Raw genomic sequence first — 56,667 nt, forward strand, 5'->3', positions numbered from 1 at the left:
CGCCTCCAGCAACACATCCGGCTTCAGGTTACGCAAGGAAAATGCATGATCGATCTTGGTGCGCCCGGTAAACGCACTATCGTAAGTAATCAAAGGAAACGCAGCGATTTCCTCCAGCGTAATCGCCTTAGACTGCAACAGCGGATGATCCGGCGGCACCACCACCACATGCTCCCACTGATAACAAGGCAAGGTCACCAACCCGTCGGCGTTGACAATAGCCTCAGTCGCCAATGCCAGATCGGCCTGGTCATTACGCACCATATCGGCAACCTGCCTCGGATTACCTTGCAATAAAGACAAGCGCACCTTAGGAAACTTCAAGGTAAACGCCTGCACTACCTTAGGCAACGCATAACGCGCCTGGGTGTGCGTGGTGGCAATCGTGAAGCTACCACTGTCATGGGCAGCGTATTCGTTGCCGATACGCTTCAGCCCGTCGATTTCCTGCATGATCAGCTCGACCGATTTCAAGACCGCCCGCCCCGGCTCGGTCAATCCGCGGATACGCTTGCCATGGCGTGTAAAAATATCAACACCCAGTTCTTCCTCCAGCTCGATAATCGCCTTGGAGACGCCCGGCTGTGATGTATACAGCGCCTTGGCCGCCTCGGTCAGGTTGTAATTCTGGCGCACCGCCTCACGGACAAAACGGAACTGATGGAGATTCATGGATTTTCCTTGGTTTTTCTTTAAATAAGAATCTGTTCAGCACGGCCAGAGAATTAATAAAAAGACCACACCGGCATATTACTAAAAAACAACGGTATAGTGCATCCCCGACCAAAACAAACATATTTGCCGTATTTACATATATCAAATACGCATATAAGCAAATAAATAGTCTGTAGTTGGAGATATATGCGAAGTTTATTACGATTCGAGGTGTTTCGTACGAGGTGATATGACTGTTTCTTATGTAGTGAGCGGTTTTGCCGTCGGATTATTGGTGGGATTGACTGGTGTCGGCGGCGGCTCGCTGATGACGCCTTTGCTGACCCTGCTGTTCGGCATCCATCCCAGCGTTGCTGTTGGCACCGACCTCGCATTTGCGTCGGTGACCAAGGTCGCCGGTACCGTTGCTCACCGTTCGCGCGGCACCGTGCGTTGGGACATCGTCAAATTACTGTCGCTGGGCGCCTTGCCGGCAGCCGTCGCCACCGCCCTGACACTCAAATTCCTGGGCGGCATCAGCGCCGAAATCGGCCAGGTCATCCGTTATTCGATCGCCGTTTCGGTATTGTTGACAGTGGTCGCACTGCTGTTCAAAGGTAAACTCCAGCATTGGTTGAATGCTCATCCGGAAAAACATCTGCACGGCAAGAAATTGGCCGCAGCGACCATCGTGGCAGGGTTGACTCTTGGCATTCTGGTCACCATATCGTCGATCGGCGCCGGCGCGGTTGGCGCCACCATCCTGGTGCTGCTGTATCCTCGCCTGTCGCCGGCAGAAGTTGCCGGCACCGACATTGCCTACGCCGTGCCGCTGACGGCGATTGCCGCCCTCGGCCACTGGTGGCTGGGATCGATAGACTGGAATCTGCTGGGCGCGCTGCTGCTCGGCTCGGTACCAGGCATCACTATCGGTTCGCTGGCGGCGCGGGCCGTGCCGGAAAAAATTCTGCGTGCATTGCTGGCCTTGACCTTGACCAGCGTTGCCGTAAAGTTGATTTACTGAGATTGATTTATTTAATACGGGCTGGTAGTCGCTGTAACAGTCCAGTACCTGTTTCGAAGCAAGGCGTGGCGAGTTGAGTGATCACATTGTTAGGTGACAACGCTGGCCACAACCCATAAGGAAGACGAAGATGTATCGCTACGATCAATACGATCACCTGATAGTCAAGGAACGGGTCGCCCAATACCGCGACCAGGTACGCCGCCGTTTGTCGGATGAACTGACTGAAGAAGAATTCCTGCCATTGCGCCTGCAAAACGGCCTGTACATGCAGCGTCATGCCTACATGCTGCGCATCGCGGTGCCTTACGGCATGTTGTCCACACCGCAAGTGCGCATGTTCGCCCATATCGCCCGCACCTACGATCGCGGCTACGGCCACTTCACGACACGCCAGAATATCCAGTTCAACTGGATCAACCTGGAACAGTCGCCGGACATCCTGGCGGAACTGGCGACGGTTGAAATGCACGCGATCCAGACTTCCGGCAATTGCATCCGCAACACTACTTCGGATGAACTGGCTGGTGTCGCTGCGGACGAGATTATCGATCCCCGCCCTTACGCTGAAATCATCCGGGAATGGAGTACGTTCCATCCTGAATTCGCATTCCTGCCGCGTAAATTCAAGATCGCCATCAGCGGCTCCGAACAAGATCGCGCCGCGACTGCGGTGCATGACATCGGCCTGCACGTCGTCAAGAACGCAGAAGGCGAAGTCGGCTTCCGCTTCCTGGTTGGCGGCGGCATGGGCCGTACACCAATCATCGGCAGCGTGATCCGCGAATTCCTGCCATGGCAGCACGCGTTGACGTATCTGGAAGCGATCCTGCGCGTCTACAACCAGCACGGCCGCCGCGACAACAAGTACAAGGCGCGTATCAAGATCCTGGTGAAAGCACTTGGTGCGGAAGAATTCGCTCGCCAGGTCGAAGCCGAATGGGCTGACATCAAGGATGGCCCTGCAACACTGACAGTAGACGAATTGCAGCGGATCGCCCAGTATTTCGTGCCGCCGCCGTATGAAACCTTGCCGGCTAGCGATGCCGGATTCGAAGCACACAAGGCCGAAAACAAGGCTTTCGCCAACTGGCTGCTGCGCAACGTCAAGGCACACAAAGTAAGCGGCTATGCTGCAGTGATCCTGTCGGTCAAGAAAACCGGCGTGCCACCTGGCGACATCACCGCCGCCCAGCTGGATTTCGTCGCCGACCTGGCCGACCAGTACAGCTTCGGCGAAGTACGCATCACGCATGAGCAAAACCTGGTGCTGGCCGACGTCAAGCAAAGCGACTTGTTCACGGTATGGCAAGAAGTCAAGGCACATGGCCTGGCAACGCCGAATATCGGCCTGCTGACCGATATCATCTGCTGCCCTGGCGGCGATTTTTGCTCGCTGGCGAATGCCAAATCGATCCCGATCGCGCAAGCCATCGCTGAAAAATTCGACAACCTCGATTTCCAGCATGATATTGGCGAGATCGAACTGAATATCTCGGGCTGCATCAACGCCTGCGGTCATCATCACGTCGGCAATATCGGCATCCTCGGTGTCGATAAAGACGGTTCCGAGTGGTATCAGGTTTCCATCGGCGGTGCGCAAGGCAACAACACCAGCATCGGCAAGATCATCGGGCCATCGTTCTCGGCGCAGCAAATGCCTGTCGTGATCGAGCGTCTGTTGAATGTCTATGTGCAGCAGCGCCACGAGGACGAACTGTTTATCGATACCGTACAACGCCTGGGCATTACGCCGTTCAAGGAATTTGTCTACGCTAGCCCGATCCCGACGGGTCATACCCATGGAGAGGATGCCTGTGTCTATTAATATCATCAAGAATCGCGAAGTCATTGCCGACGAATGGAGCGTACTGCGCCTGAATGAAGGCGAAAGCGCCGACAGCGTCAGCATCCCTGCCGGTAAAGTGATTGTGCCGTTCAGCGTCTGGCAAGCCCAGCGCGCGCAATTGCAGGATCGTGCGGAAATCGGCGTATGGCTCAGCAGCGATGCGCCGGCGGATAGTGTGAAAGAAGATCTGGCCCATTTCGCCCTGATCGCAGTCGATTTTCCTAAATTCACCGATGGCCGCGGTTATTCGATCGCATACAACCTGCGTACCCGCCTGGGCTATAACGGCGAATTGCGCGCCATCGGCGACGTCTTGCGCGATCAGTTGTTTTACATGCAGCGCGTGGGCTTCGATGCCTTTGCCGTACGCGCCGACAAGGACATCAATGATGCCCTCAAAGGCTTGACCGATTTCTCGGAAAAATACCAGACTTCGTGGGACGAGAAGACGCCGCTGTTCCGCCGCGTGCAACGCCAGGCAGTCACCCAGGACTAATCATGAGCAGCCCAACCACATCGCTACCGGACTTGATCGCCGCCACCAAGGCAACCCTGGAAAAAATCGCCGCCGAATATACGCCAGCGGTATTTGCTTCCAGCCTGGCGGCCGAAGACATGGTGCTGACCGATCTGATCCTGCGCGGTCAGCTGCAGGACCGGATTTCCATCTTCACGCTGGAAACCGGGCGCTTGCATGCTGAAACGCTCGGCATGCTGGACCGTATCAAAGAGACCTACGATTACGACGTCAAACCATATCGGCCGCAACCTGAAGCTGTCGCTGCCTATGTTGAAAAAAACGGCTTGAACGCGTTTTACGACAGCGTAGAGATGCGCAAGGAATGCTGCCGGATCCGCAAGATCGAGCCGCTGAACCGCGCCCTCGCCGGCAACAAGGCATGGATCACCGGCCAGCGCCGCGCGCAGTCGCAGACACGTGCTGAACTGCATGTGCAGGAGCAGGATGAAGCGCATGGCATGGCCAAATTCAATCCGCTGGCCGACTGGTCGGAGGACGACGTCTGGCAATACATCCGCAGCAATGGTGTGCCGTACAACCCGCTGCACGACAAAGGCTATCCGTCGATCGGCTGCGAACCGTGCACCCGCGCTATCCAGCCCGGCGAAGACGTACGCGCCGGCCGCTGGTGGTGGGAAAACCCGGATTCGAAAGAATGCGGCTTGCATGTGGTCGATGGCAAACTGATTCGCATCAAATCGGTCGCAGCAGAACCACAGCAGAACGCCTGAAGCATCGCATCATTGATGAATCGTTGACGAATCGTTAAAAAAACACAGACCCGGACAAGACTCGATATGAACACAGTTGTTGAAAATTTTTTCCTGGATAAAGCCGCCAACCGCCATCTGGACTGGCTGGAATCGGAAGCGATCCACATCATGCGTGAAGTGGCGGCCGAGTGCAGCAATCCTGCGCTGCTGTTCTCAGGCGGCAAGGACTCTGTTGTCCTGTTGCGGATAGCAGAAAAAGCTTTCCGTCCAGGCAAATTCCCATTCCCGCTGGTCCATATCGACACTGGCCACAACTTCGCGGAAGTCATCACGTTCCGCGACAAACGCGTTGCTGAACTGGGTGAGCGCCTGATCGTCGGTTCAGTGGAAGATTCGATCAAACGCGGCACGGTGCGTCTGCGCAATCCGCAAACCGATTCTCGCAACGCTGCGCAAGCAGTGACTCTGTTGGAAACGATCGCCGAGCACAAGTTCGATGCCTGCATCGGCGGCGCCCGGCGCGACGAAGAAAAGGCACGCGCCAAGGAACGCATTTTTTCTTTTCGCGACGAATTCGGTCAATGGAACCCGAAAGCACAGCGCCCTGAACTCTGGGACCTGTACAACACCCGCGTTCATCCGGGCGAAAACATGCGGGTATTCCCGATTTCGAACTGGACCGAACTGGATATCTGGCAATACATCGCCCGCGAAAAGCTGGAACTGCCGCCGATCTATTTTGCCCATCAACGCCAGGTGATCCCGCGCAACGGCTTGCTGGTGCCGCTGACCGACCTGACGCCCGCAAGAGAAGGCGAAGTGGTGGAGATGCGCGAAGTTCGCTTCCGCACTGTCGGCGACATTTCCTGCACCTGCCCGGTGGCATCCGATGCGGCGACGGTCGAAGCCATCATCGCTGAAACTGCAGTGACCCAGATTACCGAACGCGGCGCTACCCGGATGGATGACCAGACCTCCGAAGCATCAATGGAAAAACGCAAAAAAGAAGGATATTTCTGATGAACGCCGTTGTAACCAATACTGTTGAAGCTACTGTATCCGCGAGTACGAACACCAGCCATGTACCGCTGGAGCGTGGCCTGTTACGTTTCATTACCGCCGGTTCGGTGGATGACGGCAAAAGTACGCTGATCGGCCGCCTGCTGTTTGACAGCAAGGGCATTTTTGCCGACCAGCTGGACTCCATCTCGCGCGCCAAGCACAAACGTACAGTAGGCGACACCATCGATCTGTCGTTGCTGACCGATGGTCTGGAAGCCGAACGCGAACAAGGCATCACGATTGACGTCGCCTATCGCTATTTCGCCACGCCGAAGCGCAAATTCATCATCGCCGACACCCCGGGCCACGAACAATACACGCGCAACATGGTGACCGGCGCCTCTACCGCGGATGCCGTCATCATCCTGATCGACGTTTCCAAAGTAAAGCTCGGCGATGACGGCAGCGTTGAACTGCTGACCCAGACCAAACGCCATTCGACGATTGCCCACCTGCTGCAGATCGAGCACGTGATCGTCGCCGTCAACAAGATGGATCTGGTGAACTACGACCAGACTGTCTACGACCGTATCGTCGCCGCTTATCAGGAATTTGCCCAGCAACTCGGCTTACGCGACGTGCGCCCTATCCCGCTATCGGCGCTGGCTGGCGACAACGTGGTTGTGCCAGGCGATAACATGCCTTGGAATCAGGGACCGACTTTGATCGCGCTGCTGGAATCGCTCAGCGTCTACGACGAATCGCATGACGAACCGTTCCGCTTTCCGGTGCAGCTGGTGGCGCGTCACAACGGCCACGAAGCGAATGATTTCCGCGGCTACATGGGTCGCATCGAAGCCGGTAAAGTCCACAAGGGCGACAAGCTGGTGGTGCAACCTAGCGGCCAGAGCGCTACCGTCAAGGACATCCGGGTGCTCGAAGGCTCGCTGGAATCGGCCGTAGTGGGACAATCGGTTACCCTGCTGCTGGACGAATACCTGGATATCTCACGCGGCGACATGCTGACTTCCGTCGACCGTGCGCCGGCGCTGCTGAAAACCCTCAGCGCCGATATTTGCTGGCTGTCGGAAGACACGCTCGACCTGCGCCGCAAGTACTGGATGAAGCACAGCACCAAACAAGTCGCGGCGCGCATCACCAAGATCGATACGCTGCTCGACATCAATACCCAGGAAAGGCGTCCGGCCGAGTCGCTCAAGCTGAACGACATCGCCCGCGTATCGCTCAATCTGCAGCAAGCCATCGCTGCCGATTCCTACGATGCGATCCGTGCTACCGGTGCGTTTATCCTGATTGACGAAGTAACGCATCAGACCGTGGCCGCCGGCATGATTCGGCTCGACTGACAGCGATAGATTGGACAGGCAAGCCATGCAAGCTACTCACTCCAGCAACCAGACCAGCGCCGGCACCTATGGCAAGGTCTACCTGATCGGCGCCGGCCCGGGCGCGGCCGACCTGATTACAGTGCGCGGCGCCAGATTGCTGGCGCAAGCCGATGTAGTCTTGCATGACGCCCTGGTAACTGAAGAGATGCTTGCACTGTGCCCGCAAGCCTTGAAAATCGCCGTCGGGAAACGTTGCGGAAAGCTTTCCACCGCACAGCAATTCATCAACAAGCAGCTGGTCGACAATGCCCGTAAATACGCACTGGTAGTGCGTCTGAAGGGTGGCGATCCGATGCTGTTCGGCCGCGCCGATGAAGAATTACGGGCGCTGGAAAAGCATGGCATCGAGGTAGAAGTTGTGCCAGGCATCAGCGCTGCATTGGCTGCGGCTGCAACTTCCCAGCAACCGCTGACCAAACGCGGAGTCGCACGCAGTGTTGCCTTCTTTACGTCGAGCACCGCGCCCGGCGAATCGGATCAGGTCAATATCCCCAATTGCGACACACTGGTGCAATACATGGGCGGGCGCGAAGCTGCGGCTACCGCCCAGCGATTGCTGGCACAGGGGCGGGCCGCTTCAACGCCGGTGGTGGTGGTGGAAAACTGCAGCCGCGATAACCAGCGTATCCTGCGCCTGCGTCTTGATGCACTTGAATCCGGCTTGCAGCAATGCGAAGGCCCGGTGCTGGTGATGATCGGCGAGGCGTTGGCCAGTCGTGCGCAACAGCCGATTGAAATCGACCAACAACGGCAGGCCCCTAGCGCACGATCGGCTTGACGTGCGCTTGTGACGCCAGCGCTTTCTGCAGAACCTGGCCGGATTCGTCCGGACGGTCTTCGGGTGACAGAACATTGATCCAGCCGACCAAGCCGATGGCAGCCACGGTCAATACAAAAAATACTGCAACTCTCTTATTCAAAAATTCCCATTTCATTTTCATTACTTACTCCTTACCTGCGACATCGGCTGTACCGCGCATCTTCTGAAAATCCCCGATGCCGTATAGCCGCAAAACTATCGCATTCATATCTAATTCAAATAACAGGTTCCCCGCCGCCATAACAAATGGCGGCAAGAAAACCTCTACACCATGATTTATCGGATCGCGTTCAGCGTCCGGTGCCGCTACCGGCTGCTACGTGTGGCCAGGACACCGTACACACCGACCTGGCGATTGTCCTGAGCGAAGTCACGCTTAACATTGTTTGATTTCGCATTGCCGGAAAGTGCCGAGGCCTGGCTTGGCGTCCAGCCAAAAGTCCAGTTGCCGGCGTTGCCGCCCTTGCGGTTTCCCGATGCAATACCTAGTAATTTTTTGATAGTCATCATTTCACCTTTTTCATGCGGTGTTTCCGTTGCAGGAAACAGTGTCAACATGTAAAGCGGTGGCGCGGACGACTGTGACGAAGACATTCCGCCAGTCGATTGCAAGCTGTCCAGCCTGGCCAATCGACACCGGAAAAGTGAGGATAGCTAGATGGGGTCGGACAACTGCAGGCACACAACTGCTTTACTATTTTTTGCTGCTGATTTTTTGGTCCGATATATCGATATCGGACAACTGGAACAGTCCATTTCACTTACTCCTGGTTATGCCGGCAGCGCCGCAGCGTGCGCGGCAGAAGATGCAGATGCTGGCCTGGCCTGGGCAGAGCGCGCCGAACGCTGGGGGATGCTTTCCCACTGCACGCTACGGACACTGACTTCCCGCGCCACACGTGTGACCAATTGCACCAGTCCGCCACGTTCACGAACCGAGCACATCACTTCAACCGTGATGCTGGTCAGATGCGCCTGCACAGCCGGCTCGCTGCCTTGATAAGTTACGTCATAGGCAGACAACAGCTGACGCATCAGCTCTTCAAGTTTGGCCACTTCCGAGGTACGGCAGGTGGTCACGATACGATACGGCAAAGCTGTCTCGTGACTATCTTTGGTTGCGGCGAAACGATACTTGTTAAAAAAGGCACGCACTTTATTGAATGGCATGGTGATTTCCTTCCCACTTCCAATTTCCAATTTTCGTTAGCCGGTATTACCAGACGGTTTGCCATAGCAGGTGGCCGCCCCGTGCAAATGCACGAGGCAAACACATGGCCGTACGCAATCCGCCGAATGGCAGCACGAAAAACGGTCTTGCAAAAAACGGATGGGAGTATCGCTGCGGCGCGTATCTAAAACAATATCTTGAAACAATATCTGTTTCGATATTTGCCGCCATTTTGTCGCGTCGATGTTGCCGCGACGATCTTACCGGGATACTACAGCTCGCATATAAGCACAAGCTGTAGCGGAGGGAGGTCTGCTAAAGATTATGCGCTATGTGCCGGGCTGAGGACCCATCCACGTGTACTACTAGAACAACTGTCCAAAATATGGACCTCCAAGTGATGCAATGTTAAGGATTATATTTCCAGCTAGCTATTCTGTCAAGTAAAAACCCTTTACTTTCAAGACAAAACATGCTTCATCGACCTGCATAACAACAGCCACCGCGCGCATAAAATGGCATCAGTAAGAACTGATCTTCATTACACGCAATGTATGCAGCACCGACCCGTGGCGGCAATCCAGCACCTGCAAACGCCGCTCCAGATCCTGATGATCCAGCGCTGCTGCAAGATAGGCCTGCTCCGCATCCGTCGCCCCGGCTCGACTGTTTGCCAGCACCCGTTGCAGCCACGACAAGCCTGGGAAAATCTGTGCGTTGATATTAGAAAATTTGTTGGAAAATGCCATGCCAAACCTCAATCGATGAATGGATAAATTAGTTCTACCGGCTTCTGTCTCTTTGCCATGACTGTAGAATAGATGGATCCAGGCTTTTCCTGAAGCGACATTATCTATTTGAAATATAAGTTTTTTTAACATGAAAACACGTTTACCACCCCTCAAGCCGTTACGCGTATTCGAAGCCGTGGTGCGCACCGGCAGCCTGACGCTGGCGGCGGCGGAGCTACACCTGACGCACAGCGCGGTAAGCCAGCAAATCAAATTACTGGAACAGCATTTCGACCAGACCTTGTTTGTCAGAGGGCAGCGCGGGGTCGAGCCTACCGCGGCAGCGCGGGTGTTTTTTGCCGACGTCAAAGCCGGCCTCGACCGCATTTCCCTGGCGGCTGAACAGCTGCTCAATACCGGCAAGGTGCGTATCATCCGTGTCAGCTGCACACCGTCGATGGCGATGCGCTGGCTAATTCCGCGCTTGTCGTCGTTTCAGATAGAAAATCCGCGGGTCGAGATTCGCGTCACGACGTCGACCGTTGCGGTAGACGCTCTCAAGGAACCGTTCGATGTACTTATACGACGCAGCCCGATGCATCGCGCCGAGTATGAGTGCGTACGGTTCCTGGATGATGTGCTGACGCCGGTGGCGTCGTCGCGTTATCTGCAGCAACACCCATGCAAGACCCCTGCGGATTTGCTGCAAGCTTCGTTGCTGCATTTATCGACCCGCTCGGAAAGCTGGACGCGTTGGTTTAGTGAGGCCGGCGTGCCGGTCAAAGGCCAGCTATCCGGCCAGATCTATGAACATTTCTTCTTAAGTTTACAAGCAGCGCTCACCGATCTCGGGGTGGCATTGGGGTCGCTGGCCATGATCGAGGAAGATCTTGCGCATGGCAGCTTGTTACCGCTGTTTCCAGGCTTGCTGCTGCGAGACAAAGGGTTTCATTTGCTGTACCGCCCGAGTCACCAGGATCCGGCACTTGCAGACTTTATCGCGTGGCTGCAGTTAAAGGGAAAGCAGACATCCACCAGCATTATCCCGGCGGCAAAGTAGAAATACAGTATTCGGCGATGGCACGCTGCACGTCCGGCTGCTCGCCGACCGCCTGCGCCACCGTGATTGCCAGTTGCGGATATTGTTGCTGAGCCTGCGTTATCAGTGCCGGCAGATCACGCCGTACATGCCCGCCCTGCCCCAGGAACACCGGCACCACGCTAACTTCATTGACACCATCGGCAACCAGTTGCTGCAACAGTTGCGGCAAATCCGGTTGCATCAGTTCAAGGAAAGCCAGCCTGACCAGCAACTGCGGACGCTGTTGCTGGATCAGCTGTTGCAGGGACAAGAACGGCGCCGCCCAGTTGGGATCGCGGGCGCCGTGAGCGAACAGGATAATGGCCTGGCGCCGTATGGACTGACGTGCAGACTGAGACATGAACGACCCGACCTCCAAACAAAACGTGATGCGGCGCCACCTAGTGCGGCTTAACTACTGCCGCTCAATCTTCCACAAAGCGCCGATGGCAATCAACAGGAAGATGGTACTCGGCAAGGCTGCCGTGAAAAAGGGCGGCCAGGTATTGAGCAAGCCGAGATGCGAAAACAGCGTGTTGACCAATTGAAAGCTGACACCGATCATGATACCGGTAAATATCTTCAGGCTCACGCCACCGGTACGGAAATGCAGATAGGCAAACGGCAAGGCCAACGCCATCATCACGAGTACCGACAAGGGATACACCAGTTTTTTCCAGAACGCGATATCGTAGCGCTCGGAGTGCTGGTTGTTCTCCGCCAGATGCCGGGAATAAGCCCATAAATTGTATGCCGACATATGGTCCGGGTCGGCAAACAGTACCGACAGGATCTCCGGCGTAATTTCCGAAACCAGGTCTTTGGTCGGGAATTTCTTGATGCCGATCGAACCGGTAATCTCTGCCGTCGACGTACCGTTGACGAAATCGGTTTGCACCACATCATCCATGCGCCAGACATGCTGGCCCTGATATTCAGCCTTGCCGGCCTGAATCTGCGCGGTCATGTGCAGGTTGCGGTCAAACTCATACAGTTTGACGCCGACCAGCTGGCCGTCCGGGCGAATCTCGCCGATGTTGATAAACCGCGAGCCGACGATATCGCCGCTGGTGCCATCGGCTCGTATCACATCCTTGCTCCACAAGCCGGTCTTGAATTTCTGTGAAATCGAAGAACCCTTGGATTGCAACTTCACCTTCTCGGCAATTTCCGCGCTTTTAGGTGAAACAAATTCGCCGATCAATACCGTCGCCACCACAAACAGCAGACCGATCTTGAGCAGGATCTTGGCGGTCATCATGGTCGACATGCTGGAGACCCGCATGATCGTGAATTCGGACCGTGCAGCGAATTGCGACAAGGTGTAGATGGTACCGATCAGCGCGGCAATCGGCATCAGTTCGTAGGCATAGCCCGGCATGCCCAGCACGACGAAAAGGAAAGCGTGCTGCAATTTATAGCCGCCGCGGCCAACCGACGGCAATTCGTTCATCAAGTCGAAGAATGCGAACAGCGCCAGAAACGCTGCCAGCGTGAACAAGACGGAACGAACAATCTCGGAAGTAAAGTAACGCTGCAGGACCTTCATGTTGCCGCCGTATTCTTGTTCTGATTCTTGTTCGAATTCTTGTCTTTAAGCAGGCGCGCGTGCTTGATCGCAGACCACATCACCAGCGGATGGCAGCGGCTATTAACGTTCAGGCGCCACAGGAACAGCAAGCAGATGATGATCAGCGCCACCAGATGCATCGGCCACCAGGCAAATCCGAACGACATACGGCTTTGCACTACTGCGGCCTGGAAGATATTGGTCACGTTGCTATAAGTAATGAACAGCAACAGTGCAATCAGCAAGCTGGCCGAACGCCCCACCCGCGGATTCACAAAGCTGAGCGGTATGGCCAGCAACATCAGGCACAACGCCATGAACGGCAGCGACAAACGCCATAGCAACTCACCCATATTGAAGCCGTTGCGATCTTTTAATAAATCTGCCGTCGGCAATGCACGTGCCGATTTGTCGCCATTCACCGCTTGTGAATTACTGGCCACCAGCACGCCGTAACGCTCGAATTCCATGACTCGGAATTCGTTCTGGCTGGAGAGGACATCATAGCGGCGCCCTTTCGACAAAATCAGGAATTTATCGCCATTTTTATCCAGCTCGATATTGCCTTCCTGCGCTACCACGATGCTGTTCTTGCCGTCTTGCTGGGTATTCACGAAGACATTTTTCACCTTGCTGCTATCACCGGAAAATCCCTCCACGAAGAAGACCCGGTTAGCGGCCGCCGACTCTTGAAACTTGCCGGGCGAAACCCGGGAGATGTCTTCACGCTTCTCGAAACGCTCACGGTATTGCGCGCTCTGGCTGTTGGCCCACGGGGTAGCCACAAAACTCAGGACGGCAGTCAGGGCGATGATGGGCAGGCCGAACAACAATACCGGCCGGATCCAGCGCACCAGGCTCAGGCCGGATGCAAACCAGACCACCATTTCCGAGTCTTGATAGCTGCGCGTAACCACCAGCAGCACCGAGATATAGCCGGTCAGGATCAGCAGGATCGGCATGTAGTTCAAGGATTGGAAACCGATCAGCGCGACCACGTCCTGAGACGCAATCTGTCCTCCGGCTGCTTGTCCCAGAATCTTGATCAGCATCACCGTGATGATAATTGTGAAGAGCGTAGTAAAAACTGCACCGGCGGTGCTAATTAATTCGCGTCGGAGTGCGCGCTGAAAGATCATTGGGGAATATAATTGCGGATCAAAAAAGGAGTAAGTGATGGACTTTAGCATAAAAACCAATGACGCAAAAACCTCAATTGCCTCTCTGAAAGCTGGCTGTATCGCAGTCGGGATCTATGAAAACAAGAAACTTTCGCCACAAGCGCAAGCTCTTGACAAATCTGGTGAAATCACTGCTGCACTGAAGTCGGGGGATATTTCCGGCAAACCAGGCTCCACCCTGTTGCTGCGCAAGGTCGCAGGCGTCGCCGCTGAGCGCGTCCTGTTGATCGGTCTCGGCACGGACGGCGAGCTGAGCGACAAGGTCATGTCGATGGCAGCCTTGTGCGTAGCGCGTGTTCTGTCGACCCTGGGCGGCAACGATGCCTTGCTGGCATTGCCGTTCGACGGCATAGCCAAGCAAACCCCGGAACGCGACCTGGCGTGGGCCATTCGTAACAGCATCCTGGTGCTGCGCGAGAACAGCTACCGCTCGGACACTCTGAAAAGTAAGAAAGAGACAACATTATCCGGCATCAAGAAGATCGCCTTCCTGGTCGCGACCGCCCAAGCCGCGGTTGCCAAGGAAGCTATGGCGCAAGGCCTGGCGCTGGCCAACGGCATCGACCTGACCAAGGAACTGGGAAACCTGCCCGGCAACGTCTGCACCCCGACTTACCTGGCTAACACAGCCAAGAAGCTGGCCAAGGAATTCAAGCTGACAGTCGAAGTACTCGACCGCAAACAGCTGGAAGCCTTGAAGATGGGCAGTTTCCTGTCGGTTGCACGCGGCGGCGGCGAAGCGCCGAAATTCATCATCATCAAGCATCTGGGCGGCAAAGCCAAAGATGCGCCGACGGTATTGGTCGGCAAGGGCATCACCTTTGACACCGGCGGCATCTCGCTCAAGGGCGGTTCCGGCATGGATGAGATGAAATACGACATGTGCGGCGCCGGTTCGGTGCTGGGCACAATGCGCGCCATCGCTGAACTGAAGCTGAAATTGAATGTGATCGGCGTCATCCCTGCCACCGAAAACATGCCATCCGGCACCGCCACCAAACCTGGCGACATCGTCACCTCCATGTCGGGCCTGACTATCGAAGTCTTGAACACCGATGCCGAAGGCCGCCTGGTGCTGTGCGATGCACTGACCTACGTCGAGCGCTTCAAACCGGCTGCCGTGGTCGATATCGCGACACTGACCGGTGCTTGCGTGACTTCGCTCGGCCACCATAACTCCGGACTGTTCACCCGTCACGACAGCGCGCATGATGCGCTGGCGAACGAGTTGCTCAGCGCCGGCAAGGCGACCGGCGACACCGCATGGCGCATGCCTATCGAAGATAGCTACCAAGAGCAGCTGAAGTCGAATTTTGCCGACATGGCGAATATCGGCGGCCCTGCCGGTGGCAGCATTACCGCAGCCTGTTTCCTGGAGCGTTACACCAAGAAATACACCTGGGCCCATCTGGACATCGCCGGTACGGCATGGAAGAGCGGCGCAGCCAAAGGCGCAACCGGACGGCCGGTGGCTTTGTTGACCACCTTCCTGATAAATCGCGCTGCTGCAGCCAAGTAATCGGTAGATAGCAAAAACAAAAGGGCTGTTGGCGTTTATGCGCCAACAGCCCTTTTTTTACGTAGGTTGGGCACAAATGCGTGCCACCCTACGCGGCGTTTAATCCAGCGTAGCGATTACCGGCGCATGATCAGACGGCTGCTCCCATTTGCGCGGCACTCTGTCGATCACGCAAGCGCTGCACCGCGACGCCAACGGTGGTGACAGCAGGATATGGTCGATCCGCATGCCGCGGTTCAGGCGGAATCCCATCTGCCGGTAATCCCACCAGCTGAACAGTTTCTCCGGCTGTTCAAACATGCGGAATGCATCGGTCAGCCCCAGTCCCTGCAAGCGGACAAATGCGGCGCGCTCAGGCGGCGACACCAGGTTCTGCCCGACCCATGCAGCCGGGTCATGGACATCGCGATCTTCGGGCGCAATATTGTAGTCGCCCATCAAGGCCAGTTTCGGATGTTGCTTGCACTCGTCCTGCAACCAGTCGTGCAAGGCGTCCAGCCAAGCCAACTTGTATTGATACTTCTCCGTATCAGGCGCCTGGCCGTTCGGAATATAGGCGCAGACAATCCGCATACCGTCGATAGTGGCGGCGATGATCCGTTGCTGCAGGTCTTCATAGCGCGGGTTGTTCTTGACGACGTCGGTAATCGGATGGCGCGACAGGAGGGCCACCCCGTTATAGGTCTTCTGGCCGCTGAACGCCACGTGATAGCCCGCTGCCTCGATTTCCGCCGCGGGGAATTTGTCGTCCGTCAGCTTGGTTTCCTGCAAGGCCAATACGTCCACCGGGTTATCGGCCAGCCATTGCAGCACTTGTGGCAAGCGCACCTTGAGGGAGTTGACGTTCCATGTCGCTATTTTCTGCATATTCGATTTCTTCACTAAATAGGGTATTTGTGCTGCCTCAAGTTGATGAGGCATTGCTGATTTCTTTCCACCTTCGCACTTTACACCAAGCGGCGGCGATTTCCCGCCGTTGGAATCCGTTAGATCCCCAGATCAAATTACAACAAGCCAGTTGACATCTGCTGAATTTTATCTATAGTATGCATATACATGGATGTATATGCATTAATTTATAGCTGAGCAGGAAATTACATGATGAATAGTCAATGCAGTTGCTCGACGCTGCGGCAGCTGACCCGCAAGATGACGAATATCTACGATCATTACCTTGCCGCCGACGAGCTCACCATCAGCCAGTATTCCTTGCTGGCCCGGATCGGTAAATATGGCCCCATCGGTGTGATTCCGCTGGCTAACAACATGGGCATGGATCGCAGCACGATGAGCCGCACTCTCAAACCCTTGATTGCAGCAGGCTGGATAGAGACAGTCGATCTGCCGCTGGAAATGCTGACAGACAAGCGCTCGTTCGGCGTCAGCCTGAGCACCGATGGTCAGCGCAAGTGGCAGCAATCGATGCCTAACTGGCGCAAGGCACAAGATGTAATCAATACGATATTGGGCGACCAGACGCATCAAGCCCTGATGAATCTGGTCGATGACGCAAACGCAAAATTTGAACAAAACGAAAACGCCATTTTATGAACCGGACCATACAAGCCATCATGTCGCGCACACGTTTCAGTTACGTGTGGATCATCGTCGGCATCACTTTCCTGGTGTTGCTGGCCGCTGCCGGCATCCGCGCCACGCCATCGGTGATGATCCTGCCGCTGGAACATGAATTCGGCTGGAGCGTCACTACCATCTCCTTCGTCATCTCCGTCAATATCGCACTGTACGGCTTGATTGGACCATTTTCGGCGGCCGCCATGCAGCGCTACGGTATCCGCCCGATCGTGCTGGGGGCGCTGGTGTTGCTGGCGGTCGGTACTTTCCTCAGTACCTTCATGACCATGCCGTGGCATATGGTGCTGGCCTGGGGCATCCTGGTGGGAGCCGGTAGCGGCGTCGCCGCCAATACGTTGGCTGCAACGATCGTCAGCCGCTGGTTTGAAACCCGCCGCGGCCTGGCGATGGGCTTGCTGACGGCCAGCTCCGCCACCGGCCAGATGGTGTTCCTGCCGTTGATGGCTTACATGGTCGAGCATTACGGCTGGCGCTCGGTCGCCATCCTGGTGGCCAGCGTAGCGGCGTTGGCGATCCCGCTGGTGGCGATCTTTTTGCCGGAACGTCCGCAAGATATCGGCATGAAACGCTACGGCCAGTTTGAAGAACTACCGCCAGACACTGCCAGCAAATCCAGAAATCCATTGACGATCGCGTTCCAGGCTTTGGGCAAAGCGGTCAAGATTCGCGATTTCTGGCTGCTGTTCTTCAGCTTCTTCATTTGCGGCATGAGCACCAACGGCTACATCGGTTCGCATTTCATCGCCATGTGCGGCGACTATGGCATTACAGCTGTCGGCGGCGCCAGCATCCTGGCTGCGATGGGCATGCTGGATCTGGTCGGCACTACCATGTCCGGCTGGCTGTCGGACCGTTATAGCCCGCGGGTGCTGCTGTTCTGGTATTACTGGTTGCGCGGCGTGGCCTTGATTTTCCTGCCGCATGCATTCGGCCTCAGCTATTTCGGACTACCGGTATTCGCCTTGTTTTATGGATTGGACTGGATCGCAACGGTACCGCCCACTGTGCGTTTGGCGAATGATGTATTCGGCCGCCTGGCTGCGCCTATCGTGTTTGGCTGGATCGTCGCCGGCCATCAACTCGGCGCCGCCAGCGCCACCATGCTGGCCGGCTCGCTGCGTAACAGCCTAGGCAGCTATACCCTATCGTCGGTGCTGATGGGCGCGGCTTGCATCGTGGCAGCGGTAATGGTGCTGCGCATCAAAGGCCATCACGCCGGTGGCGATCTGATACCGGCAAGTCCGGTGTTGAGCCGCTAACCGCTTATGGCTATGCGCGTGAATTCACGGCAGCCACGATATCGCTGGCCACCTGACGTGAATTCATGATGACGGTATGGATAGTCGGCAGCAGCTGCACCGGTATCGTGCCCAGCTGCACCTCTTTCACCGACAGGATGCCATCGTTCGGCTCATCGCCGAACGGCATCCAGCTACCGCGCGGACCTTTGATGCCGGCATACACGCGCAACGGAATATCCGGAACCGGCAAGCTATCCATGAAATCCTGGCGTGCCAGCAACTGCCCCATTTCGCCTGTCAGCAACCGGAACAAACGCCACTGCGCCAGCTTGATCGCATAGCTGGAGGCCATGGTCGGCGGCGCCAGGAACACGCCCAGCTCGGGCGCCCGCGCCAGGTGCGGCAATACGGCACGTGTCAGCACGCAACCAAGCGAATGGCCAATGATGATGAAGCGTTGGTCGCCGACGCGGGCCGTGATGAATTTACTGAGCCGTTCGACGCAGGGCAGCCAGCGTTCAAACGCGGCCGAATAAGCGAACAGATGGGTGGTGATTCCTGCTGCGCGCAGCCGTTTGGCGAGCAACAGCATCGATACCGGCGTGCGCCCCATGCCATGCACCAGGATGGCGTGTACGGTTGCACTATCGGGCCGGCGGCCGTCCATTGCGCGTTACTCTTTCTTCTGCAACTGCTTTTCAAATGCAACGTCGAGTTTGCTGACGCGCTTCGGTTTTTGCGGGCCGTAAGCATTGACGAACCTGACAAAATCATCCAGCTCCAACGCCTCGCTCAAGCGGATCGGCGCATCAAAACCGGCGTTCTGCGTCAGGTAAAACAATTCCTCTGCGGTCCTTACCATCGAGTACCGGACATCGGTGCTACGGGCATTGAGACGTTCTACCGCCGCTGTGGCTCGAGTTGATCTCATCGCGCTCTCCTGATATTCCTGATCTTTATCATCTTTGTCATCTGTTCCAACAATCTTCAATTTCGTTACAGTTCGCGCTGACTTGTGAAGCGCCGCGGCCGCCCGTCCAGCGGATCGACGAAAGCAATTTCCCGCGCCAGCAACTTCAAGGGCGTCGACAGATCATCGCCTTTGCAGGGATACACATCGGGATAAAAGGCATCGTTGATAATCGGTATTCCCAATGCTGCCAAATGTACGCGCAGTTGATGTTTCTTGCCGGTCAGCGGGCGCAGGCGGTACAAGCTGCATGTCGCGCGCCGCTCGATCAGCTCGATGCGCGTCTCCGAATTCGGCTCGCCCGCCACTTCCTGCATGCGGAAAAACGGCGTGCCCTCCACCATGCGGCTGCGATACACCAGCGGCAATGCCAGATCCGGCGCGGTCGGCGCCAACGCCTCATAAGTCTTGTCGACCAGACGTTGCTGGAACAACGACTGGTAAGCGCCGCGGCTGCCGATGTCGTGGGAAAAAATCACTACACCGGCAGTTTCCCTATCCAGGCGGTGGATCGGCGTCAAATCTGCCAGGCCGGTTTTTTTCTTAAGTCGTACCAGCAAAGTCTCGTGCAGAAAACGCCCGCTCGGAATCATCGGCAGAAAATGCGGTTTGTCAGCCACCAGTATCCGCTCATCCTGGTACAAGATGGTTTCTTCAAACGGAATCGGCGTCTCGGCCGGCGGCTCGCGATAATAGAAAATACACATGCCACGCCGGTAAGGACTATCCGGCATCAAACGCAAGCCATTGCCGTCGACTACCTCGCCGCGCGCCATGCGGGCTACCCAGGTAGCGCTATCAATGGCGGGGAAACGCTGTATCAGAAATGCCAGCAAATTCGGCCATTCGCCGACCGGCAGCCACAGATAGCTTGGTGCGACGCCATCCACAATTGGCAACGGCGATGGCTGCGTCATCACAACACCCGTTGCCAATAACCTACATCGATCCAGCGTTCGAATTTTTTACCGACTTGCGCGAAGTGCGCCACTTTTTCAAAGCCCATTTTTTCGTGCAACGCGATGCTGGCAGCATTTGGCAAGGCGATACCGCCGATCACAACATGCACCGGCAACTTCTTTAATTCGGCGATCAAGGCGCGATACAGCGCACTACCGAATCCCTTGCCACCCGCTGCGGGCGACAAATATACAGAAGCCTCGACGGCATGCTGGTAAGCCACGCGCGCACGCCATTTGGTGGCGTAGGCATAACCGAGAATCTTTCCATCCTCGACACATACCAGCCAGGGAAATTGGGAGGTTATATCGAGGATGCGATGTCCCATTTGCTCGGGCGTCACCGTTTCGGTTTCAAAACTGATGACGGTATCGAGGATATAAGGATTGTAGACGTCGCAAATGGCGGCTGCATCGGCGATAGTTGCCGGGCGAATGATGTGGGTCATGGCTATATGTCAGGTTACTTGGGCGAATGCACAATCATACCGTGCAATCGCCGTGCCAGGCAGCCGCCATCAAATAGACAACATCAGGCGAGCAAGGCATCCTTGATCTGCTGCAAGGAAGACGGATCTTCAATGGTCGGCAAATCTCCTGGATCGCGTCCCTCGCAGATCGCCTGGATGGAACGGCGCAGCAGTTTTCCGGAACGGGTTTTCGGCAACAGCCCGACCACATACACCCGCGCCGGCCGGCCGAGGCTGCCGATCTGCTTGTCAACCACACGCATGATTTCCGCTTCCAGCGTGGCCCGTCCCTGTGCCGTATTGTCGGCAACCTTGGGAATCACAAAGGCCACGGCCACCTGCCCTTTCAGCTTGTCTTCGACACCGACCACGGCCACTTCAGACACGTTCGGGTGGCTGGAAATACTTTCTTCTATTTCGCGCGTGCCAAGCCGATGACCGGCGACATTGATGACATCGTCGGTGCGTCCGAGAATGAAGTAGTAACCATCGTCATCGCGAATTCCCCAGTCGAAGGTCGAATAGACCGCGCGTTCGGAGCCAGGCAAATGCGTCGCCCAATAGGTATCGATACAACGCCGGTCGTCGCCATAGATGGTTTGCATGCAGCCCGGTGGCAATGGCCATTCGATCACGACCACGCCCTTTTCATTGGCGCCGCATAACTCGCCGGTGGTCTCGTTCAGCAGTTGTACTTTGTAGCCATACATCGGCACACCGGGGCTGCCTAATCTGCTCGGCTTGTTTTCGATGTTCTTGGCGATCGTCATGATCGGCCAGCCGGATTCGGTTTGCCAATAGTTATCGATGACGGGTACGCCAAGGGCCGCGGAAATCCAGCTGGAAGTAGTTTCATCCAGCGGCTCTCCGGCCAGGTATAGCGCCTGCAGGGACGACAGGTCGTATTTCTGCATCAGCTCCGGCGGCTGCTTTTTCAGCACCCGGATCGCGGTCGGCGCCGAGAACATCCGCGTCACCTTGTACTTCTCGACGATACTCCACCAGATGCCGCCGTCAGGGCGGACCGGCAAACCTTCATATAGCACCGTCGCCATGCCCGCGATCAAAGGCCCATACACGATGTAGGAATGGCCGACCACCCAACCGATATCGGAGGTGCAGAAAAATGTGCCGCCCGGCTTGCTGCAAAAGATGGTGTCCATGGAGGTGGCCAGCGCCACCGCGTAACCGCCGACATCGCGCTGCACGCCCTTTGGCTTGCCGGTGGTGCCGGAGGTGTACAGGATATAGGAAGGCTCGTTCGATTCCAGCCAGGCTACCGGTACCTTGGCGTCGATGTGACGTTGGCGTTGCTCCGCATAATCGACATCCCGCTCCGCCACCACCTCCATTGGCGCCAGGCCGCGGTCAACCAGCAACACATGCGCCGGCTTGTGTTGCGCCAGCTTGATCGCCTCGTCCAGCAAACCCTTATAAGCAATCACTTTGCCGCCGCGCGAACCGGCGTCGGCGGAGACGATCAACTTCGGCGTTGCGTCGTCAATCCGGCTCGCCAGGCTGCTCGAGGCAAAGCCGCCGAACACCACTGAGTGAATGGCGCCGATGCGGGCGCAAGCCAGCATGGCAAACGTCGCCTCGGCAATCATCGGCATGTAGATCAGGACACGATCGCCGCGGCCCACGCCTAGCGCCTGCATGATGGCTGCAGTGCGATTGACTTCCGCCTGCAGCTCGCGAAAGGAATAGGTTTTTTCAGTATTCGTCTCGGTCGAAATCGCAATCAGGGCGGGTTGGTCGCCACGCGTTGCCACCCAGCGATCGACTGCGTTGTGACACAGGTTGGTGGTGCCATCGACAAACCATTTGGCGAAAGGCGGCCGGCTGTCATCGAGTACCCGCGAGAACGGATGGTGCCAGTCGATCCGCCGGGCTTGCTCGGTCCAGAATGTCGATGGATCGGTGATCGAGCGTTGGTAAAAGGTGGCGAAACTCATGCTGTCTCCTCGCTTCTTGAAAGAATCGTCGGGTGGGTATTTTTTTCCCACGTATTTTTATAAGGTTACGCATGGACTTTATATCACATACAAATCGAGATACTCATTGACCGCCATGTCCTCCAGTTTTTTCTGATCAAGCGAAATCTCCAGGATTTTTTTCTGCTGCTTGAGCGACAACTGGCGCGCCAGGTTGATCTTGAACTTGGCTTCCAGCAGCGGGATACCTTCCTTGCGGCGGCGTGCATGGCCGATCGGGTATTCGACCACGATTTCCTTGAGCTTCTTGCCATCCTTGAATTCAACCGTCAAGGCATTGGCGATCGAGCGCTTCTCAGGATCGTGGTAATCCTTGGTGAATGCCTTGTCTTCGACACAAACGATCTTGTCGCGCAAGGCGTCGATACGTTTATCAGATGCGATCTTGTCTTCATAGTCGCCAGCGGTCAGGCGGCCGAAAATAAGCGGCACCGCGACCATGTACTGGATGCAGTGGTCGCGGTCGGCCGGATTGTTCAGCGGACCTTTCTTGTCGATGATACGGATGCAGGCTTCGTGGGTACGGATCGTGATCTGCCTGATCTCCTCCAGCGGTTTGCCAGCCTTGACCAACGCGGCATGCAAAGTCATGGCAGCTTCGACTGCGGTTTGCGCGTGAAACTCGGCCGGGAAGGAAATCTTGAACAGCACGTTTTCCATGACATACGACGCGTACTTGCGCTGGAACCTGAACGGCTGGCCTTTGAACAGCACGTCGTAAAACCCCCAGGTCTTGGCCGTCAGCACCGATGGATAACCCATTTCGCCGGTCTTAGCGATCAAGGCCAGGCGCACCGCGCGCGAAGTAGCATCGCCGGCAGCCCAGGATTTGCGCGAGCCGGTATTCGGCGCATGGCGATAGGTGCGCAGCGACTGGCCGTCGACCCATGCCAGCGACACCGCGTTGAGGATTTCTTCGCGTGTCAGGCCCATCATCTCCGCTACCACCGCGGTCGACGCCACCTTGACCAGTACAACATGATCCAGGCCGACCTTGTTGAAGGAGTTTTCGAGCGCGATACAGCCCTGGATTTCGTGCGCCTTGATCATGGCGGTCAGCACGTCTTTCATCTTCAACGGCTTCTTGCCGGCGGCGATGGCGTTGCGCGAAAGCCAGTCGGCGGTGGCCAGGATACCGCCCAGGTTATCCGATGGATGCCCCCATTCCGCTGCCAGCCAGGTATCGTTGAAATCCAGCCAGCGAATCATGGCGCCGATATTGAACGCAGCCTGGATCGGGTCGAGCTGGAATGACGTGCCCGGCACTTTGGCGCCGTTTGGCACCACGGTGCCAGGAACGACCGGCCCCATCAGTTTTTTACAGGCCGGGTACTCTAACGCTTCCAGGCCACAACCCAAGGTATCGATCAGACAGTTGCGTGCGGTGTCATAAGCGACCTTGGATGTGATCTTGTACCCGGTCACATAATCGACGATATCGATCAGCACCTTGTCGTATTTTGGACGGACGTTGGAGATGTGGGCGGACATTGTTTTCCTTGTCAGATGAGAATTGAAGCCAGAAATGAATCTGTTACGCCAACATCCGTTGCACCAGCATCTGTTACACCAACCTGATCAACCCAATAAGTAATGCTTACAATACTCTTCTCACAAACCCCGGCGCCGCAAACTCAAGGACTCAGCGCACCTTGCATTCGTTAGCCAGCTGCTGCCCCTGCCTGGAATTGAGCAGCATCGACTTGGCTGGAATCTGGATCCACACCAGGCCGCTGGCCTTATCTTCCAGCCGCACCGCGCCGGTGGTAGTGCTGACCGTAGTCATCGGGTAGCTGCGCCCTTTCCATGTCAACTTGACTTCACCATTGGCGGTATTGGCGACATCAACCCGGTTACTCAATTCGCAATAAAAATTACCGGTAACCAAACTCGCTGTCGGCGTCGGCGCAAGGTTCAAGACATTCGGCAAGGTCGCTTCCGGCTTGGTGTCAGCCAGTGGCACGCTGGAACCGCATGCTGCCAGCAAGGCGGTAAGTGTTAAAGCTGAAGCAATACGGTAAGAATTCATTACGTTAAAAGCAGTCATGTTGTCCCGGCCCCAAGGCGATAAGTAAGCAAATAAGCATGCAAAGCCCCCGTCGTTGATAACCACGAGGAAATTCGTTGGCTCGCCCTAACGTCCGCATTGCCATTTTGCACACAGACGTTATTTGCGTTCGCCAATCGAGACAAATTTTAAATCTTCTGCGGCCATAAAATTCACCGACAGACGAATAATCTTATTGTCTGTCTGTTGTTCGTTTGTAGGTAATTATGTGCGCGAACTGCGCAATCTGATGGAACTGAGGATCGGGTTGAGATTCGGCAGCACGCTGCCCGCCGCGTAAATTGCGGAAACAACAAGACCGCGGGGCGCGGCCTTGCTTTGTCTGTTCCGGAGTCAATCGTCCTTGGCGCCGGCTATGCCTAATTCCTGAATTTTGCGCGTGATGGTATTGCGTCCGATGCCGAGACGTACCGCGGCATCGTTCTTGCGCCCATGGGTATGACGCAATGCAATCTTGATCAAAGCCGATTCAAATTGCCGGCCCAGCACATCCATCACGTCGGCGTCGCCATTGCTGAGCATTTGCGCGGCTTCCACCTCCAGCAAAGCGATCCAGCTCTGCTTTTCGTTTTGCATCTCGCCACTGACGGCGACTTGCCCAAGCGGCGTCGACGACGATGCATCGGGATAATGCGTGGCGGCGACTGGCGCTGCAAGATGCGGGTCGAACGCTACCGGCCGGTTTGCCGGGCTTTCCAGCTGCAGGCTTTGATCGCGGCCGCCAACCAGATCTTGCGGCAAATCCTTGACCTCGACAGTCTGGCCGGGCGCCATCACGGTAATCCAGTTGCACAGGTTTTCCAGCTGACGGACGTTGCCCGGCAAGTCCAGGCCGCTCATGAAACGCATGGCGTTATCGGATACCCGCTTGCTTTCAACACCAAGTTGCTTGGCGCTCTGGCTAAGGAAGTAGCGGGTCAGGATCGGGATATCTTCGCGCCGCTCGCGCAAGCTCGGCAGACGCAGCCTGATCACGTTCAAACGATGATACAAGTCTTCCCGGAACAAACCTTCCCGGACCCGGATCTCCAGGTTCTGGTGGGTCGCGGCGATAACCCGGACGTTGGCCTTCAACGACTGGTGGCCGCCCACCCGATAGAAATGGCCGTCCGACAAAACCCGCAGCAACCGGGTCTGTAAATCAAACGGCATGTCGCCGATTTCATCCAGGAACAGGGTGCCGCCTTCGGCTTGTTCAAAGCGGCCGCGGCGCGATGCCTGGGCGCCGGTAAATGCGCCGCGCTCATGGCCGAACAGTTCCGACTCCAGCAAATCCTTCGGAATCGCCGCGGTGTTAAGGGCGATGAACGGCTGCGCCGCGCGCGGGCTATGCTTGTGCAGGGCACGCGCCACCAGCTCTTTACCGGTGCCCGATTCGCCGGTGATCAGCACCGTAACATTCGATTGCGACAAGCGACCGATGGCGCGAAATACATCCTGCATCGCCGGTGCCTGTCCCAGTATCTCCGGTGTCTCGGCAGACGCTTGCTCGACATTCGCTTCGCGCAAGCTTTCTTCCAGCGCACGCCGGATCAGTTCGACCGCCTTGTCGACATCGAACGGCTTGGCCAGGTATTCGAAGGCGCCGCCCTGAAATGCGGCAACCGCGGAATCAAGATCGGAAAAAGCGGTGATGATGATCACCGGTACGCCGGGGAACTTGGCTTTGACGGTTTGCAGCAACTCCAGGCCGGACGCGCCCGGCATGCGGATATCGGAGACCAGCACCTGCGGCGTGCTCGATTGCAACGCTTCGATTGCATCGCGCGCATTAGAGAAACTCTTGGTACTCAGGTTTTCGCGGGCCAGCGCTTTTTCAAGCACCCATCGAATCGATTCGTCGTCGTCAACAATCCAGATTGGTTTCATGTGGTTTCTGCTGCGTCAAGAACGCAGTCCTTTAAACTGTTTGTCATCGCGATGAAGCCGCACTATCAACTTGCCCATCTTGCAGGCAGGCATCAAGGTAGCGGTATCAGAATTCTGAAATCTGTATATCCCGGCCGGCTTTCGCATTCGATGACACCCATGTGCTGCTGCACAAAGGTTTGCGCCAGCGTCAAACCCAAACCGCTGCCGCCATCGCGTCCCGATACCAGCGGATAGAAAATGCGTTCCTGAATCTCGGCCGGGATGCCAGGTCCATTGTCGATGATATGCAAGTCTAGTGCCAGCCGGTAACGCACCTTGGCCAAGGTCACCTGCCGCACTACCCGACTCTGGAAAATCAGTTCGGCATCGCCCGCTTTGATACGTTCGCTCAGGGCTTGTGCAGCGTTGTGGGCAATATTCAAAATCGCCTGGATCAGTTGTTCCTTGTCGCCACGGAACTGCGGAATCGACAGATCGTAATCGCGCTTGATGCTCAAGCCGCTCGGAAATTCAGCGACGATCAGGCTGCGTACCCGCTCGCACACTTCATGGATATTGACGTCGCCGACGATCTGCGCCAACCGGTGCGGCGCCAGCAGGCGGTCCACCAGGGTCTGCAGGCGATCGGCTTCCTTGATGATGACTTGCGTGTATTCGCGCAATTCCTTGAGGTGGCGCTCCGGCAACTCCAGCTCCAGCAACTGGGCGGCGCCGCGGATGCCGCCCAAAGGATTCTTGATTTCGTGCGCCAGGTTGCGGATCAGCTCTTTGTTGACCTGGCTCTGGTCGATCAGGCGTTCCTCGCGCTCCAGCTTGAGTTGCTGCACATTTTCGCGCAGCTCGATCAACACCGGCATGTCGGGATTGTCGAGCGCGGTGACGATGGTGTCGACCCACAATGGTTCGCGCCCCATGCGTTCCAGGATCAGGTCCTGGCGCGAATCGTCGAATTGATGTTGCAGCGCTTGCTGGTAAATCGCAATCAGCTGCTCCGGATTCAGGAACAGGTCTGACAGGGTCTGCTGTAACAGCAAGCGGCAGGAGCTTTCCAGCAGATTTTCCGCGGCGGCATTGGCAAATACCAACCTGCCATGCTGATCCAGCACGAGTACCGCAGACGCCAGCAGATCCAGGCTGGCAAGTGCGTTCCGTTCGGTGATTTTTATTGACATCCTGGCATCCTTATTAAAAAGCCCGATCCAGGCAGACAGTGGCGCCTCGACGTCATTAACACTATCTTCGTGATTGAAATGGTGCATTTTCCGAGCATAACAAGCTTTGTAAGCAATGTCGGTGGGTAACATGCAGGATCGCCACATTATGGTGCGTCCGGCTCATGCGTTATCTTAAACCGGATAGGCAAAAATAAAGGCCGCAGTAGCGGCCTTATGGATTAAGCAAGGTTGATACCATGCGCGGTATTACTTGAGATTCGACAGTTCCCGGTTGAGGGCGTCGATATTTTTCTCGCTGCGGGCAATATCTTCTTTCATGGATGCCACCCGTTCCTGATACTTGGCGTAATTGCGTTCGTTGCCTTGCCGGTCCGGCGTGCCATCGTTGTAGTCTTTCTTGAGATTGGCCAGGCGCTCCTGCTCACTCTTCATCTCATCCTGCAAGATCTGGCGGCGATCGTTGTCGCGCGCCTTTTGCGTGCCGTTATCCACCTTCGGGAAATCGGACGGCGTCGATGCCGCGGGCTTGCTCGAAGCCGCGCCTCCGCCCCCGCTCGACTTGCTGGACGACGTCACAGTCAACGGCGGCAAACTGACGCGTTTACAGCCCTTGGTATCGCCGGTGTTCTTGTATTCCTTGACGCCGTTCTGGTCAACGCACAGAAACACTTCGCTTTGGGCGCGCACGGTGGCGCTGAACATGCCGCCAAACATGCTGGCCGCTGCCAACAGCAGGAATCCCCGGGAAAAACGCAACAGTGGACGCTTCATAGACTTTCTTCGCAATTCAATCGTCAATCGAGACGCTAGTTTATGTCAAGAAACTTGCAATGACAAACGATCCTACACAATATAAATTACTAAATTACGATACGCCGATAAAGAAAACAAGCATGCAAAAAAAACAAAAGGACAGGAAAAATCTCCCGTCCTTTTTATCTTGCCGGTCAGCCTTGCGCAAGGCAAGGCAGGCCTTCAAAACTTACGAATTAACTTATGACTTATACCGAATAGTACATGTCGAATTCGATCGGGTGGGTTGTCATGCGGTAGCGTTGAACTTCCTGCATTTTCAAGTCCAGGTAAGCATCGATCATGCTGTCGCTGAATACGCCGCCACGGGTCAGGAACTCGCGATCCTTGTCCAGCGCTTCCAGAGCCTCTTCCAGCGAAGCGCAAACGGTAGGGATCAGTTTGTCTTCTTCTGGTGGCAGATGGTACAGATCTTTCGATGCTGCTTCACCCGGATGGATCTTGTTCTGCACGCCGTCCAGACCGGCCATCAGCAATGCCGAGAAGCACAGGTACGGGTTAGCCAGCGGATCCGGGAAACGGGTTTCGATACGACGGCCCTTCGGATTCGCAACGTGCGGAATACGGATCGAAGCCGAACGGTTACGTGCCGAGTAAGCCAGCTTGACCGGTGCTTCGTAACCTGGAACCAGACGCTTGTACGAGTTGGTGCCTGGGTTGGTGATCGCGTTCAGTGCCTTGGCGTGCTTGATGATGCCGCCGATGTAGAACAGCGCGAATTCGGACAGGCCTGCATAACCGTCGCCAGCGAACAGGTTCTTGCCGTCTTTCCAGACCGATTGATGCACGTGCATGCCGGAACCGTTGTCGCCAACGATAGGCTTAGGCATGAAAGTAGCAGTCTTGCCGTAGGTGTGGGCAACGTTCCAGATCACATATTTCATGTTCTGGGTCCAGTCGGCGCGCTCAACCAGAGTCGAGAACTTGGTGCCGATTTCATTTTGGCCGGCGCCAGCCACTTCGTGGTGATGCACTTCAACCGGGATGCCCAGCGATTCCAGGATCAGGCACATTTCCGAACGCATGTCCTGGAAGCTGTCGACTGGAGGTACTGGGAAATAGCCGCCCTTGACGGTTGGACGATGGCCGGTGTTGCCGCCTTCGAGCTTGGCGCCGGTGCTCCATGAAGCTTCTTCGGAACCGATCTTGACAAAGCAGCCCGACATATCGGAACCCCAACGGACGTCGTCGAAAATGAAGAATTCTGGTTCTGGACCGAAATAAGCGGTGTCGCCCAGGCCGGAAGCTTTCAGATAGGCTTCAGCGCGCTTGGCGATCGAACGCGGGTCGCGGTCGTAGCCCTTGCCGTCGGATGGTTCGATCACGTCACATTGCATGAACAATGTGGTTTCTTCCATGAACGGGTCGATGTTGGCGGTGTTCGGATCCGGCATCAACAACATGTCGGAGGCTTCAATACCCTTCCAACCAGCAATAGAAGAACCGTCAAATGCATGACCCGACTCAAATTTATCGATATCGAAATGAGAGACCGGAACAGTTACGTGCTGCTCCTTGCCTTTGGTGTCAGCGAAGCGAAAATCAACGAATTTGACTTCGTTGTCTTTTGCCATTTTCAAGACTTCTGCGGCCGTCATTGCCATGTGAATCTCCTAAAATATGAAAGTACTGCAATTTAAATTGTGTGACCTGCTCAGGATCTGTTGCACGCGGATCTCAGCGTCGCAGTAACATCATGGACAGGTAGTGAGCATCCTCAGACCGGACAGCAATTCAGTACGACCAGAACTCAGTGCAGGATGATAGCAGAATCCATGCCACCATCCGTTTGGGAAATAATGCTTATTTGGTTTAGTAATTAGCTTGCAATTCGCTTGTTTAGAAGGCTTTATTTACCTTTTTACATGGTTAGCCTTGCCATTGGAGCAATACTGAATCACCAAACAGGTGCGACGAACTTTGAGAGCACCATTTTTGTGCATGCACCTGAATAAATCATGGATTAGCACCAATTTAGTGCGATTGAAATTTAAATAAATCATCATCACGGAAACCAACATTTCGCAGGAGAAATTCCATGACTAGCAGCAACGAAATACTGACCACTGCCAAACAACGTGGTCAAAATGATCATCTCCCCTATGCCGGCGCCGTCACGCCGAACGAGGCCTTCTCTCTATTGGAGAGCGATGTCGCCACAATCCTGGTAGATGTCCGCACCAATGCTGAACGCGACTGGGTTGGCCGGGTGGCGATCCGCGAGCCGCAGCACGCCGCGGTGCAATGGTCGCAATATCCGGGCGGTGTGCAGAATCCTGATTTCCTGGCGCAACTGGCGCAGGTTGCGGAAAAAGGAACGCCTTTATTATTCCTGTGCCGCTCGGGCGTGCGCTCGCAACATGCGGCCAAGCTGGCCACCGAAAACGGCTACAGCAATTGCTTCAATATTTTGGAAGGTTTCGAAGGCGACAAGGATAACAATGGCCATCGCAAAAACGTCAATGGCTGGTGCAAGGCCGGATTGCCTTGGTCGGGTGCTTGAGGAGTTTTTTTCAGGCTGAGAAAGCAGTTCAGTTACAACCATTCCGGATTCATGCTTTTTGATAGGCAAGTATCCGGTTCTCATATTTCTGGTCTTCGAATACGTGCCAGGCAATACCGATGTCGACGAAGCCATAGGCGCGGTAAAAGGCCAGCGCCTGACCATTGCCGGCCCAGGCCGTCAGCCAGAGCCTGGCGCCGACGCTGTCGATCGCGTGCCCTAACAGCGCGCGGCCGATACCGCGCCCGTGAAAATGTTCCTGGACGTATAGCGTGTCGACCTCGATCCCCCCGAAATTATTTTCCTCGCAGCGCGAATCCAGATCAAGCAGGATATACCCAAGCAGATTTTCTCCGTCCACTTTCACAAACAAGCAGTAATCGGGATCGGCGATGATCTCGCGGAAATACGCCGGCGTAAAAGTCGACAGTACCTCCCGCGCCAGGTCGTCGCTGACGCCTTCGGTGGCATAGGTGTGCAGCCAGACCTGGATAGACAGCGCGGTTAGGCTCATGCAATCGGCTTCTACGGCGTTACGAATCACGTTAGCCCTTCATGCGCGCGCAAGCGATGCAATCGCGACGCGCGCCGCCGCCAGGTCCCACGCGGCCTGGCCGACGGTTTTATATACCGGCAGCAGCGTTTCCCGGGTAAAGCCATGCGCCAGCACCTCGGGCAATTCACGCACTTTGCTCCAGTCGATCTGCGCTTGCAGCAAATCGCCGGCTTCATGCCTGGCGCCGGCCAGGCAGTCGACCACCACGGTGCGGCTGTGCAAAAGCTCGGCCGGGAACTCCACCATGTCCGGCTTGAAGGCCCCTACGCCGATCGCCAACGTGTTCGCGGCGATATTGGCAGGAATCACAGCGGTGCGCGAAGTGGTCAAGGCTATCAGGACGTCTGTGGGCGGTAAATCGGTGGCCAGCGTGGCGGCGTCCAGCGGCTTGACGACGATGTGCGGATGACGCAACAACAAGGCATCGCAAAATTCCCGGGTCTTTTGCATGTCGCGGGCCGCTACCCAGAATTCATTGACGCCAAAATAGTCGATCAGACCGTCGGCATGCGCGATTGCTTGCACCCCGGTGCCGATCAGCAGTGCGGATTTCGGCTGGAACGGCAGCAAGGCTTCGATACCGAGCAAACTTACCGCGGCCGTCCGGCGCGCAGTAACGGTAGGACCATGCAACAACGCCAGGCGGCGGCCGCTGGCGGCGTCGAACACTACCACTTCGCCCTGAATCGCCGGCAACTGGTACTGCGCGTTATTGGCATGCACAGTGATCAGCTTGGTCATGCCGATATCGGCAGCGATAGCCGGCATGCATAACAGTACGCTGGCCTTGTCGATTTCCACCACCATGCGCTCGGGCGCGTTGATCGTGCCTTCACGCAGTTGTTGCGCAACAGTTACCAGCGCAGGCACCAGCTCGGAATAAGGCAGTGCGGCGGCGGTACTTTCGGCGTCGAGAATTTGCATATTGTTTTGACGATAAAAAAGAATCGGCGCAAATCAGCGCAAGAAGAAGCCCTGCGGGAACGGATCGCTATCTTCCAGCACCCACTGGTTGAAACCCATGATGTGGGCGTTACCGGTCACTTCAGTATGCACTGCATCGAATTCGCCGACTTTGGTAGTGCCGGTCACCCGAACCTTGAAACAACTGCCGACAATGCTTTCGTTCACCAATGTTTGATTCAATGCCAGTTTCTGCCGCAGGAACAATTGCGCGGCGCGGCCCGAAGTGCCGGTACCGGTCGGCGAACGGTCTACCTCACGGTCGGCAAAGATGCAGACATTGGCTTGATCCGCATTCGGATCGTTCGGTGCACCGTCGACGATGGTGCCGTACAAGGTATCCAGGCCCGGCTCCAGCGGATGCTGGATTTTGACTTTGTCCTTGACCGCCTGCTTGGTTTCCGCGCCCAGCTGGATCAGGTTGCGTACCAGCTCCGGCTTGATCTTGAGCCCGGTCTGATCGGCATTCATGTAGTAGTAGAAAGCGCCGCCGAAAACGATATCACCGGTGACTTTGCCAAAGCTCGGTGTCTCGACCTCGACATCGCGCTGATAAATAAATGCCGGCACATTGCGGAAAGTGACGGCGCCAGCGCGTGTGCCGTCCCACTCGACCTGCGCTTCGATGAAGCCGGCGGGGGTATCAAAGCCGATGCGTGTCAGCGGTATCGTACGTTCCACATGATTGAGTTCCACCAGCACTTTACCGAGCGCGATGATGCCGTGGCCGCACATGTCGCTATAACCTTCGTTATGGATGAAGATCACGCCAAAATCGGCGGCCGGCGTCACTGGCGGCAACAGATACGCACCGTACATGTCGGCATGTCCGCGCGGCTCGTTCATCAGGAACTGGCGGACGTCGTCGCGCTGTGCCTTGAGCCAGCTGCGGCGCTCGAGAATCGTCTTGCCCGGTACCGGCGGCAAACCGGAAATCACGATGCGCAACGGCTCACCGCCGGTGTGCGCATCTACCGTATGTATGGTGCGTGTGTAACTTAACATGGGGGATTTTGTTTGAAGAAAATTGCGAATATTGTGCAGGGTGGGCAAAGAAAACTTGCCCACCCTACGTCCAACCGCTCAGGTAGCGTGGGCACAGGTGCCCGCGCATAAGCTGGTTAGTAGCTGGTCAGCGCTTCCGGCACACCGGCCTTGAAGCGATAAACCGTTACCGGCGATTGCTTCAGATCGTGGTTGGCGTCGAATTCATAAGAGCCGGCTACACCCTTGTAATGAATTTTTTCCATCGCCGATACGTATTGCTTAGGCTCTACCGAATTGGCTTCCTTCATCGCCTGTGCAATCAGCATCATGCCGTCGTAGAACGATGCCGCATAGGTTTCTGCAGGACGGCTGTAACGTTTCTGGTAGTCTGCCGCGAAAGTTTTACCTGAAGCGAGCTTGTCCAGCAAGGCGCCGCCCTGTGTGCAATACACCTGGTCGGTAATCGCATCGCCGCCCAGACGGCCCATTTCCGGCGAGCAGATGCCATCGCCGCCCAGGAACTTGGCGCTCACGCCCAACTGTTTCATCTGGCGTGTCATCGGGCCGCCCTGAGGTGCATAGCCGCCGTAGAAAATCGCGTCAGGCTTCTTGGCCTTGATGCTGGTCAGGATGGCGGTGAAATCGGTCGCCTTGTCATTGGTGAAGTCATTGCCGAGCACCTTGATGCCGTTGGCTTTGGCGACTTTCGAAAACTCTTCCGCCAGGCCTTGGCCATAGGCAGTGCGGTCATCGATGATCGACACTGTCTTGACCTTCAGTTCCTTGGCCGCGTACAGCGCCATCTTGCCACCCAGCTGGCTGTCGCTGGCTGCCACCCGGAATACCGAGTGGAAGCCTTGCAAAGTCACTTTTGGATTGGAGGCAACGGTGCCCATCACGATACCGGCGTCGTTATAGACGCGCGATGCAGGAATCGTAACGCCCGAGTTGTAAGGGCCGACCACTGCCTTGACGCCCATGTCGACCAGTTTTTGCGCTACGCCGACGCCGGAACGCGGATCAGCTTGGTCATCTTCCATCTGGGCGACGAACTTGATTTTCTTGCCGCCGATTACCATGCCCTGGGCATTCAGCTTATCGATCGCCATGGCCAGGCCACCTTGGTTGTCGCGGCCGGCAGATGCCTGAGGGCCGGTCAACGGGCTGCTGAAGCCGATTTTTACTTCTTGTGTCTCCTGCGCCATCGCGAGCGCTGGGAATGCAGCCAACATAACCATCATCAATTTGGTCCGTGCGTACATGGCGTATCCTTTCGTCTGTCTTTAATAATAGTGTTTTTTTAATAATGGCACCCATCGTCAGGCGTGGGTGCCAAGGACGTCTCTTGCAGATCGAATCCTAGCAGGGACGCCGCCACATTAAATTCTTTTATGCGGCAGGTTCTCCGTAGATTCGATGGCAAAATGACTCGATCCGACTCGGATTTTAGTTGCTATCCGACGACGAAGGAAACGAATTGAAGGTAGGTGAAGGTGGGTGACACGCAAGCCGAGTCGGCGCGGTCAGTGGCAATCGGGTACGTTCTGGTCCAGGTAGACCTCGAAAGCGACGTTATTGATCCATTTTTTTCGATTGTCGGCCCAGTAGCCGCTATCGCCCCATGCGCCGTTCAGTTGCTGCAGATAGGTAGCCAGCTCGGTATCCGCCGGCCTGATCGCGAAGGTCAGCGTGGCCGGGCTACCATCCAGCGGCAGGCTGGCCGAGAATTTTTTCCATTCGGGCAGGTCAAGCATGCCGTTCAAGACTGCATCGTCGTGTACTGCGGCGTCGCAGGCGCCGGTCCTGAGCGCCAGCAAGGCGTCGGCCGGCGCGTTAACTACTTTTTCGACGGCGCCATAGCTGGCCGCCAAGATGCCCACATAGGCTCCGCCTCGCGCCACGCATACGCTGCGGCCGCGCAGTTGCGCGAGGCGCTTGATGTCGGTATCGCTGCGCATGATCAGTTTGGGGCGTGCCTGATAGCTGGTCGGCAGCAGTGTTGCGCGTGCGCGCAGCGTGTCGGCATCGGCCTGTTTCAGATTCAACAGCAACAGATCGACTTTGCCCTGCGCCAGCAGTTGCTGCCGACTCTGCGCCGTGACTTTTACCGTCCGCAGTGTGACACCCAGGCGCTGCGCCAGATCTTCAGCGGCGGCGTTGTAGAAACCTTCCGGAGTCCGATACTTTGCGCCCGCGGCATATTCCGGCACGACATAGCTGACGCCAACCACCAATTGGCCGCGCTGCCTGATCTGTTGCAAGCTGGCCGCCGCAGCTGTAGCGCTAAGCTGCAGCGCACAGGCAAGTAACAGTAGCGCGAATCGGAGGAATGAAAACGGCGGCATAACGATCATTGGTTCCTGATCAAACGATCAGACGTACTGGTAGCGCAATACCCTGTGCTTCAGATTTTCCAGGATAAACTGGTCGATCAGCGCCGCCAGGATCGCAATCGCGAGAATATTGGTCATCACACCGACCATGTCCGCAGTTTCGCCGGCATAGGCCAGGGTACGCCCCAGCCCCTTGCCAAAACCGATCAGCATTTCCGCCGAAATCAACGCGCGCCAGGCGTTACCGAATGCCAGCTGGGCGCCGGTAATCAGTTCCGGCATGACCGCCGGCAAATACACCCGTTTCAACATGTCCCAACGCGTTGCGCCCATCACCCGCGCTGCCGACACATGCACCTGCTGCACGCTTTCGGTGGCATTCATGACGCTCAATGCGGCCGGGAAAAATGCCGCCAATGCAACGACCACCATGATCGGCAGATTACCGAAACCCATCAGTATCAGAAACAGCGGCACCCAGGCAATCGACGGAATCGACTGTAGGATGATGATGGCCGATTTCAGGACTTCGCGGAAGAAAAACAGGACGGCGCCGATCAGGCCGAAGCCGATCCCGCACAGCATTGCCACCGCATAACCGCCACCGAGCCGGGTCAGGCTACCCCACAGGGCGGTACGAAATTCCGGCGTCAGCGCCTCTTGCCACAAGCGCTCCAGCACCGGCAACACGCCCGGCATCAGGAAATCAGGCAAGGACCACGCCGCAATCTGCCACAACAGGAAAATAAACAAAATGGCCAGCAGCATGGCAAGTTTTTTGCGGTAACCGACCAGCCGGCTTTGAATACTCATAGATGAACCGAAACAATACGTAGTTGTTGAAATAAGGCCGCCCGGGACAGGGCGGCCGGCGATGCCGGGTGGTTAAAATCAGGGTTACAGTTTGCGATCCTTTTGCCAGTCCAGGTCAATGATCGCATTGACGTTGAACGGCTTGCCGTCGCGTGTCTTGAGCGAACCTTGCTCTTGCAGGATGTTTGCCAGTTCCTGCATGCGCGCCAGTTCCTTGGCGGTCAGCACGGCGCTGAATGTCTGGCTCTTGATCGCATCGCGGATCACCGTCTCACGCGGCAGGTCGCCGTGCTTCAGTGTCTTCAGAGTCGGATCGGCGATGAAATAGCCGGCGATCAGTTTCGATGCTGCCGCCGGATCTTTTTGCAAAAGATCGATCGCTTCGCGTTGCGCATCCAGCGACTTCCAGACCGCATCACGACGCTTGGCCAAAGTCTCGCCGGAAGTAATCACCACCATGCAAGGGAAAGGCCAGACTTCGCCGACTTCATAAATCTGCTTGACCGGCGCCACCAGCTTCGCAATGCTGGCTTGCGGTTCGAACAGGAAAGCGGCATCGACGCGCTTGCCCACCAGCGATTGCACCGCCACCTGCGGACTGACGCCGAGAATATTGACGTCGTCGGCTTTCAAACCGGCGTTCTTGAGCGTCACGCCTTTGAGGACGGTATCGGCAGTGCTGCCTTCCGCTTGCGATGCCAGGGTGTGCCCTTTCAATCCAGCCACATCCTTGATGCCGCTATCCTCGCGCACCACGATGGCGTGATAACCATGCTGAGCACCGGCCACCACCTTGAGATCGGCGCCTTTGGAAGCCCAGGCGGCGGCATTGGTGAAGCCCAGCACACCGCTATCAAGCTGGCCGCCGACGATGGCTTTGATCAGGTCGGTGCCGGATTTGAATTCGATCAGTTCTACTTCCAGGCCGTGCTTCTTGTAGAAACCACCTTCAAAGGCGGCGATCGCCTGCGCATCGTCCATCACTCGCAGGTAACCGATCTTGAATTTCTCGGCGGCGCCGGCGTGGCTTGCCAGTGTTAGCAGCAATACGGGAATCAGCAATAGCGGCTTTAATTGAATTCTGAATTTCATGCGGCAATTCCTTCAAGTTTTTTTGCAAATGCGTCTTGCTCTGCCTGAATCCCGAGCAGGCAAAGAATTTCCCGCCGGGTGGCGGCAAACTCGGATAAATCGTGGGTTTTCTCGTGGTGGTTCAGATTGAATTCACGCAGCACTTTGGCCGGGCGCGGGCTAAACACCAGAATCCGGTCGGCCAGGAACAAAGCCTCGTCGACATCGTGCGTCACCAAGAGTACCGTCGGCCGCTCTTCCCGAATCAACTGCCGCAGGGAATCCTGCAAGGTCATGCGGGTCAGCGCATCCAGCGCGCCAAACGGCTCGTCCAGCAGTAATACTTTAGGTTTAGTGATGAAGGCACGCGCCAGCGCCGCGCGTTGGCGCATGCCGCCTGAAACCTGGTGCGGATAGTAAGCTTCGAAACCCTGCAGGCTGACTTTGGAAAGCCAGTCGCGCGCTTGCTTACGCGCGTTGGCCTTGCTGACTTTTTGCAACTCCAACGCCAACGCCACGTTCGCTTCCAGCGTCAGCCACGGGTACAGCGCATTCTCCTGGAACATCAACATCCGTTCGGGATGCGGACCTTTGATCGCCTGGCCATCGGCCAGCACCGCACCGCTGCTGGGAGCGCCAAGGCCCGCCGCCAGATGCAATAAAGTCGATTTACCGCAGCCGGACGGGCCGACCAGGGCGACCAGTTCGCCTTCTTCGATCTCACGGCTGAAATCGGCGATCACCGGCAAGCCGGAGAATTGCTTGTTGATATGCTGGAAAGATAACTTCATGGGGTAAGGGGGCCTTTGCGTCGTCTGGCAACGCGGGCCTAAGTCGGCTAGCGTATATAAAGTGGATTTTTTATTCACTTTCCACTTTATCGATCAACTTTCCGCCTTACAACAACTTATAACTTCTATACTTATGCGAAAAACAGATATAGAAGCCGCTCATAGCATTTTTGATAGCTCTATTGTCCGACCTTTGGCTTGCCAGCCGCCACCATCTCAGGCAAAGCCGTCGGTACATCCGGATAGCGCAAGCGCACTCCCAACTCCTGCTTGATACGCTGGTTTTGCAAACGGCGCGATTCCGACATAAAGGACAACAACATAGGCGACACCGCTTGTTCCAGCTCGGCACGCGGCAGCCGCGGCGACAACGGCAGGCCGAAAGCCCGGGCTACCAGATCGAAGTATTCCGCCATTTTCAACTGGGAATCGTCGCTCGCATGATAAATGCGCAGGGGCGACGCCTTGAAGACGGCCGCTACGATGATCCGGGCCAGGTCGTCGGCATGTATATGGTTGGTATACACGTCGTCGTCGTCGATCAGGGCCGGCGTCGCCTTTTGCAAACGGGCCAGCGGTAGCCGGTCTGCAGCGTAAATTCCGGGCACGCGCAGGATCGCCAGGCGCCCGCCGCGACGCCGTGCCCAGGCCCGCAACACCTGTTCCGCATCGACCCGACGCCTGGCGCGGCCATTGTGCGGACTCACGGCACGGGTTTCGTCTATCAGCGCGCCACCGCAATCGCCATAGACACCGGTGGTGCTGATATAAACAAGAGTGGCCCGCTCGGGTAAAATGGCGGCCAGATTACGGGTACGCTGGTCTTTTTCACCTGCAGAGTGCGGCGGCGCCAGATGGACGACAATCTGCGCCAGGCGGGCCAGGCGTCCCAGTGTTGACGGTTGATCAAGATCGGCCACCAGCGGAATTGCTCCGGCAGCGCGCAATTCTGCGCAACGAGCTGCCTGGCTGGTTACCGCGAATACGCGAAACCGATGCTTCAGCAGCGCTACCAAGCGCAATCCCACGTCGCCGCAGCCGAGAATCAACAGACGCGGCTTGCCTGGCTTGCCGTCATGGTTTTGTTTTATATTTTTCATTACAGGATTGTATGAGTTTTCGGATAACTGTTCAGCCTAGCGGTCGCCAATTCAGCTGCGACGAAGGCGAGACCATTCTCAATGCCGCCATCCGCGCCGGCGTCGGTCTCCCCTACGGTTGCAAAAACGGTGCATGCAGTTCGTGCAAAGGCAAGCTGCTGGACGGCGACATCACCCACGGCGCCCATCAGGAAAAAGCCCTGCCGGTCAAGGAAGAGCAATTGGGCTTTGCCCTGTTCTGCTGCGCCACGCCACATTCCGACGTTACCATCGAAGCACGCGAAGTGGCTGGCATAGGCGAATTTCCAGTACGTAAAATGCCGACCCGCGTGGTCAAGCTCGACAAGGTGGCCGATGACGTCATCGTATTGTCACTACAGTTGCCGGCTAACGAACGCCTGCAGTACCTGGCCGGCCAATACGTCGAATTCATGTTGCGCGACGGCAAGCGGCGCAGCTACAGCATGGCCAACGCGCCGTACAAGGACGAATACCTGACGTTGCATATCCGCCACATGCCGGGTGGTTTGTTTACCGATCAGGTATTTTCCACCATGAAAGAGCGCGACATCTTGCGCCTGGAAGGCCCGCTCGGCACCTTTTTCCTGCGTGAGGATTCGGACAAGCCGATGGTGCTGCTGGCCTCAGGTACCGGTTTCGCCCCGATCAAGGCCCTGATCGAACAATGTGCCCACACCGAATCGCAGCGACCGATCACCTTGTACTGGGGCGGACGCCGCCCACAGGACCTGTACATGATGGCGTTGTGCGAGGAATGGGCCAGCACGCTGCCGAACTTCAAGTTCGTGCCGGTGATTTCGAATGCGCAGCCGGAAGATCAATGGACGGGCCGTAGCGGCTTCGTCCATCAGGCGGTGATTGAGGACATGCCGGATCTGTCCGCTTACCAGGTGTATGCCTGCGGCGCGCCGATCGTGGTGGAATCGGCGCAACGCGATTTTGTCGCCCTGTGCAAGCTGCCGGCCGAAGAGTTTTATGCGGATTCGTTTACTTCAGAAGCGGATCTCGCGTCCTAGCACCGAAATTTGTGGGAACAGCCGACAACAACGGCGCAAATATTTTTTGACGCACCACACAAAAGGTCCTAATATTTGCGTCATGAACATGATCAAGACATTGTTGCGACGCCGTAGCCCATTACCTCAGCCTGGTAAGCCGTGCGCGTGACCGTCGATTGATCACGAAGCCACAGGCGATGCCTGTGGTTTTTTTTTGCCCTTATTTTGGAGTAAGCACATGGAACACAGCGTGAAATTCAGCGATTACCCGGTCAACGACCTGATGTACATCACCAACCGCCCTCCTCTGGTGTTTACCGAAGGCGACGGCATGTGGATGACGGATCATACCGGCAAGCGTTACCTGGATTACCTGCAGGGCTGGGCCGTCAATTCGCTGGGACACTCGCCGCAATGCATCCGGGATGCGCTGCTGGAACAATCGAAGAAGATCATCAATCCTTCGCCGGCCTTTTACAATGCGCCTTCGATTGAACTGGCTCGCCTGCTGACTGCCAACTCCTGCTTCGACCGGGTGTTTTTCACGAACAGCGGTGCCGAGGCCAATGAAGGCGCGATCAAGCTGGCGCGCAAATGGGGCAAGAAGAATCCGAACCAGGACGGCCAGAACCGTTTTGAAATCATCACTTTCAATCATAGTTTTCACGGTCGTACCCTGGCCACCATGTCAGCCAGCGGTAAACCGGGCTGGGATACGATTTTTGCACCGCAAGTGCCAGGATTTCCAAAAGCCGAACTGAACGATCTGGCCAGCGTCGAAAAACTGATCAACGACAAGACCGTCGCTGTCATGCTGGAGCCGGTACAGGGCGAAAGCGGCGTGATCCCGGCGACACGCGAATTCATGCAAGGCTTGCGCGAACTGACCAAGAAGCACAACGTCTTGCTGATCGTCGATGAAGTGCAATCCGGCATGGGCCGCAGCGGCGAACTGTTCGCGTATCAGTTATCCGGCATCACACCGGATATCATGACGCTCGGTAAAGGTATCGGTGGCGGCGTGCCGCTGGCGGCGTTGCTCGCGCGTGAAGAGATCGCCTGCTTCGAGGCCGGCGACCAGGGCGGTACCTACAATGGCAATCCGCTGATGACGGCGGTCGGCGTCGCGGTGATCAATACCTTGCTGGCGCCAGGTTTCCTGCAATCGGTGAAAGACAAGGGTGCCTACCTGAGCAGCGAGTTGTTGAAACTTACCGAAAAGCACGGGCTCGAAGGCGAGCGTGGCGAAGGTTTGTTGCGCGCACTGAAACTGGGGAGCGACATCGGCCCGCAGATCGTCGATATCGCACGCGACCTGAATCCGGTCGGCCTGCTGCTGAACTCGCCGCGGCCGAACCTGCTGCGCTTCATGCCGTCGCTGAACGTGACGATTGCGGAAATCGACCAGATGATCGCCATGTTGTCGGACGTGATAAGCCAGCTTAAGAAGTAAGACTGATAGCAAAAGGTAAATCAGGGTGTGTATTCGATGACGATCAGAAATCTCTTTATCTGTTGCCTGGCTTTGTTGCTGGCAGCTTGCGGCGGAACCGGTTTGGTCCGCCCCGGCTCCGCCGACGACGCACCTGTCAGCGAAAAGGGCAACAACATCGTCATCTACTCGCTGGGCCTGATTGATACCAACTATCGCTTCGGCGGCAAGAACCCGGAAGCCGGGCTCGATTGCAGCGGCATGGTCACTTACGTGTATAAACAGGCGGCGGGGCTCAATGTCACCGGTAGCGCGGCAGATATCGCGCGCCAGGGAAAAAGTATTTCCAAGGCAGAACTACGGCCTGGCGACCTGGTTTTTTTCAATACCATGCACCGCGCTTTTTCCCATGTCGGGATTTATATTGGCGACGGCCGCTTCATCAATGCGCCGTCGACCAATGGCAAGGTACGTATAGACCGTCTCGACAATCGTTATTACGCGACGCGTTTTGAGGCGGTGCGCCGGTATTTTGATTGATCGCTGTGGATTGATTACTTTCGGCTGATATAAACAAAAACGCCGTTCCGGCTGATGCTGGAACGGCGTTTTTTTATGCTGCGTGGGCACTGCGTGCCCACCCTGCTGCTTTATTTCTTCTTTGGGATGAACAGGTCGGTGATCGTGCCCAAGCCCATTTCAGCCGCAAACATCGGCGTCTCCGACAGCGTCGGATGGGCATGGATGGTCAACGCCAGGTCTTCCAGGTCGGCGCCCATTTCCATCGCCAGCACGGTTTCCGCCAACAGCTCGCCGGCATTCACGCCAACGATACCGGCGCCGATGATGCGTTTTGTGGTCGGATCCCACAACAGCTTGGTCATGCCGTCGTCGCGGCCCATTGCCAGTGCACGGCCGCTTGCCGCCCACGGGAAATTGGCTTTTTCGAAAGGAATGCCTTTGGCTTTGGCTTCGGTTTCGGTCAGGCCCATCCAGGCGATTTCCGGATCGGTGTAGGCCACCGACGGAATCGTCATCGCATCGAACTCAACCTTGTGTCCGGCGATGACTTCAGCTGCAACCTTGGCTTCGTTGGTGGCTTTGTGCGCCAGCATAGGATCGCCGCAGATGTCGCCGATGGCAAAGATGTGCGGGACGTTGGTACGCTGTTGTTTGTTGGCCGGGATAAAACCACGCTCGTTGACGATCACGCCAGCTTTTTCAGCTGCGATTTCCTTGCCGTTAGGACGACGGCCTACGGCCACCAGCACCATATCGTACAGTTGCGGTTCCGGTGCTGCCGGGGAGCTGCTGTCGGCGCCTTCAAACGTTGCGCGCAAACCTTCTTTCAAGGCTTCCAGTTTGGTGACCTTGGTTTTCAGGTAAATCGCTTCGTAGCGTTTTTCGATACGCTTTTGCAGCGGCTTGACGACGTCGCGGTCGGCCGCAGGAATCAAGCCGTCGGCAAATTCGACCACCGTTACCTTGGAGCCGAGCGCGTCATACACGCAAGCCATTTCCAGGCCGATGATGCCACCGCCGATGACCAGCAGTTTCTTCGGAATCTGGCGCAGTTCCAGCGCGCCGGTGGAATCGATCAGACGCGGATCGTCGTACGGGAAACCGGGGATGCGGGCGACCGAAGAACCGGCGGCGATAATCGCATTCTTGAAACCGACTACTTTCGGACCGTCAGCGGTGGCTACCGTGATCGTGTTGGCTGAGCTGAATTCCCCCTTGCCGGTCAACACTTGCACTTTGCGCGCCTTCGACAACCCGCTCAGGCCGCCGGTCAATTTCTTGATGACGCTTTCTTTCCAGCCGCGCAAGGCATCGATGTCGATTTCCGGCGCCGACATCTTGACGCCGAAATGCGCCATTTCTTCCGCTTCTGTAATCACCTTGGCTGCATGCAAAAGCGCCTTGGATGGAATACAACCGACGTTCAGGCAAACCCCGCCGAGGCTAGGATAACGCTCGATCATCACCACGCTTTGGCCCAGGTCGGCAGCACGGAATGCTGCGGTATAGCCGCCAGGACCAGCGCCCAGCACCATGGTGTCGCACTCGATATCGACCTTGCCGGCGAAACTGACGGCGGCGGGAGCCGCTACAGCAGGCGCAGCTGCCGGAGCAGGGGCCGTAGCTGCTGGCGCAGCAGGAGCTACCCCGGCAGCACCGACGGTTTCCAGCAACACGATCAGGGAACCTTCGCTAACCTTGTCGCCGACCTTGACCTTGATTTCCTTGATCGTACCGGCCTGGCTGGAAGGAATCTCCATGCTGGCCTTGTCCGATTCAACGGTAATCAGCGACTGGTCGACCTTGACGCTGTCGCCAACCTTGACCATCAACTCGATGACGTCGACTTCCTTGACATCGCCGATATCCGGCACTTTGATTTCGATCGTGCTGACGGCGCCGGTCGCTGCGGCTGGTGCAGTCGCAGCAGCCGGGGTGGCGGCAGCTGGTGCCGCCGCTTGCGCTGGTGCGGCAGAGGGCGCAGCAGATGCTGCAGCGCCGGCAGCTTCCAACACCAGAACCAGCGAACCTTCACTAACCTTGTCGCCGACCTTGACCTTGATTTCCTTGATGACGCCGGCCTGGCTGGATGGAATCTCCATGCTGGCCTTGTCCGATTCCACCGTGATCAGCGACTGATCGACCTTGACGGTATCGCCCACCTTGACCAGCAATTCAATGACTTCTACTTCTTTGACGTCGCCGATATCCGGGACCTTGACTTCAACCATACTCATAGCGTTTGCTCCATGCTCGTTCCCCCGTCTGGAGGAAAAATGTGTGATGTAGTGTGATGCTGCGTGCCGTGCCCAGCGTGCCCTGCGCCGCCTAGGATTTCATTTCAAAACTGTGAATGCGCATCGGGGTGGCAGAACTCTTATCGAATTCAACGCCGGCATGCACCCCGACTTCGGCGATACGCTGTGCGCTGACATCCTGGTCGTAGACTGCATACATCGCGCCCAAGGCAAAATTGCGGCCACTGCCTATGCCCCAGAAACGATCGAAACTGAACACTTCGCGATAGGAATACACACCGAAAATACCGTAAGGATTGGCAATCAAGGCAGTAATCTGCGATGACTCGTAGGGATCGTCTTCATCCTCTTTGGTATTCAGGAAATACTGATCCTTGAGGATGGTGTGTACCTTGGAAAAGGTCTCGAATACCTCGTCGCGCGTATTCAGCTTGCAGTCTTCTCCCATGCCGGTCAGCAGCTTGCGCATCACCGGGAAATGCGCTGCGGTGCCAGCCAGCGTGATATACGATTCGCCAACCTGGAATATCTTGTTGTTGACCTCATAAGCATGCGACAAACGGGTATCGCCGAACGTCACCAGCGAATCAGACGCAATCGCGATTTGCCCATTTTTTTTGACGACAACACAGGTAGTCATAGTTGCTCTCCATCGGTATGCCAAATGACCGCAAGCGGCGCAAAATGAAAGGACAAGCTTTCATTTTGCGCCCGCCCGGCATCACAACAGTGTCTTGCGCATGTCGGCCAGTACTTCAGCCAGATAGACGCTAAAGCGTGCACCCATGGCGCCGTCGACAACGCGATGATCGTAAGACAAGGAGGTAGGCATCATCAGGCGCGGCACGAATTGCTTGCCATCCCAGACCGGTTTCAACGATGCTTTCGACAAGCCCAGGATCGCCACTTCAGGCGCATTGATGATCGGCGTGAATGCCGTACCACCGATACCGCCCAACGAAGAAATCGTGAAGGTTGCGCCTTGCATGTCGGCCGGCTTCAACTTGCCGTCGCGGGCTTGGGCAGACAATTCGCCCATTTCCTGGGCGATCTGGCCGATGCCCTTTTTGTCGGCATCCTTGATCACCGGTACTACCAGGCCGTTCGGCGTGTCGGCGGCAAAGCCGATGTTGTAGTACTGCTTGAGGATCAGGTTTTCACCCTTGGCATCGAGCGAGGAATTGAATGCAGGGAATTTCTTCAGCGCAGCGACGCTGGCCTTGATCACGAATGCCAGCATGGTCAGCTTGACCGGCGACTTGGCCTTGGCAAAACTGTCATTGGCTTGCTTGCGGAATTCTTCCAGCTCGGTGATATCGGCTTCGTCGAATTGCGTGACGTGCGGGATCATGACCCAGTTGCGATGCAGGTTCGGGCCGCTGAGTTTTTTGATACGCGACAACGGCAGCAACTCGGTCGGGCCTTGCTTGCTGAAATCCAGCGATGGCCATGCCAACAGATCCAGTCCGACACCGCTACCGCCCTTGCTGGCCGAAGCAGCAGCGCTACCGCTGGCCGCACCTGAGATCACGCCCTTGACGTAATTCTGTACATCTTCGTGGGTGATACGGGCCTTGATGCCGGTGCCGGCAACGCGGCTCAGGTCAACACCCAGTTCACGCGCGAATTTGCGCACCGATGGCGATGCATGCGGAATGCTGCCGCTGGCAAGGACCGGTGCTGCCGGAGCTGGCGCCGCTACCGGAGCAGGTGCAGCTACTACTGCAGGCGCCGGGGCCGGAGCTGCCGCCGTCGGTGCTGCCGGCGCCGCAGCCGGAGCGCTGGCTGGCGCCGGCGCTGCCGCAGCTGCATCGACTTCAAGTACCAGCACCAAAGTGCCTTCCTTGACCTTGTCGCCCAGCTTGACTTTCAATTCCTTGATCACACCCGCATGACTGGACGGGATTTCCATGCTGGCCTTGTCGGATTCGACCGTGATCAGCGATTGATCAACCTTTACCGTGTCGCCGACCTTGACCATCAATTCAATGACTTCAACTTCACTGACGTCGCCGATATCCGGGACTTTGACTTCCACCATACTCATCGCTTAGCTCCATTCATTCTGCCCGCTGTAAATCGCGGGCCTGAGTTTCCTTTCAGAAAATTCAGGCCCGCGTTCATAGCCGTGGAAATTTTAATACTGGCTTGGTTACCGTTACTCTTACCTGCTATTGCTTGCTAACTTGTTGTCCAGTTATCAAGACCAGTACCTTATTGCGTGACCGGATTCGGCTTCTCCGGATTGATACCATACTTGGTAATCGCATCGGCGACAACCGAGGCTTTGATCTTGCCGTCGTCCGCCAGGGCCTTCAATGCCGCCACTGCCACATAGTAGCGGTTGACTTCAAAGAATTCACGCAGCTTGGCGCGGGTATCCGAGCGACCGAAGCCGTCCGTGCCCAGCACCTTGTAAGTACGGCCGGCAGGAACAAAAGCACGCGCCTGCTCAGCGAAAGTACGCATGTAATCGGTGGAGACGATGATCGGACCGGTGGTGTCTTTCAGGCATTGGGTAATGTGCGCCAGACGCGGTGTTTCGGTCGGATGCAGCATGTTCCAGCGTTCGACATCCTGGCCGTCGCGGGCCAGCAAGGTGAACGATGGCGCCGACCAGATATCGGCATCGACGCCCCAGTCGCTGGCGAGCAATGCTGCGCCTTCGATGACTTCGCGCAGAATCGTGCCGGAACCCATCAGTTGTACGCGCTGCTTGTTCTTCTTGCCACCTTCTTGCAACAGATAGAGACCCTTGATGATGCCCTCTTCCTGGCCTTCCTTGAGGCCCGGATGGCTGTAGTTCTCGTTCATCAGCGTCAGGTAGTAGAACACGTCTTCCTGATTGGTGACCATGCGGCGCAGGCCGTCATGCATGATGACTGCGACTTCGTGCGAGAAGGTCGGATCGTAGGGAACGCAGTTCGGGATGGTCGAAGCCAGGACATGGCTGTGGCCATCTTCATGCTGCAAGCCTTCGCCGTTCAATGTGGTACGGCCGGCAGTGCCGCCCAGCAGGAAGCCACGGGCACGCATGTCGCCCGCTGCCCAGGCCAGGTCGCCGATACGCTGCAGACCGAACATCGAGTAGTAGGTGTAGAACGGAATCATGACCCGGTTATTGGTCGAGTAGGAAGTTGCCGCGGCAATCCATGAACTCATGCCGCCGGCTTCGTTGATCCCCTCTTGCAAGATCTGGCCAGCCTTGTCTTCACGGTAGTACATCACCTGATCTTTATCGACCGGCTCGTACAACTGGCCGACCTGGCTGAAAATACCGATCTGGCGGAACAAGCCTTCCATACCGAAAGTACGCGACTCGTCGACCATGATCGGCACTACGCGCTGACCCAGGCTCGGGTCGCGCAACAGGATGTTCAGGATACGTACGTATGCCTGGGTCGTGGAAATCTCACGGCCTTCGGCAGTCGGCTCCAGGGCGCCCTTGAATGCGGACAATTCCGGCACCACCAATACTTCGTCAGCTTTCTGACGGCGTTGCGGCAGGTAACCGCCCAGCTCTTTGCGGCGAGCGTGCAGGTATTGCATTTCCGGGGTGTCGTCGGCTGGCTTGAAGAACGGCACTTCCGCCAGCTTGTCGTCGGAAATCGGCAACTGGAAGCGGTCGCGCATGGCCTTGATGGCTTCGTCGTCCAGCTTCTTGGTGTTGTGCGCAGTATTGCGCGCTTCGCCTGATTTGCCGAAGCCGTAACCCTTGATACTCTTGACCAGCAAGACAGTCGGCTGGCCCTTGTGTTCTTGCGCCACTTTGAAAGCAGCGTAAATCTTGTGCGGATCGTGGCCGCCGCGGGTCAGGTGCCAGATATCGTCGTCCGACATCTTGCTGACCAGTTCCAGCAACTTCGGATGCTTGCCGAAGAAATGCTTACGTACGAAAGCGCCATCCTTGGCTTTGTAGTTCTGGTATTCGCCGTCGACGGTTTCCATCATCACGCGCTGCAAGATACCTTCCTTGTCGCGCGCCAGCAGATCGTCCCAGCCTGCGCCCCAGATTACCTTGACCACGTTCCAGCCGGCGCCGCGGAAATCGCTTTCCAGTTCCTGGATGATCTTGCCGTTACCGCGCACCGGACCGTCCAGGCGCTGCAGGTTACAGTTGACCACGATCACCAGGTTGTCGAGACGTTCGCGACCGGCCATGCCGATGGCGCCCATCGATTCCGGTTCGTCCATCTCACCGTCGCCGCAGAAGGCCCAAACCTTGCGGTTGGCGGTATCGGCGATGCCGCGTGCATGCAGGTATTTCAGGAAACGCGCCTGGTAAATCGCCATCAGCGGGCCCAGGCCCATCGATACGGTAGGGAATTGCCAGAAATCCGGCATCAGCTTCGGATGCGGGTAGGAAGACAGGCCGTTGCCGTCGACTTCGCGACGGAAATGCAGCAGTTGCTCTTCAGTCAGGCGGCCTTCGAGGAAAGCGCGGGCGTAAATGCCCGGCGACGAGTGGCCCTGGATGTACAACAGGTCGCCACCGTGGTTTTCAGACGGTGCATGCCAGAAATGGTTGAAGCCGATGCCCAGCATGTTGGCCAGCGATGCAAAGCTGGACAGATGGCCGCCAAGGTCGCCATCCAGACGATTGGCCTTGACCACCATCGCCATCGCATTCCAGCGCATCCACGAGCGCAGGCGCTCTTCGATCTCCAGATCGCCGGGGCAAGGCTCGCCCATGTGGGCCGGGATGGTGTTGACGTAAGCGGTGTTGCTGGAAAACGGGATCTGGGCGCCACGGCGGCGGGCCAGGTCGACCATTCTTTCCATCAGATAGTGGGCGCGTTCAGGGCCTTCGGTTTCAATAACAGCTTCGAGCGCATCAAGCCATTCTTGGGTTTCTATGACGTCTGGATCGTTGGCGGCCTGGGCCAAAACCTGGTCGAGCTGGGCTGACATGCTGAGTCTCCTGAATTTGTGCGCCTGTCCAATTTAACATCGGATTAGCGGGTTGGGTCGCAAGCATCTACGTCACTTCGTAGACGGACGCCAAATTCTAACAGGAGTTTTTTCCATTTCCAAATAGCGATATTTGATTTCATAATGCGAAAATATGCTGCACAGCAAGGTAAAATACTATGAGAAATTCTGGCTTATTAGTTTTTTCATTGCGTCGAAAAGCTGAATTCCAGCTTGAAACACCATACCGCATCGCAGCAATAATTACATATTGATATCGATAAAATCTGACATATAGCCAATTCGATATAACGACTACCGTAAATCTAAGTAAAAAAGCGCTGACCCGGAAGGGAGCAGCGCTTTTTTTATCATCGGCAGGTTGGGCAAGTTTCTTTTTGCCTATATTGCCGAATAAGCATGATGGTGGATTTGAAGTCACGCGTGGGCACAAGTGCCCACGCTACGCCGCCTTGCCGCCCTTCTTCTTGGCGCCGATACGGCTTTCCTTACCGGCCAGTAAATTGCCGATGTTTTTGGCATGGCGATAGATCAGCAAGGCGCTCATGACAACAATTGCCAGCAAAATCATGTCTGGCCCTTCCATCAAGGCATAGAAGAATGGCGCGAAGACGCTGGCAATCAAGGCCGCCAGCGAGGAATAGCGAAACGCATAGGCCACGATCATCCAGGTCGCGATGGTCGCCAGGCCCAGCCAGAGGCTGATGCCAATCAGGATGCCGAGCAACGTGGCTACACCTTTGCCGCCGGCAAAACGAAAGAACACCGGCCACAGATGTCCCAAAAATACCGCCACGGCGGCCAGCGCAACGGCGCCATCGCCCAAGCCGAATTGCGGCCCGTATTTTTGTGTCAGCCACACCGCCAGCCAGCCCTTGAAACCATCGCCGAGCAAAGTCAGGGCCGCCGCGGTTTTATTCCCGCTGCGCAGGACGTTGGTAGCGCCGGGATTATTCGAGCCGTAGGTACGCGGATCTCCCAGCCCGAATACCTTGCTGGTGATGATGCCGAACGATACCGAACCGATCAGGTAGGCGGCAAGCGCGAATAACAATATGTACATGCGTGTCTCTTTCTTTTGTATTTGGTTGATTCAGGTTTGGCGCTTATTCCGCCCTTATTCCGCCTATTCGTCCAGTCCGCACTGGACCGCTTTTGCTTGCAACAGATCTGCCACGCTTTGCGGCGCCATGCCAATCAGGTAACCACGCCGGCCACCGTTAATATATATCTTCTGCAAGGCCAGGATGCTTTCTTCTATATAGACCGGCAGCGCCTTGCGGGTAGCGAACGGCGAAGTGCCGCCGATCAGGTAGCCGGAATGTCGATTCGCCACCTCCGGTTTGCAAGGTTCGACCGACTTGCAGCCGATTTGCCGCGCCAGGTTCTTGGTCGACACCTTGCGGTCGCCGTGCATCAGGATAATCAGGGGCTTGGCTGCCTCATCCTGCATCACCAGCGTCTTCACCACATGATGTTCATCCACGCCTAACGCGCGCGCCGATACCGTGGTGCCGCCATGTTCTTCATATGCATAGGGGTGCTCGGAAAAGACCGCGCCGTGCTTGCGCAAGAATTGCGTCGCCGGGGTCTCTGCAATGTGTTTTGTCATACCGGGTATTTGAACGCAGCGCCCTGTGCCTGGGCGGCTGCTGGCAAATCATGTTTTCGTTCGTAAAACTTGACGCAGCGACAATCCCTGCCGCTGATCCAGGCTGGTCGGCTGACCGCCGCGTTGAACGTGCTTAACTAAGGTGCTTAACTAAGATGTTTAACGGTTAAGGCTGTTTTGGCTCATCGGAAGCCGGTTCGCCGGTAGCCGGCAGTTCGGACTCTGCCGCATCTTCTACGTCAACCTCAACTTCGGTGGAAGAACCTTTCTCCGCCTTACGCTTCAGCTTTTCTTCCTTCTTTTTCTTCTTCTCTAACTCTTTTTGCCGTTTTTCATACTGAAAATTCGTTTTTGCCAATTGCGCCCCCTAAATAAACTCTTGAATAGATGTATTACAGGATACAGGAGAATAATTGGGAAGATGCAGAATTCAATTTAATGGGACGATCAAAATAATTGCCAAAAAATTAACCACGCGGATGATGCGCTGCATGCAGTGCCTTCAAACGTTCACGCGCCACATGGGTATAAATTTGAGTCGTTGATATATCGGCATGCCCCAATAGTAATTGCACTACGCGCAAATCCGCGCCGTGATTCAGCAGATGAGTAGCGAAAGCATGCCGCAAGGTATGCGGCGACAAAGGCGCGTTGATGGCGGCCTTGAGTGCGTATTTCTTGATCAAGGTCCAGAACATCTGGCGCGTCATGGCGCCACCGCGGGCCGTCACGAACAACGCATCATCCATCTGACCGTCCATGATCTGACCACGCGCATCTTTCAGGTAGCGCACGATCCAGTTCCGCGCTTCCTCGCCAAACGGCAGCAGGCGCGTTTTATTACCCTTGCCGGTAATCCGCAGCACGCCTTCGTTCATGCCGACTTCCAGCGTTTTCAGCAGCACCAGCTCCGATACCCGCAAGCCGCTGGCATACATCAGCTCCAGCATGGTACGGTCGCGCAGGCCGAGCGGCGTCGCGACATCGGGCGCTGCCAGCAACGCTTCAACCTGGGCTTCGGACAATATCTTGGGAAAACGCGGCGCTTGCTTGGCAGAACGCAAATGCAGGCAAGGATCGACGCTGATGCGGTTTTGCCGCAAAGCCAGCAGATAGAAACGCTTGAGTACCGCCAGACGGCGGTTCGACGAGGTCGCCTTGCTGCTTTCATGCTTAGCCAGGAAATACGCGTTCAGATCACCGGCATTGATAGCAAACAAGGTCTTGCCATCCGGTTGCTCCTGCAACCACAAGGCGAACAGCGTCATGTCGCGCCGATAGGCTTCAAGCGAATTCTTGGCAAGGCCGTCTTCCAGCCACAAGCTGTCGCAAAACTCGTCGATCGCGGTTTGATGTTCGGTGTTTAATGCCGGTTTCGCTAGTGTGTCAGCCTTGGACCGTCTCACAAGCCGACCACGCCTTCATGCTCCAGCAACCAGCGTTTGACGCGCAGATGGAAGCCATCCTCGTCATCGTGATGAGAAAAACCGCCCAGGCCGCCGGCCGCGGTCACCCGATGACAGGGAATCACCAACGGAAACCAGTTGGCTCCGCATGCCTGCCCAACCGCGCGTGGCGCCGACTCTATCAGTTTGGCAACCTGGCCATAAGTGAGTACTTCCCCACGCGGTATTGCAGCAATCACCTTCCACACCCGGTGCTGGAAAGCAGTGCCTAGCGGCGCCAGGGGCAGGTCGAAGCGGAAATCGGGTTGTTCCAGATAACGACAGATCTGCCTGACTGCGCGTTCGGCCAACGCATCGGTGGCGTCTTTTTCGTGAAATGAGGGAGGTAGATAGACCAATTCCTGCAGCAAGCCGGCTTCAGTGCGTATGCCCATCGCACCGAATGGCGCGGCGACTACGGCAGTGAAGTGCTGCGCGGGAAGCTGGTCGCCGGCGGCGCGCTTTAATGGACTATCCGAGATTATGTTCATTCCCTAAGCATAAAATAAAAAAGGCGCATCTGTCGATGCGCCTCAAATTACTTCGTATGCACTCCCGGCTGTTTAGACAGCTTCATTCGGAGTGCAAGGTCTCCTCAGTATCCCCGGTATCAATACCGTTCTTATGCACCACCACCTACAATCCTGTTTATTCAACCTGGTTGGCAATCGCTTTTAACCGCTCCTGCCAGACGCTTAAAAAAATCTGAATTCTGTGCCACATAACTACTGTTTTCCGGAAACCGAAATCCGGTTCAATTTGCTGTGTTTTTTACAATCTGCAATGTCTAGTGTGGTCGCACTGTAACAGGTGTTACGCAGATTTAACAAATAATTTATATGAATCATTTTGACTAAACAACATAGATTTTCACTAAACCATTGTCAAATAAATACTTATTAACATCTATAAATTTCCACGTAGAAATTTATATCGCCACCTCCCCTTAAAATTATGCAAGATGGTTCGGCATGTCTACAATCGAGCCAACTTTCTTACAATATCAACCACTCCATGTATATCGTCAACCTGTTGTTTCCGGATTTCTCGCTGATACTGCTGGGAGCGATCTTGCACCGCATTAGCAACTGGGGGACTGAATTCTGGACCGGGGCGGAGAAACTGGTGTATTTCCTGCTCTTCCCCGCCTTGCTCTTTTATTCCACTGCACGCACCCCGCTCAGTTTCGACACCAGCGGCAAGATGCTGATGGTCGGCATGTGTGCGCTGCTCGGCGCCGTCATGCTTACCTGGCTGGGTAAACCGTGGATCAAGGCAGCGTCAATGGATTACGAATCCGGCATGCAAACCGCCTATCGTTTCAATTCGTATATGGCATTGGCCCTGGCGGCCCGCTTGGGCGGCGAGCAAGCCACCGGCATGATGGCGATGCTGATCGGCTTTGGCGTGCCTTTATGTAACCTGGCGGCGGTCCATGCCCTGGCGCATAAAAGCGGCGGCTTGTTCAAGGAGCTGGTGCGCAATCCCTTGTTGATCGCCACCGCTTGCGGACTCTTATATAGCCTTTCCGGCTTGCCGATGCCGGAAGTGGCGGGAGCGGTCTTGTCGCGACTCGGCAACTCCGCTCTGGCGCTGGGCCTGCTGCTGGTAGGGGCGGGCCTGCGCCTGAGCGGCGCGCATCGTGCCAAAGCGCTGACCGGGTACTTCCTGGCGATCAAGCTGCTGGCGGTGCCGACCATGGCCTGGCTGCTGGGGCAGTGGCTGGGACTGGCGCCGTCGCAACTGCAGATCGTCGTACTGTTTTGCGCCTTGCCGACCGCTTCCAGCGCCTACATCCTGGCGGCCAGGATGGGTGGTAATGGTCCGTTGGTAGCGTTCATGATTTCCGCCGGCACCATGCTGTCGGCGCTGACCTTGCCGTTCTGGCTGTGGGTCTTGCAGCACTAAACCATCATGCGCCGTGTTGCTGCAGGGCCCATGCCACATGCTCCCGCACCAGCTCGGACGGATCGTCGCTGCGCCGCCGCAAGGCGGCGATGATCTCCGGTGTACCGGCGCCGGCCGCGGCGGTATTGCCAAGGCCCACCGCCATATTGCGCAACCAGCGTTGATAGCCGATGCGGCGGATCGGACTGCCCTCCATGCGGCTATTGAACTGTTCCTCGCTCCAGCTGAATAACTCCACCAGGCTAGCCCGGTCGAGACCATTGCGGACATCGAAATCACCCAGCGTGGATGGCTGCGCAAACTTGTTCCACGGGCAGAATAGCTGGCAATCGTCGCAGCCGTAGACGCGGTTACCGATCAGCGGCCGCAGTTCCACCGGAATGCTGCCTTTCAATTCGATCGTCAGGTAAGAGATGCAACGGCGGGCGTCGAGCCGATACGGGCCGACGATCGCCTTAGTTGGGCAGACATCGATACAGGCGCTGCATTGCCCGCAATGCGAACTGATGGCCTCATCGACCGGCAACGGCAGATCGGTCAGGATTTCACCGAGAAAGAAAAACGATCCGGCCTCGCGATTCAACAATAGGGTGTGCTTGCCGCGCCAGCCCAGGCCAGCCTTCTGCGCCAGGGCCACTTCCATCACCGGCGCCGAATCGGTAAACACGCGATAGCCGAAATCGCCGATCTCGCCTTTGATCCGGTCCGCCAGTTGCTGCATGCGCGAACGCAGCACCTTGTGATAATCGCGTCCACGTGCATACAGCGACACTGTGGCGGTGCCGGCAGCGGCAGGCTCCAGCCGCGCTTGTTCGCGTGGCCGCCACTCGCCCTGATCATCCTGATAGGCGCGCGGCAGATAATCCATGCGCACCGCTATCGCCCGGATCGCGCCCGGCACCAGTTCCGCAGGCCTGGCGCGCTTCATTCCGTGCGCTGCCATATAATCCATCTCACCGTGATAGCCAAGCGCCAGCCATGCCTTAAAACCAGCCTCTTGCTCCGCCAGATCGACATCGCTGATGCGGATATCGGCAAAGCCAAGCTCCCGCCCCCATGCTTTGATGGTGGTGGCTAGTGCTGCTAGATTTTGCTCGGTGACTACCATGGCTGGGCGACTTGAAAGACTTGAAGCAAAGACCTCGCTTCAAAAGATTTGATTTAAAAGACCTGATACGAAGGACTATGTAACGAGATGCCCCATTTTACTACCCACCTGCACGATGAAGCTGGAACCAACGCTCTGGGAGCCGCATTGGCGAGAGCCTTGCTGCCCGGGCTGACTATCCATTTGCACGGCGACCTGGGTGCGGGCAAGACCGCGCTGACCCGCGCCTTGCTGCACGCTGCCGGTTACGAAGGCCACGTCAAAAGTCCTACTTACACTCTGGTGGAACCTTATACCATCCAGATAGCCCAACAGGCGGTCGAAGTGATGCATTTCGACTTGTATCGGATGGCTAGTCCGGACGAATTCCTGGAGGCAGGTTTCCGCGAATACTTCAACCAAAGCACCATCTGCATCGTCGAATGGCCGGAAAAAGCCGCTACTGCGTTGCCGCCGCCCGACATCAATGTATTACTCAGTGTTTCCCGTGTTTCCGACAAGGGACGTGATGTAGAATTGCAGGCGTTATCTGATAAGGGTAGTCAATGTCTCGCTCGACTGAAATTTGCACCAAACCTTTAAAATCGAAAGTCCGCCGCACCATACTCAAGGCCGGCGGCACTTTGCTCATTTCAGTGCTGGCGCCGCTGTCGGCACGCGCTGCGCAAATTATCGCAGTACGGGTCTGGCCGGCGGAAGACTACACCCGCGTCACGCTGGAAAACGACTCGGAACTGAAAACCACCCATTTCCTGGTGCAAAATCCGGATCGCATGGTGGTCGACATCGAAGGTGTCGAACTCAATTCGACCTTGAAGGAACTGGTCGCCAAGATTCAGCCTAACGATCCTTACATCAAACAAGTCCGGGTCGGACAGAACCGTCCCAACGTTGTGCGGCTGGTGTTCGACT

57 protein-coding genes (2 of these 57 running past the window's edge) are annotated in these 56,667 nt (G+C 56.4%); 18 read left to right on the plus strand and 39 right to left on the minus strand.

Annotated features, from left to right (window positions below):
* Positions 1–672: the 5' portion of a CysB family HTH-type transcriptional regulator gene (locus BM205_RS16775; protein ID WP_092416014.1), read on the minus strand. The gene continues 270 nt to the left of window position 1, outside the view; 672 of the gene's 942 nt are visible here — the first part of the coding sequence; its start codon is at positions 670–672; its stop codon lies off the left edge, out of view.
* 232 nt (positions 673–904) lie between these two features.
* Here BM205_RS16775 and BM205_RS16780 point away from each other — a divergent pair, with 232 nt between their 5' ends.
* From BM205_RS16780 to cobA, 7 genes are all read left to right on the plus strand, one after another.
* Positions 905–1,678, plus strand: a complete 774-nt coding sequence (locus BM205_RS16780; RefSeq protein ID WP_092416015.1) for a sulfite exporter TauE/SafE family protein — start codon at positions 905–907, stop codon at positions 1,676–1,678.
* 130 nt (positions 1,679–1,808) lie between these two features.
* Positions 1,809–3,506, plus strand: a complete 1,698-nt coding sequence (locus tag BM205_RS16785; RefSeq protein ID WP_092416016.1) for a nitrite/sulfite reductase — start codon at positions 1,809–1,811, stop codon at positions 3,504–3,506.
* Positions 3,490–4,023, plus strand: a complete 534-nt coding sequence (locus tag BM205_RS16790) for a DUF934 domain-containing protein (protein ID WP_092416017.1) — start codon at positions 3,490–3,492, stop codon at positions 4,021–4,023. The genes BM205_RS16785 and BM205_RS16790 overlap by 17 nt, the downstream gene beginning before the upstream one ends.
* 2 nt (positions 4,024–4,025) lie before the next feature.
* Positions 4,026–4,778: a phosphoadenylyl-sulfate reductase gene (locus tag BM205_RS16795; RefSeq protein WP_092416018.1), complete on the plus strand. Its 753-nt coding sequence runs from the start codon at positions 4,026–4,028 to the stop codon at positions 4,776–4,778.
* Positions 4,779–4,844: 66 nt separating this feature from the next.
* The gene (gene cysD, locus BM205_RS16800) at positions 4,845–5,780 is read left to right on the plus strand and encodes a sulfate adenylyltransferase subunit CysD (protein WP_092416019.1); all 936 of its coding nucleotides are present in this window, start codon (positions 4,845–4,847) and stop codon (positions 5,778–5,780) included.
* Positions 5,780–7,129, plus strand: a complete 1,350-nt coding sequence (locus BM205_RS16805; RefSeq protein ID WP_175511301.1) for a sulfate adenylyltransferase subunit 1 — start codon at positions 5,780–5,782, stop codon at positions 7,127–7,129. Before cysD ends, BM205_RS16805 begins: the two co-directional genes overlap by 1 nt.
* Positions 7,130–7,154: 25 nt before the next feature.
* Entirely contained in the window at positions 7,155–7,949 is a 795-nt protein-coding gene (cobA, locus tag BM205_RS16810) for a uroporphyrinogen-III C-methyltransferase (protein ID WP_092416020.1), read from the plus strand.
* Here cobA and BM205_RS16815 read toward each other — a convergent pair.
* The 4 genes from BM205_RS16815 to BM205_RS16830 all read right to left on the minus strand — a co-directional run bounded on the left by BM205_RS16815 (position 7,930) and on the right by BM205_RS16830 (position 9,911).
* Entirely contained in the window at positions 7,930–8,112 is a 183-nt protein-coding gene (locus BM205_RS16815) for a hypothetical protein (protein WP_092416021.1), read from the minus strand. The genes cobA and BM205_RS16815 overlap by 20 nt on opposite strands.
* 185 nt (positions 8,113–8,297) lie before the next feature.
* Positions 8,298–8,501: a hypothetical protein gene (locus BM205_RS16820; RefSeq protein ID WP_139227300.1), complete on the minus strand. Its 204-nt coding sequence runs from the start codon at positions 8,499–8,501 to the stop codon at positions 8,298–8,300.
* Between the two features lie 261 nt (positions 8,502–8,762).
* Positions 8,763–9,161: a hypothetical protein gene (locus BM205_RS16825; RefSeq protein WP_092416023.1), complete on the minus strand. Its 399-nt coding sequence runs from the start codon at positions 9,159–9,161 to the stop codon at positions 8,763–8,765.
* A 522-nt stretch (positions 9,162–9,683) separates the two neighbouring features.
* Positions 9,684–9,911, minus strand: coding sequence for a DUF3563 family protein (locus BM205_RS16830; RefSeq protein WP_092416024.1), 228 nt, complete (start codon positions 9,909–9,911; stop codon positions 9,684–9,686).
* A gap of 130 nt (positions 9,912–10,041) precedes the next feature.
* Here BM205_RS16830 and BM205_RS16835 point away from each other — a divergent pair, with 130 nt between their 5' ends.
* Positions 10,042–10,953: a LysR substrate-binding domain-containing protein gene (locus BM205_RS16835; protein ID WP_092416025.1), complete on the plus strand. Its 912-nt coding sequence runs from the start codon at positions 10,042–10,044 to the stop codon at positions 10,951–10,953.
* Here the strand turns inward: BM205_RS16835 and BM205_RS16840 are convergent.
* Genes BM205_RS16840 through lptF form a run of 3 tightly spaced genes read right to left on the minus strand, consistent with a single transcriptional unit; the run spans position 10,934 to position 13,683 of the window.
* Positions 10,934–11,335 carry a sirohydrochlorin chelatase gene (locus BM205_RS16840; protein ID WP_092416026.1) on the minus strand — a complete coding sequence of 134 codons (402 nt, stop codon included), beginning with the start codon at positions 11,333–11,335 and terminating at the stop codon, positions 10,934–10,936. The two genes, BM205_RS16835 and BM205_RS16840, sit on opposite strands and share 20 nt — an antisense overlap.
* A gap of 54 nt (positions 11,336–11,389) precedes the next feature.
* Positions 11,390–12,523 carry an LPS export ABC transporter permease LptG gene (gene lptG / locus BM205_RS16845; RefSeq protein WP_092416027.1) on the minus strand — a complete coding sequence of 378 codons (1,134 nt, stop codon included), beginning with the start codon at positions 12,521–12,523 and terminating at the stop codon, positions 11,390–11,392.
* Positions 12,520–13,683, minus strand: coding sequence for an LPS export ABC transporter permease LptF (gene lptF / locus BM205_RS16850; RefSeq protein ID WP_092416110.1), 1,164 nt, complete (start codon positions 13,681–13,683; stop codon positions 12,520–12,522). The genes lptG and lptF overlap by 4 nt, the downstream gene beginning before the upstream one ends.
* Before the next feature lie 37 nt (positions 13,684–13,720).
* On the opposite strand from lptF, the gene BM205_RS16855 reads away from it, so the two are divergent.
* The gene (locus BM205_RS16855; RefSeq protein ID WP_092416028.1) at positions 13,721–15,244 is read left to right on the plus strand and encodes a leucyl aminopeptidase; all 1,524 of its coding nucleotides are present in this window, start codon (positions 13,721–13,723) and stop codon (positions 15,242–15,244) included.
* Between the two features lie 99 nt (positions 15,245–15,343).
* Here the strand turns inward: BM205_RS16855 and xth are convergent, their stop codons facing one another.
* Positions 15,344–16,111, minus strand: coding sequence for an exodeoxyribonuclease III (gene xth / locus BM205_RS16860; RefSeq protein WP_092416029.1), 768 nt, complete (start codon positions 16,109–16,111; stop codon positions 15,344–15,346).
* Between the two features lie 231 nt (positions 16,112–16,342).
* On the opposite strand from xth, the gene BM205_RS16865 reads away from it, so the two are divergent.
* Positions 16,343–16,795 carry a MarR family winged helix-turn-helix transcriptional regulator gene (locus BM205_RS16865; protein WP_371326504.1) on the plus strand — a complete coding sequence of 151 codons (453 nt, stop codon included), beginning with the start codon at positions 16,343–16,345 and terminating at the stop codon, positions 16,793–16,795.
* Positions 16,792–18,099, plus strand: a complete 1,308-nt coding sequence (locus BM205_RS16870) for an MFS transporter (RefSeq protein WP_092416030.1) — start codon at positions 16,792–16,794, stop codon at positions 18,097–18,099. The genes BM205_RS16865 and BM205_RS16870 overlap by 4 nt, the downstream gene beginning before the upstream one ends.
* A 10-nt stretch (positions 18,100–18,109) precedes the next feature.
* Here the strand turns inward: BM205_RS16870 and BM205_RS16875 are convergent, their stop codons facing one another.
* The 11 genes from BM205_RS16875 to glnA all read right to left on the minus strand — a co-directional run bounded on the left by BM205_RS16875 (position 18,110) and on the right by glnA (position 30,006).
* The gene (locus tag BM205_RS16875) at positions 18,110–18,748 is read right to left on the minus strand and encodes an esterase/lipase family protein (RefSeq protein WP_092416031.1); all 639 of its coding nucleotides are present in this window, start codon (positions 18,746–18,748) and stop codon (positions 18,110–18,112) included.
* A 6-nt stretch (positions 18,749–18,754) separates the two neighbouring features.
* Entirely contained in the window at positions 18,755–19,012 is a 258-nt protein-coding gene (locus tag BM205_RS16880) for a hypothetical protein (protein ID WP_092416032.1), read from the minus strand.
* Positions 19,013–19,077: 65 nt separating this feature from the next.
* Positions 19,078–19,968: an RluA family pseudouridine synthase gene (locus BM205_RS16885; RefSeq protein WP_092416033.1), complete on the minus strand. Its 891-nt coding sequence runs from the start codon at positions 19,966–19,968 to the stop codon at positions 19,078–19,080.
* Entirely contained in the window at positions 19,968–20,459 is a 492-nt protein-coding gene (locus BM205_RS16890; RefSeq protein ID WP_175511302.1) for an arsinothricin resistance N-acetyltransferase ArsN1 family B, read from the minus strand. Before BM205_RS16890 ends, BM205_RS16885 begins: the two co-directional genes overlap by 1 nt.
* Before the next feature lie 83 nt (positions 20,460–20,542).
* Positions 20,543–22,486 (minus strand): propionate--CoA ligase, encoded by a 1,944-nt coding sequence (locus tag BM205_RS16895; protein WP_092416034.1) that lies wholly within the window; start codon positions 22,484–22,486, stop codon positions 20,543–20,545.
* 27 nt (positions 22,487–22,513) lie between these two features.
* Positions 22,514–23,965, minus strand: a complete 1,452-nt coding sequence (locus BM205_RS16900) for a bifunctional 2-methylcitrate dehydratase/aconitate hydratase (protein ID WP_092416035.1) — start codon at positions 23,963–23,965, stop codon at positions 22,514–22,516.
* A gap of 151 nt (positions 23,966–24,116) precedes the next feature.
* On the minus strand, positions 24,117–24,521 hold the full coding sequence (locus BM205_RS16905) for a hypothetical protein (RefSeq protein WP_092416113.1): 405 nt from the start codon (positions 24,519–24,521) through the stop codon (positions 24,117–24,119).
* A 354-nt stretch (positions 24,522–24,875) separates the two neighbouring features.
* Positions 24,876–26,411 (minus strand): nitrogen regulation protein NR(I), encoded by a 1,536-nt coding sequence (gene ntrC, locus BM205_RS16910; RefSeq protein ID WP_092416036.1) that lies wholly within the window; start codon positions 26,409–26,411, stop codon positions 24,876–24,878.
* Positions 26,412–26,503: 92 nt separating this feature from the next.
* Positions 26,504–27,586: a nitrogen regulation protein NR(II) gene (gene glnL, locus BM205_RS16915; RefSeq protein WP_092416114.1), complete on the minus strand. Its 1,083-nt coding sequence runs from the start codon at positions 27,584–27,586 to the stop codon at positions 26,504–26,506.
* 249 nt (positions 27,587–27,835) lie between these two features.
* Positions 27,836–28,360, minus strand: a complete 525-nt coding sequence (locus BM205_RS16920) for a DUF4124 domain-containing protein (protein ID WP_254783930.1) — start codon at positions 28,358–28,360, stop codon at positions 27,836–27,838.
* 230 nt (positions 28,361–28,590) lie between these two features.
* Positions 28,591–30,006 (minus strand): type I glutamate--ammonia ligase, encoded by a 1,416-nt coding sequence (gene glnA / locus BM205_RS16925; protein WP_092416037.1) that lies wholly within the window; start codon positions 30,004–30,006, stop codon positions 28,591–28,593.
* Positions 30,007–30,440: 434 nt separating this feature from the next.
* Here glnA and BM205_RS16930 point away from each other — a divergent pair, with 434 nt between their 5' ends.
* A complete protein-coding gene (locus tag BM205_RS16930; RefSeq protein WP_092416038.1) occupies positions 30,441–30,905 on the plus strand; it encodes a rhodanese-like domain-containing protein in 465 nt (154 codons plus the stop codon).
* A gap of 49 nt (positions 30,906–30,954) precedes the next feature.
* On the opposite strand, the gene BM205_RS16935 is transcribed toward BM205_RS16930, so the two are convergent.
* The 9 genes from BM205_RS16935 to BM205_RS16975 all read right to left on the minus strand — a co-directional run bounded on the left by BM205_RS16935 (position 30,955) and on the right by BM205_RS16975 (position 39,519).
* Positions 30,955–31,419, minus strand: coding sequence for a GNAT family N-acetyltransferase (locus tag BM205_RS16935; RefSeq protein ID WP_092416039.1), 465 nt, complete (start codon positions 31,417–31,419; stop codon positions 30,955–30,957).
* 39 nt (positions 31,420–31,458) lie between these two features.
* Positions 31,459–32,385 (minus strand): delta(1)-pyrroline-2-carboxylate reductase family protein, encoded by a 927-nt coding sequence (locus BM205_RS16940; protein WP_092416040.1) that lies wholly within the window; start codon positions 32,383–32,385, stop codon positions 31,459–31,461.
* A 33-nt stretch (positions 32,386–32,418) separates the two neighbouring features.
* Positions 32,419–33,429 carry a trans-3-hydroxy-L-proline dehydratase gene (lhpH, locus tag BM205_RS16945; RefSeq protein ID WP_092416041.1) on the minus strand — a complete coding sequence of 337 codons (1,011 nt, stop codon included), beginning with the start codon at positions 33,427–33,429 and terminating at the stop codon, positions 32,419–32,421.
* 116 nt (positions 33,430–33,545) lie between these two features.
* Positions 33,546–34,673, minus strand: a complete 1,128-nt coding sequence (locus BM205_RS16950; protein WP_092416042.1) for a branched-chain amino acid ABC transporter substrate-binding protein — start codon at positions 34,671–34,673, stop codon at positions 33,546–33,548.
* 261 nt (positions 34,674–34,934) lie between these two features.
* Entirely contained in the window at positions 34,935–35,765 is an 831-nt protein-coding gene (locus tag BM205_RS16955) for a transporter substrate-binding domain-containing protein (protein ID WP_092416043.1), read from the minus strand.
* A gap of 18 nt (positions 35,766–35,783) precedes the next feature.
* A complete protein-coding gene (locus BM205_RS16960; RefSeq protein ID WP_092416044.1) occupies positions 35,784–36,557 on the minus strand; it encodes an ABC transporter permease in 774 nt (257 codons plus the stop codon).
* A gap of 84 nt (positions 36,558–36,641) precedes the next feature.
* Positions 36,642–37,649, minus strand: a complete 1,008-nt coding sequence (locus BM205_RS16965; RefSeq protein WP_371326505.1) for an ABC transporter substrate-binding protein — start codon at positions 37,647–37,649, stop codon at positions 36,642–36,644.
* Positions 37,646–38,419, minus strand: coding sequence for an ABC transporter ATP-binding protein (locus BM205_RS16970; protein ID WP_092416045.1), 774 nt, complete (start codon positions 38,417–38,419; stop codon positions 37,646–37,648). The genes BM205_RS16965 and BM205_RS16970 overlap by 4 nt, the downstream gene beginning before the upstream one ends.
* 179 nt (positions 38,420–38,598) lie before the next feature.
* Complete coding sequence (locus tag BM205_RS16975; RefSeq protein WP_092416046.1) at positions 38,599–39,519, minus strand: SDR family oxidoreductase; 921 nt, start codon at positions 39,517–39,519, stop codon at positions 38,599–38,601.
* 11 nt (positions 39,520–39,530) lie between these two features.
* Here BM205_RS16975 and BM205_RS16980 point away from each other — a divergent pair, with 11 nt between their 5' ends.
* The 3 genes from BM205_RS16980 to BM205_RS16990 all read left to right on the plus strand — a co-directional run bounded on the left by BM205_RS16980 (position 39,531) and on the right by BM205_RS16990 (position 42,510).
* Entirely contained in the window at positions 39,531–40,556 is a 1,026-nt protein-coding gene (locus BM205_RS16980) for a CDP-6-deoxy-delta-3,4-glucoseen reductase (RefSeq protein ID WP_092416047.1), read from the plus strand.
* Positions 40,557–40,788: 232 nt separating this feature from the next.
* Positions 40,789–41,991 (plus strand): acetylornithine transaminase, encoded by a 1,203-nt coding sequence (locus BM205_RS16985; RefSeq protein WP_092416117.1) that lies wholly within the window; start codon positions 40,789–40,791, stop codon positions 41,989–41,991.
* A 36-nt stretch (positions 41,992–42,027) separates the two neighbouring features.
* Positions 42,028–42,510 carry a C40 family peptidase gene (locus BM205_RS16990; protein ID WP_092416048.1) on the plus strand — a complete coding sequence of 161 codons (483 nt, stop codon included), beginning with the start codon at positions 42,028–42,030 and terminating at the stop codon, positions 42,508–42,510.
* A 110-nt stretch (positions 42,511–42,620) separates the two neighbouring features.
* On the opposite strand, the gene lpdA is transcribed toward BM205_RS16990, so the two are convergent.
* The 9 genes from lpdA to BM205_RS17035 all read right to left on the minus strand — a co-directional run bounded on the left by lpdA (position 42,621) and on the right by BM205_RS17035 (position 53,134).
* Positions 42,621–44,729, minus strand: coding sequence for a dihydrolipoyl dehydrogenase (gene lpdA / locus BM205_RS16995; RefSeq protein WP_092416049.1), 2,109 nt, complete (start codon positions 44,727–44,729; stop codon positions 42,621–42,623).
* A 91-nt stretch (positions 44,730–44,820) separates the two neighbouring features.
* Positions 44,821–45,390, minus strand: coding sequence for an Ntn hydrolase family protein (locus BM205_RS17000; RefSeq protein ID WP_092416050.1), 570 nt, complete (start codon positions 45,388–45,390; stop codon positions 44,821–44,823).
* 81 nt (positions 45,391–45,471) lie between these two features.
* Positions 45,472–46,797 carry a dihydrolipoyllysine-residue acetyltransferase gene (gene aceF / locus BM205_RS17005; RefSeq protein WP_092416051.1) on the minus strand — a complete coding sequence of 442 codons (1,326 nt, stop codon included), beginning with the start codon at positions 46,795–46,797 and terminating at the stop codon, positions 45,472–45,474.
* Between the two features lie 167 nt (positions 46,798–46,964).
* Positions 46,965–49,661, minus strand: a complete 2,697-nt coding sequence (gene aceE / locus BM205_RS17010; RefSeq protein ID WP_092416052.1) for a pyruvate dehydrogenase (acetyl-transferring), homodimeric type — start codon at positions 49,659–49,661, stop codon at positions 46,965–46,967.
* A 463-nt stretch (positions 49,662–50,124) separates the two neighbouring features.
* The gene (plsY, locus tag BM205_RS17015; protein ID WP_092416053.1) at positions 50,125–50,745 is read right to left on the minus strand and encodes a glycerol-3-phosphate 1-O-acyltransferase PlsY; all 621 of its coding nucleotides are present in this window, start codon (positions 50,743–50,745) and stop codon (positions 50,125–50,127) included.
* A 63-nt stretch (positions 50,746–50,808) separates the two neighbouring features.
* Positions 50,809–51,294 (minus strand): Cys-tRNA(Pro) deacylase, encoded by a 486-nt coding sequence (gene ybaK, locus BM205_RS17020; protein ID WP_092416054.1) that lies wholly within the window; start codon positions 51,292–51,294, stop codon positions 50,809–50,811.
* Positions 51,295–51,460: 166 nt separating this feature from the next.
* Positions 51,461–51,652: a hypothetical protein gene (locus tag BM205_RS17025; protein WP_092416055.1), complete on the minus strand. Its 192-nt coding sequence runs from the start codon at positions 51,650–51,652 to the stop codon at positions 51,461–51,463.
* A gap of 109 nt (positions 51,653–51,761) precedes the next feature.
* On the minus strand, positions 51,762–52,700 hold the full coding sequence (gene xerD, locus BM205_RS17030) for a site-specific tyrosine recombinase XerD (RefSeq protein WP_092416056.1): 939 nt from the start codon (positions 52,698–52,700) through the stop codon (positions 51,762–51,764).
* On the minus strand, positions 52,697–53,134 hold the full coding sequence (locus BM205_RS17035) for a methylated-DNA--[protein]-cysteine S-methyltransferase (RefSeq protein ID WP_371326506.1): 438 nt from the start codon (positions 53,132–53,134) through the stop codon (positions 52,697–52,699). The genes xerD and BM205_RS17035 overlap by 4 nt, the downstream gene beginning before the upstream one ends.
* 619 nt (positions 53,135–53,753) lie before the next feature.
* Here BM205_RS17035 and BM205_RS17040 point away from each other — a divergent pair.
* Positions 53,754–54,647 (plus strand): AEC family transporter, encoded by an 894-nt coding sequence (locus tag BM205_RS17040; RefSeq protein ID WP_092416058.1) that lies wholly within the window; start codon positions 53,754–53,756, stop codon positions 54,645–54,647.
* Positions 54,648–54,651: 4 nt separating this feature from the next.
* On the opposite strand, the gene queG is transcribed toward BM205_RS17040, so the two are convergent.
* Positions 54,652–55,755 carry a tRNA epoxyqueuosine(34) reductase QueG gene (gene queG / locus BM205_RS17045; RefSeq protein ID WP_092416059.1) on the minus strand — a complete coding sequence of 368 codons (1,104 nt, stop codon included), beginning with the start codon at positions 55,753–55,755 and terminating at the stop codon, positions 54,652–54,654.
* Positions 55,756–55,842: 87 nt separating this feature from the next.
* On the opposite strand from queG, the gene tsaE reads away from it, so the two are divergent.
* Together tsaE and BM205_RS17055 are read left to right on the plus strand one after the other, a co-directional pair.
* Positions 55,843–56,337 (plus strand): tRNA (adenosine(37)-N6)-threonylcarbamoyltransferase complex ATPase subunit type 1 TsaE, encoded by a 495-nt coding sequence (gene tsaE / locus BM205_RS17050; RefSeq protein WP_092416060.1) that lies wholly within the window; start codon positions 55,843–55,845, stop codon positions 56,335–56,337.
* Positions 56,301–56,667 carry the 5' end (the start) of an N-acetylmuramoyl-L-alanine amidase gene (locus tag BM205_RS17055; protein WP_092416061.1) on the plus strand. The gene runs 989 nt beyond the window's last position, so the window shows 367 of its 1,356 coding nt (coding positions 1–367); the start codon lies at positions 56,301–56,303; its stop codon lies off the right edge, out of view. The genes tsaE and BM205_RS17055 overlap by 37 nt, the downstream gene beginning before the upstream one ends.

The organism is Collimonas sp. OK307 (assembly GCF_900113705.1).
In the GTDB taxonomy this organism is placed as follows: domain Bacteria; phylum Pseudomonadota; class Gammaproteobacteria; order Burkholderiales; family Burkholderiaceae_D; genus Collimonas.

What these genes read in the sequence shown, in the direction of transcription:
- BM205_RS16780 (WP_092416015.1), top strand. Translation starts at nt 905, where the DNA reads ATGACTGTTTCTTATGTAGTGAGCGGTTTTGCCGTCGGATTATTGGTG.
- BM205_RS16785 (WP_092416016.1), top strand. Translation starts at nt 1,809, where the DNA reads ATGTATCGCTACGATCAATACGATCACCTGATAGTCAAGGAACGGGTC.
- BM205_RS16790 (WP_092416017.1), top strand. Translation starts at nt 3,490, where the DNA reads ATGCCTGTGTCTATTAATATCATCAAGAATCGCGAAGTCATTGCCGAC.
- BM205_RS16795 (WP_092416018.1), top strand. Translation starts at nt 4,026, where the DNA reads ATGAGCAGCCCAACCACATCGCTACCGGACTTGATCGCCGCCACCAAG.
- cysD (WP_092416019.1), top strand. Translation starts at nt 4,845, where the DNA reads ATGAACACAGTTGTTGAAAATTTTTTCCTGGATAAAGCCGCCAACCGC.
- BM205_RS16805 (WP_175511301.1), top strand. Translation starts at nt 5,780, where the DNA reads ATGAACGCCGTTGTAACCAATACTGTTGAAGCTACTGTATCCGCGAGT.
- cobA (WP_092416020.1), top strand. Translation starts at nt 7,155, where the DNA reads ATGCAAGCTACTCACTCCAGCAACCAGACCAGCGCCGGCACCTATGGC.
- BM205_RS16815 (WP_092416021.1), bottom strand. Translation starts at nt 8,112, where the DNA reads ATGAAAATGAAATGGGAATTTTTGAATAAGAGAGTTGCAGTATTTTTT.
- BM205_RS16820 (WP_139227300.1), bottom strand. Translation starts at nt 8,501, where the DNA reads ATGATGACTATCAAAAAATTACTAGGTATTGCATCGGGAAACCGCAAG.
- BM205_RS16825 (WP_092416023.1), bottom strand. Translation starts at nt 9,161, where the DNA reads ATGCCATTCAATAAAGTGCGTGCCTTTTTTAACAAGTATCGTTTCGCC.
- BM205_RS16830 (WP_092416024.1), bottom strand. Translation starts at nt 9,911, where the DNA reads ATGGCATTTTCCAACAAATTTTCTAATATCAACGCACAGATTTTCCCA.
- BM205_RS16835 (WP_092416025.1), top strand. Translation starts at nt 10,042, where the DNA reads ATGAAAACACGTTTACCACCCCTCAAGCCGTTACGCGTATTCGAAGCC.
- BM205_RS16840 (WP_092416026.1), bottom strand. Translation starts at nt 11,335, where the DNA reads ATGTCTCAGTCTGCACGTCAGTCCATACGGCGCCAGGCCATTATCCTG.
- lptG (WP_092416027.1), bottom strand. Translation starts at nt 12,523, where the DNA reads ATGAAGGTCCTGCAGCGTTACTTTACTTCCGAGATTGTTCGTTCCGTC.
- lptF (WP_092416110.1), bottom strand. Translation starts at nt 13,683, where the DNA reads ATGATCTTTCAGCGCGCACTCCGACGCGAATTAATTAGCACCGCCGGT.
- BM205_RS16855 (WP_092416028.1), top strand. Translation starts at nt 13,721, where the DNA reads ATGGACTTTAGCATAAAAACCAATGACGCAAAAACCTCAATTGCCTCT.
- xth (WP_092416029.1), bottom strand. Translation starts at nt 16,111, where the DNA reads ATGCAGAAAATAGCGACATGGAACGTCAACTCCCTCAAGGTGCGCTTG.
- BM205_RS16865 (WP_371326504.1), top strand. Translation starts at nt 16,343, where the DNA reads ATGATGAATAGTCAATGCAGTTGCTCGACGCTGCGGCAGCTGACCCGC.
- BM205_RS16870 (WP_092416030.1), top strand. Translation starts at nt 16,792, where the DNA reads ATGAACCGGACCATACAAGCCATCATGTCGCGCACACGTTTCAGTTAC.
- BM205_RS16875 (WP_092416031.1), bottom strand. Translation starts at nt 18,748, where the DNA reads ATGGACGGCCGCCGGCCCGATAGTGCAACCGTACACGCCATCCTGGTG.
- BM205_RS16880 (WP_092416032.1), bottom strand. Translation starts at nt 19,012, where the DNA reads ATGAGATCAACTCGAGCCACAGCGGCGGTAGAACGTCTCAATGCCCGT.
- BM205_RS16885 (WP_092416033.1), bottom strand. Translation starts at nt 19,968, where the DNA reads ATGACGCAGCCATCGCCGTTGCCAATTGTGGATGGCGTCGCACCAAGC.
- BM205_RS16890 (WP_175511302.1), bottom strand. Translation starts at nt 20,459, where the DNA reads ATGACCCACATCATTCGCCCGGCAACTATCGCCGATGCAGCCGCCATT.
- BM205_RS16900 (WP_092416035.1), bottom strand. Translation starts at nt 23,965, where the DNA reads ATGTCCGCCCACATCTCCAACGTCCGTCCAAAATACGACAAGGTGCTG.
- BM205_RS16905 (WP_092416113.1), bottom strand. Translation starts at nt 24,521, where the DNA reads ATGACTGCTTTTAACGTAATGAATTCTTACCGTATTGCTTCAGCTTTA.
- ntrC (WP_092416036.1), bottom strand. Translation starts at nt 26,411, where the DNA reads ATGAAACCAATCTGGATTGTTGACGACGACGAATCGATTCGATGGGTG.
- glnL (WP_092416114.1), bottom strand. Translation starts at nt 27,586, where the DNA reads ATGTCAATAAAAATCACCGAACGGAACGCACTTGCCAGCCTGGATCTG.
- BM205_RS16920 (WP_254783930.1), bottom strand. Translation starts at nt 28,360, where the DNA reads ATGAAGCGTCCACTGTTGCGTTTTTCCCGGGGATTCCTGCTGTTGGCA.
- glnA (WP_092416037.1), bottom strand. Translation starts at nt 30,006, where the DNA reads ATGGCAATGACGGCCGCAGAAGTCTTGAAAATGGCAAAAGACAACGAA.
- BM205_RS16930 (WP_092416038.1), top strand. Translation starts at nt 30,441, where the DNA reads ATGACTAGCAGCAACGAAATACTGACCACTGCCAAACAACGTGGTCAA.
- BM205_RS16935 (WP_092416039.1), bottom strand. Translation starts at nt 31,419, where the DNA reads ATGAGCCTAACCGCGCTGTCTATCCAGGTCTGGCTGCACACCTATGCC.
- BM205_RS16940 (WP_092416040.1), bottom strand. Translation starts at nt 32,385, where the DNA reads ATGCAAATTCTCGACGCCGAAAGTACCGCCGCCGCACTGCCTTATTCC.
- lhpH (WP_092416041.1), bottom strand. Translation starts at nt 33,429, where the DNA reads ATGTTAAGTTACACACGCACCATACATACGGTAGATGCGCACACCGGC.
- BM205_RS16950 (WP_092416042.1), bottom strand. Translation starts at nt 34,673, where the DNA reads ATGTACGCACGGACCAAATTGATGATGGTTATGTTGGCTGCATTCCCA.
- BM205_RS16955 (WP_092416043.1), bottom strand. Translation starts at nt 35,765, where the DNA reads ATGATCGTTATGCCGCCGTTTTCATTCCTCCGATTCGCGCTACTGTTA.
- BM205_RS16960 (WP_092416044.1), bottom strand. Translation starts at nt 36,557, where the DNA reads ATGAGTATTCAAAGCCGGCTGGTCGGTTACCGCAAAAAACTTGCCATG.
- BM205_RS16965 (WP_371326505.1), bottom strand. Translation starts at nt 37,649, where the DNA reads ATGAAATTCAGAATTCAATTAAAGCCGCTATTGCTGATTCCCGTATTG.
- BM205_RS16970 (WP_092416045.1), bottom strand. Translation starts at nt 38,419, where the DNA reads ATGAAGTTATCTTTCCAGCATATCAACAAGCAATTCTCCGGCTTGCCG.
- BM205_RS16975 (WP_092416046.1), bottom strand. Translation starts at nt 39,519, where the DNA reads ATGAAAAATATAAAACAAAACCATGACGGCAAGCCAGGCAAGCCGCGT.
- BM205_RS16980 (WP_092416047.1), top strand. Translation starts at nt 39,531, where the DNA reads ATGAGTTTTCGGATAACTGTTCAGCCTAGCGGTCGCCAATTCAGCTGC.
- BM205_RS16990 (WP_092416048.1), top strand. Translation starts at nt 42,028, where the DNA reads ATGACGATCAGAAATCTCTTTATCTGTTGCCTGGCTTTGTTGCTGGCA.
- lpdA (WP_092416049.1), bottom strand. Translation starts at nt 44,729, where the DNA reads ATGAGTATGGTTGAAGTCAAGGTCCCGGATATCGGCGACGTCAAAGAA.
- BM205_RS17000 (WP_092416050.1), bottom strand. Translation starts at nt 45,390, where the DNA reads ATGACTACCTGTGTTGTCGTCAAAAAAAATGGGCAAATCGCGATTGCG.
- aceF (WP_092416051.1), bottom strand. Translation starts at nt 46,797, where the DNA reads ATGAGTATGGTGGAAGTCAAAGTCCCGGATATCGGCGACGTCAGTGAA.
- aceE (WP_092416052.1), bottom strand. Translation starts at nt 49,661, where the DNA reads ATGTCAGCCCAGCTCGACCAGGTTTTGGCCCAGGCCGCCAACGATCCA.
- plsY (WP_092416053.1), bottom strand. Translation starts at nt 50,745, where the DNA reads ATGTACATATTGTTATTCGCGCTTGCCGCCTACCTGATCGGTTCGGTA.
- ybaK (WP_092416054.1), bottom strand. Translation starts at nt 51,294, where the DNA reads ATGACAAAACACATTGCAGAGACCCCGGCGACGCAATTCTTGCGCAAG.
- BM205_RS17035 (WP_371326506.1), bottom strand. Translation starts at nt 53,134, where the DNA reads ATGGGCATACGCACTGAAGCCGGCTTGCTGCAGGAATTGGTCTATCTA.
- BM205_RS17040 (WP_092416058.1), top strand. Translation starts at nt 53,754, where the DNA reads ATGTATATCGTCAACCTGTTGTTTCCGGATTTCTCGCTGATACTGCTG.
- queG (WP_092416059.1), bottom strand. Translation starts at nt 55,755, where the DNA reads ATGGTAGTCACCGAGCAAAATCTAGCAGCACTAGCCACCACCATCAAA.
- tsaE (WP_092416060.1), top strand. Translation starts at nt 55,843, where the DNA reads ATGCCCCATTTTACTACCCACCTGCACGATGAAGCTGGAACCAACGCT.